Here is a 55330-nt window from a genome sequence, read left to right as displayed (position 1 = left end):
GATTCGCGGAAGTCGTCGATGTTGGCCTTGAAGGCGAGGCCGAGCAGCGCGACCGGGCCGGGATGGTCCTCGATCAGCGCGGCGGCCCGGGCGATCGTCACGTCGACCTTGCGGTCGTTGACCTCGCGCGCGGTGCGGATCAGCGGGCTGTTCGCCGGATCGGCGGCGACAAGGAACCAGGGGTCGACGGCGATGCAGTGGCCGCCGACGCCGGGACCGGGCGAGAGGATGTTGACGCGCGGATGGCGGTTGGCGAGCCGGATCACCTCCCACACGTCGACGCCCATGCCGTCGGCGATCACCGACAGCTCGTTGGCGAAGGCGATGTTGACGTCGCGGAAGGCGTTCTCGGTGAGCTTGGTCATCTCCGCCGCGCGGCTGGTCGTGGTGACGCAGGCGCCGCGCACGAAGCGCCGGTAGAAGCCGAGCGCCTTGCGCGCGCAGCGGGGCGTGATGCCGCCGATGACGCGGTCGTTGTCGATCAGCTCGATCAGGATGCGGCCGGGGAGCACGCGCTCCGGGCAATAGGCGATGGCGACGTCCGGCGTCTCGCGGCTGTGGCCGGGGATGTTGAGATCGGGGCGCAGCTCGGCGAGGAGCTCGGCCACCTTCTCGGTGGTGCCGACCGGCGAGGTCGATTCGAGCACGACCAGGTCGCCGGGCTTGAGCACGGTCGCGACCGTCGTCGCGGCGCGCAGGACGTAGCCGATGTTGGGCTGGTGATCGTCGTCGAACGGCGTCGGCACCGCGATCACGAACACGTCGGCGGGCTCGATCTGCAGTGAGGCGCGCAGCGTCCCGCGCGCGACAACGCCGGAGACGAGGCCGTCGAGGTCGACCTCCTCGATATGCACCTTGCCCGAATTGATCGTGTCGACCACCGACTGGTGGACGTCGATGCCGAGCACCCTGGCGCCGGTGCGCGCGATCACCGCGGCGGTGGGAAGACCGATATAGCCGAGGCCGAGAACGGCGACCTTGAGCTCAACATCCGAAACCATGCGCGACGATCCTCGCAATCCTTGCCGCGGACTGGCCGTCGCCGAACGGATTGTGGGCGCGCGCCATCGCGGAATAGGCGGCCTTGTCGTCGAGAAGGGTGAAGATACCGGAAACGATCGCGTCCTCCTTCGCGCCGACGAGGCGGGCGGTGCCGGCGGCGACGCCCTCGGGTCGCTCGGTGGTCTCGCGCATCACCAGCACCGGACGCCCAAGCGCGGGCGCCTCCTCCTGCACGCCGCCCGAATCGGTGAGGACCAGCTCGGCCATGCCGAGCGCGCGGATGAAGTGGGGGTAGTCGAGCGGGTCGATGCGGGCGACGTTGGCGCGGTCGCCGAGCAGCGCGTCCATCACCGACACGACGTTGGGATTGGGATGGACGGGGAAGAGGATCGCGACGTCCTCGCGCTCGGCGATGCGGCCGATCGCGCGGGCGATCTCGGCCATGCCGTCGCCGAAATTCTCGCGGCGATGCGTGGTGACGAGGATCAGCCGCTTGCCGGCGAAGCGAGCGGCGATGGGATCGAGCCCGGCGGCGAGCGAGGGGTCGGCGGCGATCGCCTCGCGCGTCGCGAGCAGCGCGTCGATCACGGTGTTGCCGGTGACGTGGATCGTCGCGGGATCGATGTTCTCGCGCTTGAGCGCCTCGGCGGCGGTCTCGGTCGGGGCGAAGTGCTGGTCGGCGATGGGGGCGACGATGCGGCGGTTCACCTCCTCGGGCCAGGGCTGCCAGATGTCGCCGGAGCGCAGCCCGGCCTCGACATGGCCGACCGGCACCTTGCGGTAATAGGCGGCGAGCGCGCCGACCATCGCGGTGGCGGTGTCGCCCTGGACGATCACCCGATCGGGCCGCTCGGCGTCCATCACCTCGCCGAGGCCGGTCAGCAGCCGCGCGGTCAGCCGGTCGAGCGACTGGCCGGGCTCCATCAGGTCGAGGTCGATGTCGGGCGCGAGGCCGGCGATCGCCAGCACCTGATCGAGCAGTCCGCGGTGCTGCGCGGTCACGCAGGTGCGCACGGCGATGCCCGGTGCGGCGGCGAGGGCGCGGACGACGGGGAACAGCTTGATCGCCTCGGGCCGCGTGCCGAACACGACCAGGACCTTGTGAGCCTTGCTTGCCATGGAACCCGCCTAATCCTCACTCGCTTAAGAGGGCGCTAACCGCCGATTGCGCTAATCGGTGCACCGCCGTATCGATCGGCAACTTTCCGGGGACTTCCATTGACCATCAAGCCGCTGCGCAAGGCCGTGTTTCCCGTGGGCGGGCTCGGCACCCGTTTCCTGCCGGCGACCAAGGCGATGCCGAAGGAGATGCTGCCGGTGGTCGACCGGCCGCTGATCCAGTACGCGGTCGACGAGGCGCTGGAGGCCGGGATCGAGCAGATGATCTTCGTCACCGGCCGCGGCAAGTCCGCGATCGAGGATCACTTCGACATCGCCTATGAGCTCGAGACGACGATGAGCGGCCGCGGCAAGTCGCTCGAGGTCCTGGAGCCCACCCGCCTCAAGCCCGGCGCGGTCGCCTACGTCCGCCAGCAGGAGCCGCTGGGGCTCGGCCATGCAGTGTGGTGCGCGCGCGACATCGTCGGCGACGAGCCGTTCGCGGTGCTGCTCGCCGACGACCTGATGGTGGGGCAACCGGGTTGTCTCAAACAGATGGTGGAGGCCTACAACCGTCTCGGCGGCAACCTGATCTGCGCGCAGGAGGTGCCGGACGACCAGACGCATATGTACGGCATCATCACACCGGGTGCGCGCGACGGGGCGCTGACGGAGGTGAGGGGGCTGGTCGAGAAGCCCAAGGCCGGCACGGCGCCGTCCAACCTGTCGGTGATCGGCCGCTACATCCTCCAGCCAGAGGTGATGCGCGTGCTCGAAGGGCAGGAGAAGGGCGCGGGCGGCGAGATCCAGCTCACCGACGCGATGGCGCGGATGATCGGCGAGCAGCCCTTTCATGGCGTCACCTTTGCCGGGCGGCGTTTCGACTGCGGCGACAAGGCGGGTTTCATCCAGGCGAACCTTGCGCTGGCGCTCGCTCGGGACGACATCGGGCCGGCGGTGCGCGAATTCGCGCGCGAGGCGCTGGCCAACGAAGCGTAAAGATTTCCGCTCTAATCCCCGTGGCCTGGATCACGGGGGCGGACAGTGAAGGGGATCATTCTGGCGGGCGGCAGCGGCACGCGGCTTTATCCCGCGACGCTCGCCATTTCGAAGCAGCTGTTGCCGGTCTTCGACAAGCCGATGATCTATTACCCGCTGTCGGTGCTGATGCTGGCAGGTATCCGTGAGATCCTGATCATCTCGACCCCGCGCGACCTGCCGATGTTCGAGCTGCTGCTCGGCGATGGATCGGCGTTCGGCATCGCCCTCAGCTATGCCGCCCAGCCGGAGCCGCGGGGATTGCCCGAGGCCTATCTGATCGGCGAGGATTTCCTTGGCGGCGACCCGTCCGCGCTGATCCTTGGCGACAATATTTTCTATGGTGAAGGCTTGCCGGGTAGATGTCGCGCGGCGGCGGGGCGCGAGGGTGCCAGCGTGTTCGCCTATCGCGTGACCGATCCCGAGCGCTACGGTGTCGTCAGCTTCGATCCGGTGACCGGCCGCGCCTCGGCAATCGAGGAGAAGCCGAGCAGGCCGCAATCGGACTGGGCGATCACCGGCTTATACTTCTGCGACGGCGATGCTCCGGCGCGCGCCCGCGATCTCGCGCCTTCCGCTCGCGGCGAGCTCGAGATCGTCGATCTGCTGACCGCCTATCTCCGCCGTGATGCACTGGACGTCGTGCGATTGGGGCGAGGTTTCGCGTGGCTCGATACCGGTACGCACGACAGCCTGCACGACGCCGGCGCCTTCGTGCGGACGATCGAGCATCGCCAGGGCATCAAGATCGCCTGTCCGGAGGAGATCGCGCTCGACCAGGGCTGGCTGGATACGGAGGCGGTGCTGGCGCGCGCGGCGGCGCTGGGGAAGACCGGCTATGCCGCTTACCTTCGCGACCGCGTGGCGAGGGCGGCATGACGCGGACGGCCTTGGTCACCGGCGGCGCCGGATTCATCGGGTCGGCGCTGGTGCGGCATCTGGTCGCGACCGGCACGCGTGCCGTGGTGCTCGACAAACTCACCTATGCCGCCTCGCTCGACGCGCTCGCGCCGGTCGGGGATTCGCCGCTCTTCCGCTTCGTCGAGGGCGACATCGCCGATCGTGCGCTGGTGGCGGAATTGCTGGCGGGCGAGGGGGTGGACGTCGTCTTCCACCTCGCCGCCGAGACACATGTCGACCGCTCGATCGCCGGGCCGGCAGCGTTCGTCGAGACCAATATCGTCGGGACCTATCACCTGCTCGAGGCCGCGCTCGATCATTGGCGTCGCGTCGGCGGCGGCTTCCGGTTCCATCATGTCTCGACCGACGAGGTCCATGGCGACTTGCCGATCGACGGCGGCCACTTCGACGAGGAATCCGCCTATCGGCCGTCTTCGCCCTATTCGGCGTCGAAGGCGGCGTCGGACCATCTCGTCGCGGCCTGGGGCCGGACCTATGGCCTGCCGGTCACGATCAGCAGCTGCAGCAACAACTACGGGCCGTTCCAGTCACCCGACAAGCTGATCCCGCGCACCATCGCACGAGCGCTCGGCGACGAGACGCTGCCGGTCTACGGCACCGGCGCCAATGTCCGTGACTGGCTGTTCGTCGACGACCATGCCCGCGCGCTCGACCTGATCGCGCGCCGCGCCGTGCCGGGTGCGCGCTATGCGATCGGCGGAAGGGCGGAGCGGAGCAACCTCACCGTCGTAAGGACGCTGTGCGACCTGCTCGACCGGCTGGCGCCGCGCGGCGACGGGCGATCCTACCGGCGTCAGGTGAGCTTCGTCGCCGACCGCCCGGGGCATGATCTGCGCTATGCGATCGACCCGAGCCGGATCGAAAGCGAGCTCGATTGGCGGCGGGAGCAGAGTTTCGAGAGCGGGCTGGAGGCGACGGTCGCCTGGTATCTCGCGCATCCCGAGTGGTGGCAGCGCTTCGCCGCCGCGGGGCATGGGCTGGAGCGGGTGCGGGCCTGAAGGTGGAATCGCGCTCCTGCGAAAGCAGGAGCCCTGGATCATGGGTGTTTCGCTCGCGGCCTGAGCTCCTGCTTTCGCAGGAGCACTGTTTCAGAGACGCTAGAGCGTCACCAGCCGATCCTCGCCCAGCTCGGCGAGCAGGCTGACGAGGCCGCCGGCTTCGGCGAAGTCGGGAAGCGGCAGGTCGTGCGCGGCGAGGCCGGTCTGGCAGGCGATCAGGATGACGCCCAGCTCCAGCGCGGTGTCGACCAGTTCCGAGCGTGCGAGCAGCGTCACCGCCGCTTCGTGGCAATAGACCCGCGCCCGGCCGCGGAGCGCGGCTTCGGCGCTCGCCAGCATCAGCGCCGCGCGCCAGCGGTCCGGGTCGGCGGTGGTGACGACGACGGTCAGGCCGCGCAGGTCGGGCATCCGGGATCCTTGGGCAGCGTGACGGTGCGGAAGCGCAGCGACAGCGCGTCGACCAGCAGCAGCTTGCCGGCAGGGTCGTCGCCGAACGGGGCGACGGCGCGGATCGCCTCCAGCGCGGCGAGGCTGCCCATCACCCCTGCCAGCGCGCCGAGCACGCCCGCCTCGGCGCAGCTTTCCTCGGGGCGGTCCTCGGGATGGCCGACCAGGCAGCGGTAGCAGGGCTTGTCCGGCTCCCAGCCGCGGTAGACGGCGAGCTGCCCCTCGAACTGCGCGACCGCGGCGGAGACCAGCGGGATGCGGAGGCGCAGCGCCGCGTCGGCGACCGCGCCGCGCGTCGCGAAGCTGTCGCTGCCGTCGAGCACCACGTCCGTGCCGGCGAGCAGCCTTTCGGCGTTGCCCGGGTCGATGCGTTTGCGAAGGGGGATCAGCTCGACATGCGGGTTGAGCCGCGCCACCGCCTCCGCACCGGCCTCGACCTTCGCATGGCCGATGTCGGCGGTGCCGAACAGCGTCTGGCGCTGGAGGTTGGCGAGGTCGACCGCGTCGTCGTCGATCACCGTCAATCGCCCGATGCCGGCGGCGGCGAGATACTGGATCGCCGGCGAGCCGATGCCGCCGGCGCCGATCACCGCGACATGGGCGGCGCGCAGCCGCATCTGTCCGGCGCCGCCGAACTCCCGGAGGACGATGTGTCGAGCGTAGCGGTCGAGCTCGGCGTCGGTGAGGGTCATTGCCCCAATGTGAAGGTGACGGTGGCGCGATACCAGCCCTCCGGCGTCGCGCGGAGGTTGTTGCGGGCGAAGCTGGTGACGAGGCCGGCGGCGAACTGCTCGACCGTGGGGCAGTCGATCGCGCGCGGCACCGCCACCCGCACCACGCCGTCCGCGCGCACCAGCACCGCGACGTCGACGTCGACCATCGGCTTGCCGTCGGCGCGCTTGGGCGGGGTGCAGCGCTTCGCCTGCACCTCGTCGTCGACGAACTGGCTGAGGTCGGTAGTCATCTGCGGCGGCGTGCGCCACGGCAGCGGCGTCAGCCGGTCCCAGTCCAGCGTCCCGCCGCCGGGCAGCTGCTGCGCGAGGGCGAGCGACAGGAAGAAGATGGGGGCGATGCTCATCGTCCGGTCGATCCGAAGCCTCCGTCGCCGCGCACAGTCTCGTCGAGGCTGGCGACCTCATCGAGCGTGGCGGGCTGGACGGGGGCGGGGACGAGCTGCGCGATCCTGTCTCCGCGGGCGATCGTGAACGGTGCGTCGCCGAGATTGGCTAGGATCACCTTTACCTCGCCGCGATAATCGCTGTCGATGGTCCCGGGGGTATTAAGACATGTGACCCCGTGCCGGAGCGCCAGGCCCGACCGGGGGCGCACCTGGACCTCATAGCCGGGCGGGATCGCCATCGCGAAGCCGGTCGCGACCGCGTGGCGCTGGCCGGGCGCGAGCGTCAGCGCCTCGGCGGCGACCACGTCCATGCCCGCGGCGCCGTCGGTGGCATAGGCGGGCAGCGGCAGGTCCTCGCCGTGCGGCAGGCGGCGGAGCGCGATGCGGATCGGGGCGAGGCTCACGGCAGTCTCGGCAGCGAGGCGGCGAGCCGCTGGAGCGCGGTGATCACCTCGGGATCGTCGAGGATCTCGTGCCCCTTGCCGGGGACGATGCGGAAATCGGTGGCGATGCCGCGCAGCGCCAGCGCCTCGGCATAGCCGCGCGAGAGAGCGGGCGGGGCGATCTCGTCCTTGGCGCCGACGATGATCGCGGCGCGGGTGTCGGAGGGGATGCCGCCGACGGTCTTCAGCGGATCGAGGCTGGTGACCGGCGCCTCGAACGGCGCCTCGGGCATCCGCTTCTCCATGCCGGCGCGCCATTCGTCGAGCATGCAGGGGCAGCCGACCAGCACCAGCCCGTCGACCAGCCCGCCGCGCGTGCCGGCGAGGTCGGCGGCGATCGCCGCGCCGCCCGAATGGCCGACCAGGATGGTGCGCGCGTGCGGATAGCGCTGGCGGAGCGCGCCGATCGTCTGCGCGACGGCGGCGATGCGGTCGGCAGTGTAGTTGTCGCCGGTGGTGAGGCCGCGCTCGCCGACCGAGCGGTGGCCGGCGGCGTCGCTGTAGCCGGGGCGGAGCACCGCGACCACGGCGCTTTCCGGCACCGCGGCGGCGAAGGTGCGGGCGGCGGCATATTGGTAGGAGGGCGGCGCGGTCGGCGCGTCGCCGTGGAGGACGACGATCAGCGTGCGTACCGCGTCGCGCGGCGTGTTGCCGAAGCTCTCGGTGTAGAGCGTCGGCTGCGCGGGCGCGGTGCCGGACGACATCGGCTTGGGCGCGCAGGCGGCGAGCAGCAGGAGGGGCAAGAAACTATAGCGCATCGGCGATCCGTTGAGCGAGGCGATGGGCGACGTCCTCCTTGTCCATGGGTTCCCAGTCCTCGATCCGGTCGGCGGTGACAAGATGCACCGTGTTGCGGTCGCCGCCCATCACGTCGCCGGAGACGTCGTTGGCGACGATCCAGTCGACGTGCTTGCGCGCGCGCTTCTCGGCCGCCTGGGCGGTGACGCGTTCGGTCTCGGCGGCGAAGCCGATCAGGAGCCGGGGGCGCTCAGGATGCTCGCCGAGCGTCGCGAGGATGTCGGGATTGGGCGAAAGGGCGAGCGCGGGCGGACCGTCGCCCTTCTTGAGCTTGTGCGCGGCGGGCTCGACGCGCCAGTCGGCGACGGCGGCGACCAGCACCGCAGCGTCGGCGGGAAGCGCCGCCTCGACCGCCGCCGCCATCTCGCGGGCGGTCTCGATATCGATGCGCTCGACGCCTGCGGGCGTCGGCAGCGTCACCGGCCCGGCGACCAGCGTCACTCGCGCGCCCAGCTCGGCGAGCGCGCCGGCGATGGCGAAGCCCTGCTTCCCGGACGAGCGGTTGGCGATGTAGCGGACGGGGTCGATCGGCTCGTGGGTCGGGCCGGCGGTGACGACGACATGCCGGCCGGCAAGCGGGCCGGGACCGGCGAAGTGGCGTTCGATCGCGGCGAGGATCGCCTCCGGCTCGGGCAGCCGGCCGGGGCCGTATTCGCCGCACGCCATTGGTCCTTCGTCGGGCTCCATCACCGTCACGCCGTCGGCGCTGAGCGTGGCGACATTGCGGCGGGTGGCGGCGTGCTGCCACATGCGCACGTTCATCGCCGGCGCCGCCAGCACCGGCTTGTCGGTCGCGAGCAGCAAGGTGGTGGCGAGATCGTCGGCGATGCCCGCGGCCATGCGCGCGAGCAGGTCGGCGGTGGCGGGGGCGACGACGATCAGGTCGGCCTGGCGGCTCAATTGGATATGGCCCATCTCGGCCTCGTCCTTGAGGTCCCAGAGCGTGGTGTAGACCTGGTTCTCGCTAAGCGCCGCCAGCGTCATCGGCGTCACGAAATGCTGCCCGCCCTCGGTCAGCACGCAGGTGACGCGCATCCCCGCCTTGCGGATCAGCCGGACGAGCTCGCACGCCTTGTACGCCGCGATGCCACCGCCGACGATGAGCAGGATGCGCCTCATGGCGCTATCCTCTGGACGCGGACGCGGCGCCTGTCGAGCAGGGCGTGGGCGATGTCGCGCAGGCCGTCGGGTGCGAATGCCAGGCCGACGAGGATCACGGGCGCGACCATCAGCCCCCAATAGAAGCTGTCGGGCTGCACGACCAGCCCGAGCGCGAGCGCATAGGCGGAGAAGGTCGCGAGCGCCCTCAGCGCCAGCGGATCGCGCCAGCAGGCCCAACCGAACAGCGCCAGCGCCACCAGCGGCCCCGCGACCGCCAGCGGCAGCAGATCGAGCGCCGTCACCGCCGCGACCGAATGCACGAAGAAGCCGAAGCCGAGCATCCCCGCCCAGTCGGTGACGGCAGGGTCGAGCGGACCCATGACCTGTGCCACCCCATAGGCATGGGCGACCAGCGCGACGGCGAAGAGGATGAGCGCGCCGAGCCAGCCGAAGGCTTCCCCGCGGCGGCGCTCGATCAGCGCCATGCCCGCCATCACCAGCGCGTAGAGCACCGCCGTCTCGCGCACCAGCATCGCGAGCAGCGCGATCGCGGCGGGCGCCAGCCAGCGCGTCGGCGTGCGCAGCGCCAGCGACAGCGCGACCAGCTGCGCCGCCCACAGCTCGTGCAGCGCAATGAGATCGGTGTTGACGAAGGTGACGAGTCCGCCGGCCAGCAGCACCGCCGCCGAGACCCGCGCGGGCGTCCGCGGCAGCGCCCGGCTGAGCCGCACCCACCAGGCGGCCGCCACCGCGACGGCGAGCGATCCGAGCAGTCCGATCGCCGCCAGGCGCGGCAGCTCCGCCTGCACGATGCTGTGCGCGGGCAGGCGGAAGGCGGTGAACGGCCGCAACGGATAGCCGCCGGCGCGCAGCGCGTCCGCGGTGAGCTGGTAATAGTCGCCGCCCGCGCGCAGGCCGTCGATCACGCTCTCGTAGAGCGCGAGCGGGCCCAGTGCATTGAGACGCTGGCCGTCGTCGGGCGAAGGCAGGGGCGCGCCCAGCGCGGTGAGGCTCGCCACGATCAGCACCACGAGCGCCGCGACCACCCAGAGCGCACGCCGCCGCGACAGGCCGGCGAACCGGCTCGAATGGGCGAGCCAGAGAGGGGGGAGGGGACGGGGCATCAGGTCAACAGCAGCGTCGCCGCCACTGCCGCCGCCGCGGAGAGCATGGCGACCGCCACATAGCGCCAGCCGCCGCCGACCCGCACCACCTCGATCTCGCGCAGTGGCGGGGCGGGGGGGGCGCCGCCCGGCGGCGGATAGCGGCGCTCGATGTTGCGGATGAGGTCGGGCAGGCGGGCGAGGGTGCGCAGGTCCTCGACCAGCCGGTCGGCGAGCGCTGCCTCCGGGCCGAGCTCGGTCCTGATCCATTCGCCGACGAAGGGTTCGGACACCTCCCACATGTTGATGTCGGGATCGAGCGCGGTGGCGACGCCCTCCACCACCACCATCGTCTTCTGGAGCAGCAGCAGGTGCGGCTGCGTCTGCATGTCGAAGTCGCGGGTGATGTTGAACAGCCCGTCGAGCATCTGGCCGACCGACATGTCCTTGACCGGTAGCCCCCGCATCGGCTCGCCGACGGCACGGAGCGCGGTGGCGAACTCGGCGACGTTGTGGTGCGGCGGGACGTAGCCCGCCTCGAAATGGATCTCGGCGACGCGGCGGTAGTTGCCGGTGATGAGGCCGTAGATGATCTCGGCGAGCCACACCCGCGCACGGCGGTCGATCCGGCCCATGATGCCGAAGTCGATCGCGGCGATGCGGTCGCCGGGCAGCGCGAACAGATTGCCCTGGTGGAGATCGGCGTGGAAGAAGCCCTCGGCGATCGCCTGGCGCAGGAAGGCGCGGACCAGCTTGCCCGCGAGCGCCTTGGGATCATGGCCGGCGGCGATCAGTGCGGCGCGGTCGCTCAGCTTGATGCCGTCGATCCATTCCAGCGTCAGCACCTTGCCCGAGGTGCGCTGCCAGTCGATCGTCGGGACGACGAAATCGGGCTCGGCCTGCATTCCCTCGGCAAGCTCGCTGGCCGAGGCGCCCTCGCGACGCAGGTCGAGCTCGCGTGCGGTCCAGCGCTTGAAGGTGGCGATGACCAGGCGCGGACGCAGCCGCGCCGCCTCGCCGCCCATCGCCTCGACCTGGGCGGCGGCCCATTCATAGGTGTCGATCGCCTTGGCGAAGTCGGCCTCGACGCCGGGGCGCAGCACCTTGACCGCGACCTGGCGGCCGTCGGTGGTGACGGCGCGGTGGACCTGCGCGATCGAGGCGGCGCCGATCGGCACTTCCTCGATGCTGGCGAACAGCTCGCCGACCGGGCGGCCGAGGCTCGATTCCATCACCCGGCAGACGGCCTCGAACGGGACCGGGGGCAGGGCGTCCTGGAGGCGCATGAGGTCGTGCGCCGCCTCCTCGCCGACCAGATCGGGGCGGGTGGCGAGCGTCTGGCCGAGCTTGATCGCGGCGGGGCCGATCGCCTGGAAGGCATCGGCATAGCGCGGCACCTTCGGCACGCGGGCGCCGAAGCGGGCGATGCGGGCGAGCCGGCGCACCGGGGGCGGGGTATTGGGGTCCTGCTCAATGCCGCGCAGCGCCCCGTGGCGCGCGGCGATGCGGCCCCATTTGAGCAGGCGCCAGAGGTGAATGACGGGGTGGGTCATGTATCAAAATCTTCCCCGGTACGGGGAGGGGGACCGCCGGCCGCAGGCCGGTGGTGGAGGGGGCTCGCCTCGCTCGAGTCGCTGGTGGAGGGCCCCCTCCACCATTCGCTGCGCGACCACGGCTTGCTCCGCAAGCCGGCTCCGCGGCTGCGGCCTGCCCCCGGCAGGCCGCTGATCGCCGCTACGCCCCCCTCCCCGTGCCGGGGAGGATCTTTCGGAAACCATCAAATCTTCCAGCCCCAATGGATCGCCACCAGCCCGCCCAGGATCGGCTCGGCATGGGTACGGACGAAGCCGGCCTCGCCGATCATCGCCTCGAACCGGGCCATGTCGGGGAAGCGCCGGATCGATTCGATCAGGTAGCGATAGCTGTCCTCATCGTTCGCGAGCAGCTTGCCGAGCTTGGGCACCAGATGGTGCGAATAGGCGTCGTAGACGTCGGCGAATCCCGGCCACAGCGTCGTCGAGAACTCCAGGCAGTAGAAGCGCCCGCCGCGCCGCAGCACGCGATGCGCCTCGCGCAGTGCTGCGGGCACGTCGGTCACGTTCCGGATGCCGAAGGCGATGGTGTAGGCGTCGAAGAAACGGTCGGGGAACTGCAGCGTCTCGGCATTGGCCTCGGTCCACACGAGACCGTCGATGCCGCGCTGCTGGGCGCGCTCCATGCCGACTTCGAGCATCGCCGGGTTGATGTCGGCAACGGTGATGCTCGCGCCGCTCTTCGCCAGGCGGAAAGCGATGTCGCCGGTGCCGCCGGCCATGTCGAGGATCTGCTCGCCCGCGCGCGGCTTCACGCGGCGGACGAAGCGATCCTTCCACAGGCGGTGCATCCCGCCCGACATGGCATCGTTCATCAGGTCGTAGCGGCCGGCGACGCTGGCGAAGACCTCGCCGACGCGACGGGTCTTGTCCGCGGGGGCCACGTCCTCGTAGCCGAAGGAGACGGTATCGGGCATGAGCCGCCTCTAGCCGCAGCCTGCGGGACACGCAAAGGCTGGCGTCGATGGAGGTGCAATGCCCGAGCTTCCCGAAGTCGAGACCACCGTCCGCGGCCTGCGCCCCGTGCTGGAGGGGCAACGGATCGCCCGCGTGACGCTGCGGCGGCCGGACCTCAGGCGGCCGATGCCGGAGGATCTGGGCCAGCGGCTGACCGGGGCGACGGTGACTGCGCTCTCGCGGCGCGCCAAATATGGCCTGATCGATACCGATCGCGGCGACACCCTGGTCTTCCACCTCGGCATGTCCGGGCGCTGGCGGGTCGATCCGGCGGAACTGTTGGCGCACGATCATGTCGTGCTGGAGACAGAGGCGGGCCACCGACTCGCGCTCAACGATCCGCGGCGATTCGGCTCGCTCGATCTGGTGCCGACCGCGGAGCTGGCGGACTGGCCGGCGTTCCTGGCGCTCGGGCCGGAGCCGCTGGGGCCGGCGTTCACCGCCGATCACCTCGCGCGCGTGCTCGCGGGTCGAATCGCCTCGATCAAGGCGCTGCTGCTCGACCAGCGCGTCGTGGCGGGGCTCGGCAATATCTATGTCTGCGAGGCGCTCTACGAGGCGCGGATCGCGCCGGCGCGGCCGGGCGGACGAATCACCGCGCCCGAGCGCAAGCGGCTGGTGACGGCGGTGCATGAGGTGCTGGAGGCGGCGATCGCGGCGGGCGGCTCCACCCTGCGCGACTATGCGCGGCCCGACGGCGAGCTCGGCTATTTCTCCAAGCAGTTTAGGGTCTATGGCCGCGAGGGCGAGCCATGCGAATGCGGCGGCACGGTCGCGCGCTATGTCGAGGGCGGCCGCTCGACCTTCTGGTGCCCGAAATGCCAGCGCTGAGAGTCCGTTTGGAAATGCGCCCGCGGGCGCATTTCGGCGGCACCGGCCCGCTCCCCCACCCGGCCACCCATCAGGGTACGCTCGTGGGTGGCCGGGTGGGGGAGCGGGCCGGTGCCGCTTTTCCAAACGGCTCTGACGGTTGACCAACGGCCGGTGCCTCGCTAAGGGCACCGCCTTTCCGCGGCCTCGTGCGGCCGCATCCAGAACAAGCAGGAACGGAACGACATGGCGAATACGCCACAGGCGAAGAAGCGGATTCGGCGCAACGAGCGCCGCGCGGAGATCAACGGTGCGCGCGTGAGCCGCATCCGCACCTTCGTGAAGAAGGTCGAGACCGCGCTCGCCGCCGGCGACAAGGCCGCCGCCACCGCCGCGCTCGCCGAGGTCCAGCCCGAGCTGGCCCGCGGCGTCGCCAAGGGCGTGTTCCACAAGAACACCGCCGCGCGGAAGTTCTCCCGCCTCAACAAGCGCGTCTCCGCGCTCGCCTGACCCCGTTTCAGACGGATCCGATCGGCCCCGCCGGGACAGCATCCCGGCGGGGCTTTCGTCGTTCGTGAACAGCAAGTGAACACTGTAACATAGGTTTCACAGAAAAGTCAGGATTCGCCGCGATTCGCGAGATCAGATTTCGAGAAATTCGGGCTAAGATACCGTCTCGAAAGCAGAAATGAAAAAATTTGACGGGAATCCGTGAGTCAACATCTATATTTCAAAATCTTGACATGAGTCGGGCTTGATCGACTCACGCAGACGTACCTAAACAGTCCCTCCGGGCCGCAATCTGCCGTCCCGGCACTCACATTCCAGGCGTTTCGCAGGCGGAGTTCGATTCCGGCTGTGGGGGTCTTTGTCGGCTGAAAACGGGGGCCGCGGGGGTGCACCGCGGGCCTAGAACATAAAGGGCAAATGCACGTGGGCGGGATGGCTTTGAGGCGCGAGGGTTTGGATGATGCGGTGGCAAAGGCCTGGAACCGGGTACGAACCAACCTCCGCCATTCGGCCGGCCAGCGGCTGTTCGACCAGTGGCTCAAGCCCGCGGTCCTGATCGAGGGCAGCGACTCGGATTCCGTCCGCCTGGGCTTTCCCTCGGCGTTCATGACGACCTGGGTGAAGAGCCACTATGCCGATCGGCTGTTCTATGAGTTCCGCGCGATCCTGCCGGAGCTGCGCTCGGTCTCGATCGAGACGCTGAGCGACGCGCGGCCGCAGCGCGTGCTGACGGTCGATTCGCCCGCGCCCGCCGAGCTGCCCGAGCGCGCGCCGGCCAAGCGCGGGCAGGTGCAGAGCTTCGATCCGCGCTTCACCTTCGACCGCTTCGTGGTCGACCAGTCGAACCGCGTCGCCTTCAACGCTGCCAAGCTGCTCGCCGAGCCGGGCACGCCGCGGTTCAGCCCGCTCTACCTCCACTCGACCACCGGGCTCGGCAAGACGCATCTCATGCATGCGATCGGCCATGCCTTCAGCGAAGCGTGCCCGGACGCGGCGGCGCTCTACATGTCGGCCGAGCGCTTCATGTTCGAGTTCGTCCATGCGCTGCGCGCCCGCGACACGCACGCGTTCAAGGCGAAGCTGCGCTCGGTCGACCTGCTGATGATCGACGACCTGCAGTTCATCGCCGGCAAGGATTCGACGCAGGAGGAGTTCTTCCACACCGTCAACGAGTTCATGAGCGCGGGCAAGCGGCTGGTGATCGCATGCGATCGCTCGCCCAACGTGCTCGACGGTATCGAGCCGCGGTTGCTGAGCCGGCTCCAGTCGGGGCTGGTGGCGGACATCAAGGCGCCCGAGCCGGAGCTGCGCCGCGCGATCGTGGCGCGCAAGCTGGAGGACATGCCCGACGCACGCGTGCCGGAGGAGGTGCTGGAGCTGCTCACCAGCCGGATCACCGGCAGCGTGCGCGAGCTGGAAGGGGCGCTCAACCGCGTCGTCGCCTATGCCCAGCTGATCGGCCAGCCGATCACGCTCGACTTCGCGATCGAGACGTTGGGGGAGGCGCTCAACGGGCCGCAGCGGCGCATCACGATCGACGAGATCCAGAAGGCGGTCTCCACGCATTTCGACCTGAAGCCGGTCGACCTGCTCTCCGCGCGGCGTGCGGTGGCGGTGGCGCGGCCGCGGCAGATCGCGATGTACCTCGCCAAGCGGCTCACCACCCGCTCGCTGCCCGAGATCGGCCGCAAGTTCGGCAACCGCGACCATTCGACCGTGATCCACGCGGTCAAGCGCATCGAGGAGCTGCGCGCGAAGGACGCCGAGATCGACGCGGCGGTGAAGGCGCTGATGCGGACGCTGGAGCGGTAGGAACTTAGATCCTCTCCGTGCCGGGGAGGATTTGGGATTGGCCGCAAGCGTCGGGAAGCGGCACGGCCGCCCGCCCGCTATCTCGTTCCGGACGATGCAATCGGAGGAACGAACGATGGTCGACAGGTTCAAGACGATCGACTCGCCGGTCGGCGAGCTGACCCTGGTCGCGAGCGACAAGGGGCTCGCGGCGATATTGTGGGAAGGGGACGATCCCGCGCGGGTGCCGCTCGGGACGATGGTCGAGGCGGCGGACGATCCGCTGCTGTGCGAGGCGGCGCGCCAGATCGACCGCTATTTCGCGGGCGAGCTCAGGGCGTTCGACCTGCCGCTCGATTTCCGCGGGACCGATTTCCAGAAGAGCGTGTGGGCGGCGCTGCTGACGATCCCGTTCGGCGAGACGCGCAGCTATGGCGAGATCGCCCGCCAGCTCGGCCGCCCGAGCGCTTCGCGGGCGGTGGGGGCTGCCAATGGGCGCAACCCGATCTCGATCGTCGCGCCGTGCCATCGCGTGATCGGGAGCAATGGAGCGCTCACCGGCTTTGCCGGCGGGTTGGAGGCGAAGGCGATGCTGCTGCGGTTGGAAGGGGGCGCGATTTGAGCGACTCTCCTTCCGACAGCCGGGTCGGGATAGGCTTCACCGATCCTCTTTCGCGGACACGCGGAAGAGGATCGCCGACATCAGCCACAGCACGGTAAAGAAACCGCTGTACAACCATGCCCTGAGCGGGCCGTCCGGGATGCTCACGGTCGACGGAGCGGTCGCGATGGCCAGGCCGAGCAATGCCTGCATGATCGCTATCCCGAACATGGTCCGCGCCATGCCGGCGGGTCGAAACCAGGCCGAAAAGCTGCCTACCGCTGCTGCCATGATCACCATGAAGAAACCGATGCCATTGCCGTCGTCGCGAACGATCGTGCTCCACACGAGCAGGACCGGTGCCACCAGCGCGATGGCCGCTCCGGCGCGGTAGGCCCGGCTTCCGCTTGCCCGTTCGGCAAGCTCGTAGAGAAGGCCCACTCCGCCAATGATGGTGCCGGCAACGAGGAAGCTGCCGATGTTCCAGTGCCATTCGTCGCTGATCTGCATCATCACCAACGGCGTGAGCAGCAGAGCCAATGCCGCCGTCCAGCGCGCGATCCGCCAATAGTTCCAGATCCTCGCGCCCGACCGTTCGCTCGATCCCGTCATGGACTTGCCTCCTGTGGAAATTGCGCTCTTATCCTGGCGTGGATCCGGATGAGCGGCATGAGCCGGAGATGAGAAATGGCTGAAGAATGACGCTCGGTCGCCTTCGCTTCGGGGATTTCACCTTCGACCCCGCCGAGCGTTCGCTGACTCGCGGAGGCGAGCGGCTCGACCTGGGCGGCCGCTATCTCGATGCGCTCGGGCTATTGCTCCGCGAGCGGGGCAAGCTCGTCACCAAGAACCGGTTCATGGATGAGGTCTGGAACGGCGTGCCCGTGACCGACGAGGCGCTGACCCAATGCATCCGCGCGTTGCGCCGCGAGCTCGGCGACGATGCCGCGCGCCCGCGCTTCATCGAAACCGTGCCGAAATACGGCTATCGTTTCATTGCCGAGGCGCAATGGGCCGGTGTCGAGGGCACTGCACCGGCGAAACCGCGAGGCTTCGACCTGCATCAGGTCCTGCGGACTGCCGGGGCAGCCGGTCTCGGCGGCGCGTTGGCGGGAGTCGGCGGCGGGCTGCTCTACGGGTTTGCGGTGTCTCCGGCTTCGCCCGCGCAGGGAATGGGGGCGATCTCGGTGCTGCTGGTGCTGCTCGCGATCAATGTGCTGATCGGTCTCGTCGCCGGCCTGGGGGTTGGCGGCGGAATCGCGGTGGCGCGCCTGATGCCGAGCGACAGGTGGCAATGGAGCACCGCGGGAGGGATGGTCGGTGGCCTCGCGATCGGCGGGATCGCCAAGCTCCTCGGGCTCGACGCGTTCGCGCTGCTGTTCGGCGCGTCGCCCTCGGGAATGACCGGCCCGGCGGAAGGGGCTTTGCTCGGTGCGGCGCTCGGCTTTGCTACGTGGATTTCCGTCGACCGGCAGCTCGAGTTCGGCGGCAGCGCTGCAGTCGGCGGACTTGCCGGTGGAGCCGCGGGGCTGCTCGTGCCTCTGCTTGGCGGACATCTGCTGGGTGGCAGCCTCAATCTTCTCGCGCATGGATTTGCGGGTGCGCGTTTCCGGCTCGACGCGATCGGCGCGTTGCTGGGCGAGGAGGGTTTCGGCCGCGTGAGCGAGGCTTTGACGGCGACGATCGAAGGTGGATTGTTCGGCATCTGCGTGGCCGGTGCGCTGGCGCTTGGCCGATCACGCGGCCACGGTGACCGCGTAATCGAGTGACGCCATCGGATTACAAGTGGGTGAGGACGATCGCCGCTGCGCGGCGCCCCTCCACCGCCTTCGGCGGTCCCCCTCCCCGAGCAAGCTCGGGGAGGATTTTATAGCTCCAGTCCCATCGCGTCCTGCGCGGCTCTCAGCGTCGGTGCGGCGAGGGCGGCGGCTTTCTCCGCCCCCTTCGCCAGCACCGCCGACACCGCGGCGCGGTCGTCGAGCAGGCGGGTCAGCCGGTCGCGGATCGGGCTCAGCACCGATACCGCCAGGTCCGCCAGCGCCGGCTTGAACTGGCCGAAGCCCTGTCCCGCATATTCCTCGACCACCGACTGCGGCGTGCGGTCGGCGAGGGCGGCATAGATCGTCACGAGGTTGCGCGCCTCGGGGCGCTCGGCCAGCGCGTCGAAGCTGTCGGGCAGCGGATCGGGATCGGTCTTCGCCTTGCGGAACTTGGCCGCGATGTCGTCGTCCGAATCGACCAAGTGGACGCGCGACATCTCCGATGGGTTCGACTTGGACATCTTGGAGGTCGCGTCGCGCAGGCTCATGATGCGCGGCGCTTCCTTGCTCACCATCGGCTCGGGCAGCGGGAAGAGCTCGACCCCGTAATCGGTGTTGAACTTGGTGGCGATGTCGCGGGCGAGCTCGAGATGCTGCTTCTGGTCCTCGCCGACCGGCACGTGCGTGGTCTTGTAGAGCAGCACGTCGGCCGCCATCAGCACCGGATAGTCGTACAGGCCGACGCTCGCGCCCTCGCGGTCCTTGCCCGCCTTGTCCTTGAACTGGGTCATGCGGTTGAGCCAGCCGACGCGCGCGACGTTGTTGAGCAGCCAGGTGAGCTCGCTGTGCGCCGGCACGCGCGCCTGGTTCCACAGGATCGAGCGTTCGGGATCGATGCCGGCGGCGATCATCGTCGCGGTCATCTCGATCGTGTTGGCGGTGAGCTCGCGCGGGTCGATCCACTGGGTGAGGCCGTGGAGGTCGGCGATGAAGTACATCGTCTCGCCGCCCTGGGCCGCCACCTCGTCCTGCATGCGCACCCACTGCTTCACCGCCCCCAGGTAATTGCCGAGGTGGAGATTGCCGGTGGGCTGGATGCCGGAAACGACGCGCATTGTGGTCCTCTAGCTGCGGCGGCGGGCCAGCGCCTTGAGATCGCTGAGCCGGAACGCGCCGGTGATGAAGCAGGCGACCGCATAGGCCGCAACGCCCAGGCTGACCAGAGCGGTGAGGCCGGCGAGGCGAATCCAGAAGCCGCCGGTGAGATAGGGATCGAGCAGCCGCTCGGTGCCGAACAGCACCGCACCCATCAGCACCGCGGCGACGGCGAGGCGGGGGATGCGACGCCTGAGGCGCTGGTCACTCTCGAAATGGCCGCGCTTGCGGAGCGTCCAGTAGAGCATCGCGACGTTGATGCTCGACGAGACGGCGGTCGCGAGCGGTGGGCCGATATGGCCGATCAGCGGGATCAGCGCGAGATTGAGCGCGATGTTCACGCCGATCGAGATGGTGGCGTAGCGGACCGGCGTCTTGGTGTCGTGGCGGGCGTAGAAGCCGGGAGTCAGCACCTTGACCAGCACATAGCTGGGCAGGCCGATCGAGAAGGCCGACAGTGCCCACCCGCACTTCATCGTATCCTCGGCGGTGAAGGCGCCATGCTGGAACAGGCCGCGGATGATCGGCTCGGCGGCGACGATGAAGGCGACGGTCGCCGGCAGCGTCAGGAACAGCGCCAGCTCGATGCCGCGGTTCTGCGTCTCCATCGCCTCGCCGTCCTTGCCGTTCGAGAGGAGGCGCGAGATCGTCGGGAGCAGGATGGTGCCGAGCCCGATGCCGATGAGGCCGAGCGGGAGCTGGTTCAGCCGGTCGGCGTAATAGATGTAGCTGATCGAGCCAGGATCGAGCAGCGCCCCGGCCAGCGCGGTCGAGACGACGAGATTGATCTGCGCCGCCCCCGCACCCGCCGCGGCCGGGATGATCAGCCGGAACAGCGCACGGACATCCTCGTCGATGCGCGGCACGGCGAGGCGGAGCTTCACGCCCGCCCGGCGGCACGCCCAGATCAGCCAGAGCAGCTGGAGCAGGCCGCCGACCGGCACGCTGATCGCCTGCACCCGCGCGGTCTCATAGGCGTCGGCGCCGTGGAAGAACCACAGCCCGGCGACCATTGCGATGTTGAGCAGGATCGGCGCCGCGGCGTTCACCCAGAATTTGTCGAGCGAATTGAGGATGCCGCCGAGCAGCGACACCAGGCTGATCAGCGCGAGATAGGGCAGGGTGATCCGCGAGAGCGTGACGGCGTAGCTGAACTGCTCCGGCGTCGGGTTGTTGAACCCGCCCGACAGCAGCCAGGTGAGGGGCCAGGCTGCGGCGATCAATATGATCGTGAAGACCAGCAGGATCGGGAACAGCACCGCCAGCGCACGCTCGGCGAAGAGCAGGCCGGCGTTGAGCTCGCCGCCCTCGGCCACCTTCTTGTTGAACAGCGGGATGAAGGCGGAGGAGAAGGCGCCCTCCGCGAACAGCGCGCGGAACATGTTGGGCAGGCGGAAGGCGACCAGGAAGGCGTCGGACGCGAAGCCTGCACCGACGAAGGCCGCCTGGAGCGAATCGCGGACCAGAGCGAGGACGCGGCTGACGAGGGTCAGCCCGCCTATCGAACCGAGCGAACGTGCGAGATTCATGGTCTTAACTCTCCCCGTTCGCCCTGAGCTTGTCGAAGGGCCGTACTTCCTTCGACCGAAGAACGGTGCTTCGACAAGCTCAGCACGAACGGGGAGAGCGTCGGAACGAGGCTCAGGCCTGCCCGGCCGTCTCGCCCTGGGCGAGCTGCTCGGCCTGGGCCGCCTGCTGGAGGTAGAGCGCGCCGAAGTCGATCGGGTCGAGCATCAGCGGCGGGAAGCCGCCGTCGCGTACCGCCTCGGCGACGATGTGGCGCGCGAAGGGGAACAGGATGCGCGGCGCCTCGGCCAGCAGGAACGGCTGCATCTGATCGGCCGGCACGTTGCGCAGGCCGAACAGGCCCGCGTAGGAGAGGTCGACGACGAAGGCGACTTGGCCGTTCTCGGTCTCGGCGCGCGCCTCGATCTTGAGCATGACCTCGTAGACGTCCTCGCCGACCTGGGCCGAGCCGATGTTGAAGCTCACGTCGATCTTGGGCGCGCTCTGATTCTGGTAGATCGCCGGCGCGTTCGGATTCTCGAACGAGAGATCCTTGATATATTGCGACAGCACGCCCGCGACGGGGGCGGTGTCCGCACCATTGCCGAGCGTCTCGCCGATGCCGGCGTCCGTGCTCTCTTCGGCCATTTGTTACGTCCCTTCGTGGAAGATCGGCGCCGGCGGTCCGGCGCCTCGAAAAACAGGCGTGGCGACTAGCAGCCGCCGCGGGGCGAGACAATGGCACGGACCGTCCTATTTGAATGTCACGCAACGCTTGCCTATGTTGGGCGTTCGATGCTTTGGAGGCACGGTGCTTTTCTACGTCATTCTCCTCGCCATGGTCGCGGCGTTCCTTGCGCTCAGGCTCTATTCGGTCCTGGGCAAGCGCACGGGGCATGAGCAGACCCCGCTGAAGCCCGCCGAGGAGCGTCTGAGCGCGCCGCCGGTCGCGCGTACGATCGATGTGACGCCCGAGCACCGCGAGGCGGCGCCGCGCACGATCGAGAGCGGTGCCGAGAGCGGCCTGCGCGCGGTGGTCTCGGCCGATCCCGGCTTCGACGTCGCCCAGTTCATCGAGGGCGCGAAGGGCGCCTACCGCATGATCCTGGAAGCCTATTGGAAGGGCGATCGCGAGACGCTCAAGTGGCTGTGCGAGGATGAGGTTCGCGCCGAGTTCGTGCACGCGATCGACGAGCGCGAGGCGAAGGGCGAGGTGCTCGACAACCGCCTGGTCAGCATCGAGCGCGCCGCGATCACCGAGGCGCAGGTCGAAGGCCGCACCGCGCGGATCACCGTGCGATTCGATGCGGACGTCGCCGCCGTCACCCGCGACAAGGACGGCGCGGTGATCGCCGGTTCGCTGACCGACGCGATCGAGACGCACGAGTCGTGGACGTTCACCCGTACGCTGCGCAGCAGCGATCCCAACTGGAAGCTCGCCGACACCGATGAAGCCTGACCGCGGCTTGTCTGAGGCCGGGGGTTTCTTCTAGGACGTAGCTCAATTTCCTCTCCCATTGGGAGAGGGAGGGGCCCGCTCGGGCATAGCCCGAGTGGGAGGGTGAGGGTGACCACGCCGGCCGCAGTCACCCTCACCCTCCCGCCGCCTTCGGCGGCTCCTTCCCTCTCCCAAAGGGAGAGGGAATACGTGAGCGGGAGGGCGCATGTGCGTAGACTAGCTCTGTTCGGAGTCCTGGTGCTGCTCGGCGGCTGCGCGAGCGGGATCGTGCCGCCCGGCGAAGGTCCGGGCAGGGCGCCGCCAGCCGCACCCGGCGATCATCTGCCCGTGCGCCAGCCCACGCCCTCGACTCCGATGGCGGCCCAACCGGCCGCGCCCGCACCCGCCGATGCCGTGACCGCCGCTGCGGCCGGCGTCGTTGCCGGGCCGGCGATCGCGACATTGCCGATCGCGTCCGACGACGCCCAGCGAGCGCTGGCGGCGTTCCGCACCTCCTGCTCTGCGCTGACTCGGCGTGCCGATGCGTCGGGCCTCACCCGGCCGGAGGACTGGGCCGCGGCCTGCCAGGCGGCGGCGGGCACGTCCGACAGCGGCGCGCGCGACTTCTTCAATCGCTATTTCGAGGCGGTGCAGATTGCCGACGGCAAGGCATTCGCCACCGGCTATTACGAGCCCGAGATCGCCGGGTCGCGCACCCGCCGCCCCGGCTATGAGGTGCCGATCTACGCCCGGCCCAAGGACATCATAGAGGTCGATCTCGGCCTCTTCTCCGACACGCTCAAGGGCAAGCGCATCCGCGGGCGCGTGGATGGGCAGAAGCTGGTGCCCTATTACGAACGCGCGGAGATCGATCGCGGCGCGCTCGCCGGGCGTGGGCTCGAGATCGCCTGGGCGGCCGATCCGGTCGAGCTGTTCTTCCTCCAGGTCCAGGGCTCGGGGCGGCTGCGTCTGCCCGACGGCGGGGTGATGCGGATCGGCTACGACGGCCAGAACGGGCGCGACTATACCGGCATCGGTGCGCTGATGCGGCAGCGGGGGCTGCTCGGGCCCGGCGAAGCGTCGATGCAGGGGATCATGGCCTGGCTGCGCGCCCACCCCGAGGAGGGACGCGCGATCATGGAGGAGAACAAGAGCTGGGTGTTCTTCCGCGAGCTCACCGGCCCGGGACCGCTCGGTGCGCTGGGTGTACCGGTGACGGCGCAGGTGAGCGTCGCCGCCGATCCCAAGTTCGTGCCGCTGGGCGCCCCCGTATTCCTGTCGATGGACCGCGCCGACGCCAACGGCCTGTGGGTCGCGCAGGATACCGGCGGGGCGATCAAGGGCGCCAATCGGGTCGACACCTTCTGGGGCGCAGGGGCCGAGGCGCGCGCGATCGCCGGGGGCATGTCGGCGCGCGGCACCGCCTTCCTGCTGGTGCCGGTGGGCACGCTGGCGCGGCTCCAGGGAGGAGGCAGCGGTGGCGGAGCGCCGACTCAGCGCTGAGGAGGCGGCGCTGTGGCGGCGGGTGATGGCGAGCGTGCGGCCGCTCGGGCCGGTGCCGCCGCTGCCGGTCGCCGACGCTCCGGAGCCGGTCAAGCGTAAGCCGGCTGCGGCGGCGGGCAAGCCGCCGGTGCAGGTGCCCGTGCCGAAGCCGAAGCCATCGGCGCCCGGGACCACGCTCGACGCGAGCTGGGACCGGAAGCTGGCGCGAGGACTCGTCTCGCCCGATCGGACGGTCGACCTCCACGGCCATGGCCTCAACTCGGCCTATCTGCTGCTCGACCAGTCGCTCGACCGCGCGATCGCGGCGGGCGAGCGGCTGATCCTGCTCGTCACCGGCAAGCCGCCGCGGCCGGATTCCGAGCGGCCGCACGCGCGCGGCGCGATCCGCGCAGCGGTGGGCGACTGGCTCGCCGCCTCGCGCCATGCCGATCGCATCGCGGCGGTTCGCGGCGCGCATCCGCGGCACGGCGGGGCCGGCGCACTTTACATAGTGTTACGAAAGTCACGGCAAGTTTCTTAACCCTTCACCGCCATCATCGCCGCATGGGGACAGGGCGCAGAGCGCTCGACAGTGTAGGGCGAGCGTTACACGAGACGATGGAGAATTTCTCGCTCAAGAGCCGGGCGATCGCCTTTGCGATGTGCGCGGGCGCGGTGGTGTTCATCCTCGCGCTGATCGCCACGTCGGGCGGGCGAGCCGATCAGGAAAGCGCCGGCCGGGCGCTGGTCCCGGCGATCGTCTGCGCCGTGATGTGCTGGGCCTATGCCGAGCGGACGGTGAGCGTCACCGCCGCGGCGATCGACGCGGCGATCGCGCGACTTGCCAGAGCGGGCAACGGCGATCTCGAAAGCGAAATCCCTGGTGAGGTGAGCGAGCATGTACCGGCGCTCGCCGCCGCGATGGACGGGCTGTTCCGCCAGTTCCACAGCCAGATCGAGAACGTCCAGCAACTGGCGATGTTCGATCCGGTCACCGGTCTCGCCAATCGCACCAATTTCCGCCGGAGCGCCGAACATATCCTTGCCGGGCTCGAGCCGGGGGCGAGGGCGGCGATCTTCTTCATCGATCTCGACCGCTTCAAGGGCGTCAACGACACGCTCGGCCATGCCACCGGCGACCAATTGCTGGCGATGGTCGCCAACCGCTTGCGCGCCGTGGCCGAGCGGTTCGCGCCGCGCAACACGGCGCTGACGCCGCTGATCGGCCGCCTTGCCGGCGACGAGTTCACGATGTTCTTCCCGGCGCTCGCCAACGCCGGCGACGCCGACCGGATCGGGCGCGGCATCCTGTTCGCGCTGAGCGAACCGTTCGGCCTCGGCGACCAGGAAATCACGGTCGGCGCGTCGATCGGCATCGCGATGCGGCCGGATCACGGCACCACGCTCGCCGAGTTGATGCGTTCGGCCGACGCCGCCATGTATCATGCCAAGGGCTCGGGTCGCGGCCGTGCCGAGCATTTCACCGAGAGTCTCGCCAGCGAGATTGCCGACCGGGCGAAGCTCGAGGCCGACCTGCGCGATGCGATCGAGCGCAGCCAGTTCGCGTTGGTGTTCCAGCCCCAGATCGCGATGGGCGAGGGGCGGATCGTCGCCGCCGAGGCGTTGCTGCGCTGGCGCCATCCGTCGGGCGAGCTGCGGCTGCCGGGCAGCTTCCTGCGCCGCGCCGAGGAGACCGGGCTGATCGTCGAGATCGGCGAATGGGTGGTGGGCAGCGTCGCCGACACCATCGCCCGCTGGGGCGCGATCGGCATCGACGCGCGGCTGGCGGTCAACATCAGCGCACGGGAGCTCGACAACGCCACCTTCTTCCGCCGCCTGCGCGATGCGATGCGCGCGGCCAGGGCACCGGCCGGGCTGCTCGAGATCGAGCTGACCGAGACGCTGGCGATGCATTGCTCCGACGACGTGATCGACGCGATCAAGGCGCTGCGTGCCGATGGCGCGACGGTGGCGGTCGACGATTTCGGCACCGGCTATTCCAATCTGCCGCGGCTGCGCGACCTGCCGATCGACCGGGTCAAGCTCGACCGCAGCCTGACCGAGCAGGTCGCGCATCAGGCGAGCGCCCGCGCCATCGCCCAGGCGGTGATCAGCCTGGTCCATGGGCTCGGCTATGAAGTGGTCGCCGAGGGGATCGAGGACGATGCCCAGGCCAACGTGCTGCGCGTGCTCGGCTGCGACGTGATCCAGGGCTATGTGGTCGCGCCGCCGATGGACGAGGCAGCCTTCCTCGCCTGGGTTCAGGGGGACGACAGCGCCCGCTGGAGAATGTCGGCGTAGACCGCCGAGAGCGCGCGGAGGTCGGCGAGCGCGACCGCTTCGTCGAGCTTGTGCATCGTCGCGTTGACGAGGCCGAACTCGACCGTCGGGCATAGTTTCGAAAGGAAGCGTGCGTCGGAGGTGCCGCCGGTGGTGCTGAGTTCGGGCCGCACGCCCAGCTGCGCCTCGATCGCGTCGGAAACCATCGTCGAGAAGGCGCCGGGCTGCGTCAGAAACGCCTCGCCCGAGATCATCGCCCGCACGTCGGCCTCCGGTGCGTGGGAGTGGACGATGCTGCGGATCAGCTCGACCAGATCTTGCCCACGCTGCTGGTCGTTGAAGCGGATGCTGAGCCGGGCCGAGGCGGCGCCGGGGATGACGTTGGTCGCGGGATTGCCGACGGCGAGGTCGGTCGGCTCGATGTTTGACGGCTGGAACCATTCGCTGCCGTGGTCGAGCACCACCGCGTCGATCTCCGCCAAGGCGGCGACCAGCTTCGGGATCGGATTGTCGGCGAGATGAGGGTAGGCGACATGGCCCTGCCGCCCCGGCACGTCGATCCAGATGTTGACCGAGCCGCGCCGGCCGATCTTGACCGTGTCGCCGAGGCGCTGGGCGGACGTAGGCTCGCCGACCAGGCAGAGGTCGGGCGTCAGGCCGCGCTCGGCCATGCGATCGATCAGCGCGCGGGTGCCGTGGAGGGCGGGGCCTTCCTCATCGCCGGTGATGATCAGGCTGACGGTGCCCTCGGCCGGCGCGACGGCGACAGCGGCGACGAAGGCGGCGACGGCGCCCTTCATGTCGACCGCCCCGCGTCCGTAGAGCAGGTCGCCGCGGATCGCGCCCTCGAACGGGCCGCTGGTCCAGCCTTCGCCCGGCGGCACGACGTCGACATGGCCGGCGAAGGCGAAATGCTGCCCGCCCGAGCCGCGCACCGCGAGCAGGTTCTCGACCTCGCCGCCCGCCACGAACCGGTCGACCGCGAAGCCGAGCGGGACCAGCGCCGCTTCCAGCACGTCGAATACCGGCCCGCGCGCCGGCGTCACGCTTTCGCACTCGATCAGCGCCTTCGCCAGCGCTACGACATCCACCGCATCTCTCGTCATCGGAGGCGGCATTGCCCAAGCTCGATCTCGACGCAATCCCGCAGACCAATCGCACCGGCTATCCGGCGCCGTTCGACCGGCCGGTGCAGGGGCGCTGGTATCGCCGGCTCTCGCCCGCATCGGGGCTGACCAGATTCGGCGTCAGCCACGTCACGCTGAAGCCTGGCGCCTGGTCGTCGCAGCGCCACTGGCACGTCGGAGAGGACGAGTTCCTGGTGATGCTGGCGGGCGAGGCGGTGCTGGTCGACGATAGCGGCGAGACGATGCTGCGGCCGGGGGACTGCGTCTCGTTTCCGGCCGGCGAGCCGAACGGCCATCATCTCCAGAACCGCAGCGAGGCGGATTGCGTGTTCGTGGTGGTCGGCGCCGGCGACGATCTCGGCGGTGACTATCCGGATATCGACATGCGGTTCACGCCGGAAGGCTATGTCCACAAGGACGGGACGCCGTATCCGGCGGAGCGGATCAAGTGATCACGCCGGCGTCTGCTCGAACTGCTCGAGCACCCATTCCTCCTCCTGCGCTGCGGCGATCCAGTCCTGCATGAAGGGGTGCTGGAGCACCGCGTTCATGTACGCCGGAGCGAAGCGCGCGACGGGCAGCGAATAGGTGACGAGCCGCGTCACCACCGGCGCGAACATGATGTCGGCAGCGCCGAACTCACCGAACAGGAACTGGCCGTCTCCGCCGAAGCGGGCGCGCGCCTGTGCCCACAGCTCCATGATCCGCTGGAGATCGGCGAGCACGTCGTCGTCGGGCTGCTGCGCGGGATAGACCTGGCGGATGTTCATGCTGTGCTTGCGGCGCAGCGCCGCGAAGCTTGAATGCATCTCCGCCGCCATCGACCGCGCCATCGCGCGCGCCGCAGGGTCGGCCGGCCAGAATTTGTCGCCGCCCGACGCCTCGTTCAGATATTCGACGATGGCGAGGCTGTCCCACACCACCACATCGCCGTCCCACAGGATCGGCACCTTGCCGGACGACGGCGCGAACTCGTCGCCCTCGCGCCGCTTCTCCCACGCATCGTCGTAGAGGGGGACCACCATCTCCTCGAACGGCAGGCCGGATTGCTTGCAGGCGAGCCAGCCGCGCAGCGACCAGGACGAATAGGCCTTGTTGCCGATGATGAGCTTCATGGGTGCGTCCTAGCCGCGATCGTCCGGCCGAGTCGAGGGTGACGAGGCCGCTTGCCAAGCCTCCGCGACAAAGGCAGCATCGGGGCGGGGCAAAGATGTGACTCAGGGGGAATGGGGGATGCGACGTCGGCTTGCCGGCCTGGTTTTGGCCGCGGGTTTCATGTGCGCGAGCGCGATCGGGGCGGAATCGCCGCCGAAGCCGCAGCCGCTCGATGTCGCGGCGTTCGCGGAAGTGCCGGCGCTCGAGGGCCCCGAGCTGTCGCCGAACGGCAAGATGCTGGCAGCCAAGATCGCGGTTCAGGGCACGCAATATTTCACGATCCTGCCGCTCGACGGCGGCAAGCCGCGCTATGTCGCGCTCGGCGACAACGACCTCAACTGGTGGCGATGGGTCAACGACGACTGGCTGATCCTCGGCGTCGGCCAGCAGGTGCCGGTCGAGGGCGATGACTGGTACGTCCGGCGCGCCGTCAGCGTCAGCGCCGTCGACGGCAAGCTGGTCCGGCTTGCCACCCGCGACGCGGGGCAGAATGCCGACGACGTCCTCTGGGTGGCGAATGACGGCAGCCCGCGCATCCTGATGGCGTCGCAGACGTCGATCTACACCAACGACCCGGGCTTCTGGCCCGGCGTCGACGAAATCAACGTGAGCAATGGTCGGCGCAAGTCCGTGCTCGCGGGGCGCAGCGGTGTGTTCAACTGGTATGCCGATGGCGCCGGCACGATCCGGATGGGAATCGGTCGGTCCGACGACGGCCGTTCGCGGCGCGTGCTCTACCGGCCCGATGCGCACAGCTCCTTCCGGACGATCGACAAGGCCGGGAGGGGAGACGACGACCTGCTCGTCCCGTCGCTGTTCCTGAAGGATCCGAACAAGGCGGTAATGATCTCGGATGACGATGAGGGTTATTCGGCCCTGTACGAGCTCGACCTCCAAACGCTCGAGCGGGGCAAGCAGCTCGTCTCGTCCAAGGGCTATGACCTCGGCGGGCTTATCACCGATCAGGATGGCTTCGGCTATATCGGCTATTATGTGAACGAGGACCGGCCGGGAATCCGCTGGACCGATCCGGCGTTGGAAGCGCTGGAGAAGACGGTGGCCTCGAAGATCAAGGGGGGCTCGCCACGTATCGTCTCGCTGAGCCGCGACCGTTCGGTCGCCATCGTTCATGTCGGAAGCGCCGACGCGCCGGGTGCCTATTTCATCTATCGGGCAGCCGAGGACACGATGGACCTGCTCCAGCTGAACAACAGCGCGATCCGGATGAAGCACATGCATCCGGTACGCACGATCCGCTACAAGGCGCGGGATGGGCTGGAGATCGCGGCGGTGCTGACGCTGCCCAAGGGGAAGAGCGCGAACCTGCCGCTGATCGTCATGCCCCACGGCGGCCCCCGCGCGCGCGACAGCGAGGAATGGGACTGGTGGGCGCAGTTCCTCGCCGACCGCGGCTATGCCGTGATCCAGCCCAACTACCGCGGATCGACCGGCTACGGCACGTCGTTCATGAGGAAGGGCGAGGGCCAATGGGGCCTGGCGATGCAGGACGACCTCAACGACGCCGTCACCGCGCTGGCGGCGCAGGGGATCGCCGACCCCAAGCGCGTGTGCATGGTCGGCGCCTCCTATGGCGGCTATGCGGCGCTGCGTGCGGCGGAGCGCGACGGCAGGCTCTACCGCTGCGCGGTGTCCTATGCGGGCGTGTCGGACCTCACGCGCTGGATGCGGCAGGACAGCAACAGCCTCTGGTCCGGCGCGAAGCGGGACTGGGTCCGCACGCAGGCGCCGGACCTCAAGGGCGTGTCGCCGGTCAATGATCCGGAGGGCTTCTCGATTCCGGTGCTGATCGTGCACGGGAAGAAGGACCAGACCGTTCCGGTGGTCCACTCGCGCGTCATGGCGCAGAAGCTCAAGGCTGCGGGCAAGGACGCGATCTACATCGAGCAGCCGCTCGCCGACCATCATTTCACGCGGAGCGAGGACCGGCTGGAGTTCCTGAAGGCGCTGGAGAGCTTTCTGGCCAAGCACAATCCGGCATAGTGGAAGGCTATCTGATCGGCGTGACCTGCACGTAGACCACCTGCCACCGCCCATCGATGCGGCGGAAGGTGTCGGCGTAGCGGAAACGTTCCTCGAACGGCTTGCCGCTCTCGGTGCCGCGGATGATGCCTTCGCCGCCGACGATGCCGGCGTCGGCGCCGAGCGGCACGTACATCGGGTCGCGGATCACGAACGGCTCGAAGGTGACGTTCGGATCGGTGAAGCCGGCGATGAACTCGTTGCGGTCGGTGAACTTGCCCGAGCCGCGCACGAACTTGAAATCTCTGGCGAGGAAGCGGTCGAGCGCGGCCTTGTCCTTGTGGAGCTGGGCGTCGTCGAATGCCCGGGATGCTGCCTTGATCTCGGCCTCGGCGTCTCCGGCCGCCAGTGCCGGCGCGCCGGCGGCGAGCGCCAGCGCGAACATGAGCTTCAGCATTGCCCTCTCCCTGTCTAGCTGACCGCTTCTAGCACGGCGGCGCGCAGCTCGGCGATGCCCAGGCCCTTCTCGCTCGAGGTGGCGATGATCTCGGGATGCGCGGCGGGGCGCTTGCGCGCCTCCTCGGCGGTGCGCTCGGCGACGGCGGCGAGCTCGCTCGCCTTGATCTTGTCGGCCTTGGTGAGGACGAGGCGATAGCTGACCGCGGCGGCATCGAGCATGTCCATCACCTCGCGGTCGACCGGCTTGATGCCGTGGCGCGAGTCGATCAGCACCAGCGCGCGCTTCAACGTGCTGCGGCCGCGCAGGAAGTCGTTGACCAGGAATCGCCATTTCTTGACGATATCCTTGGGCGCCTCCGCGAAGCCGTAGCCGGGCATGTCGACCAGACGGAAGCGCAGCGGCTCGCCCACGTCGAAGAAGTTCAGCTCCTGCGTCCGTCCGGGCGTGTTCGACGTGCGCGCGAGGCCGTTGCGGTTGGTGAGCGCGTTGAGTAGCGACGACTTGCCGACATTCGAGCGGCCCGCGAACGCGACCTCGGGAACGTCGGCCTCCGGCAGATGCTGGAGCGCCGGCGCCGATTTGAGGAACGCGACCGGACCGGCGAAGGTCTTGCGCGCAGCTTCGATGAGATCGGCGTCGAACTCCTCAGCCATGATGTTCCGCGATCATCACTTCGCCGGTGCCGTCTTGAGCTGCGGGTGCTGGCGGTAGAGCACCCATTGCTGCAGCATCGTCAGGCAGTTGGACGTGATCCAGTAGACCTGCAGGCCGACCGCGAACGGCGCCATCAGGAACATCATCATCCACGGCATGATCGCGAACACCTGCTTCTGCACTTCGTCCATCGGCGCCGGGTTCAGCTTGAACTGGAAGTACATCGAGATGCCGAGCAGGATCGGCACCACGCCGATCGCCAGGAAGTGCGGCGGGGTGAAGGCGAGCAGGCCGAACAGGTTGACCGGCGTCAGCGGATCGGGCGCCGACAGGTCCTTGATCCAGGCGACGAACGGCTGGTGCCGCATCTCGATCGTCAGGATCAGCACCTTGTAGAGCGCGAACATGATCGGGATCTGGAGGAGCGTCGGGGCGCAGCCGGCCAGCGGATTCACCTTCTCGTCGCGGTAGAGCTTCATCATCTCCTGCTGGAGGCGCGGCTTGTCGTCCTTGTGACGCTCCTGCAGCGCCTTCATCTTCGGCTGGATCGCGCGCATCGACGCCATCGAGGCGAACTGGCGTTGCGCGATCGGGAACAGCAGCGCGCGGATGGTGAGGGTCAAGAGGATGATCGCGACGCCGAAGTTGCCGACGGCGCGGAACAGCCAGTCGAGATAGTAGAACATCGGCTTCTCGATCACCGCGAACCAGCCCCAGTCGATCGCGCGGTCGAACTGGACGATGCCGGACTGCTCATAGGCCTCCAGCGTCTTCACCTCCTTGGCGCCGGCGAAGAAGCGCGAGGTCTGGGTGATCGCCTTGCCGGGCGCGACATCGGCCGAATCGCGCACCGCGAAATCGGCCTGGTAGCCGCCGTTCGGCGCCGAGCGGAGCTGGATGTCGACCGGCGTCTTCTGGTCGGGCACCAGCGCCGCCAGCCAATAATGATCGGTGAAGCCGGCCCAGCCGCCGGTGGTGGTGTATTGCGACGGCGCCTTGTCGACCTCCTTCCAGTCGACATAGTCGGCGCTGCCGTTCCGCACCGCCATCGGGCCGACGTGCGCGACCCACTGATCGACGTCGGCCGAACGCGAGCTGCGGCTGAGATAGCCGTAGGGCGCGACGGCGATCGTGCCGGCGCCGCCGTTCAGCACCGACTGCTTGGCGATGAACATATATTGGTCGTCGACGGCGAGCTCGATGCGGAAGCGCTGGCCCTGGCCGTTGTCGGCCTCCAGCGTCACCGGCTTGCCCGGCGCGAGCAGGTCGCCCGAGGCGTGCCATACGGTATTGGCGTCGGGCACCTTGAGGCCGGCGCTGCCGCGCCAGCCGAAACCGGCGAAATAGGCCCCCTGCGCGCCGGAGGGGGAGAGGAGGCGGATCGGCGGTGAGTTCTTGGCGATCGTCTCCTTGTAGGTCTTGAGCACCAGATCGTCGAAGCGCGCGCCCTTGAGGTTGATCGAGCCGCTGAGCGTCGGGGTGTCGATCCGCACGCGCGGCGCCTCGCGCAGCACCGTCTGGCGGTCGCGCAGCGCCGTCGCGCTGTCGGCGGCCGGGGTTGCGCCGGGCTGGGTCACCACCTTGGTCTTGCCGCCCTCGATCTTGGTGACCGGGGGATTGCTGGGGAAGAAGCGGCTCGTGACCCACGGCCAGGCGAACAGCAGCAGCGCCGCGATCACCGCGAACAGGACGAAATTCTTCTGGTCTTCCTTCACGTCAGTCCCCGAAAAAACCTAGTTCACGGCACCGGATCGTAGCCGTGCCCGCCCCATGGATGGCAGCGCGCGATGCGCCGTGCGGCCAGCCAGCCGCCTTTCACAGCGCCATAGCGGCGAAGCGCCTCGATTGCATAGGCCGAACAGCTCGGCTGATAACGGCACGACGGCGGCAGAATCAGCGAGGGGCCCAGCTGCCAGGCGCGTGCGATGAGGATGAGGAGGCGGGCGATCATGCCGACCTTCTCCCGTCACCCCGGCCTTGTGCCGGGGTCCACCGTGCCGCCGGTGCAGGGCGGGAGGCGAGAGCGATGTGCTCGCCGCACGGTGGATGCCGGAACAAGTCCGGCATGACGAAGATGTGAATCATACCCGCCGCACCTTGGTCAGCGCCTTGGCGAGCTCGGCCTTGAGCGCGTCGAAGTCGCGTTCGATGCCGGATGGGCGGCCGATCAGGACATGGTCCGCCCCAGGCAGGCCGCTGTCCGGCAGCACCGCGCGCGCAAGTTCGCGGAAGCGGCGCTTCATGCGGTTGCGCACCACCGCGTTACCGACCTTCTTGGATACGGTGATGCCGACGCGAATCGCCGGATCGCCGTCGGCGCGGTCGCGCACGAGCAGGACGAAGCCGGGCATGGGCGCCCGGCGTCCGCTGTTGGCCGCGAGATAGTCCGCCCGGCGCGTCATCCGCGCCAGCGTGCCGGCGCTTACGCCGACAGCGTCTTGCGGCCGCGGGCGCGACGGGCGCGGATCACCTTGCGGCCGCCCGGCGTCGCCATCCGCGCGCGGAAGCCGTGCCGGCGCGCACGCACCAGATTGCTCGGCTGAAAGGTCCGCTTCATCGGTCATTCCCTGGTATCTAGAATTAAAAAGGCCGCCACAGGGGACGGCCCGAACGAACCGCGCCTTATCGGGGGTGAGAGCCAAAGTCAACGGATGTGACCGCCGTGTTGCACGGGCAGGCATGTGGCGACGGTGTATCGCCGATACAAGACACCGGAACCGCGATCGTTGCGCAGGCGTTCGCATATGCATGGATGAGCCCGAGCTCGATATCCCTGCGGTGCGCCGCAGCCAGATTTCGTGGAAGGCGCTGTTGGACCGCGAGGGCTGCCTCCAACTCCCCGCCGCGCACGACGCGCTCACGGCCAAGCTGATCGAGCGGGCCGGCTTTCCTGCCTATCAGGTCGGCGGCTTCGCGCTGGTCGGCACGCGCTACGGCCGGCCTGACGTCGACCTCGAGCATTTCGGCGAGAAGAACCGCGCGGTGCAGGACATCATCGATGGCTGCGCGCTGCCGGTGCTGGTCGATTGCGACGACGGCTACGGCGACGCCAAGAACGTGACGCGCACCGTGCGCGGCTATGAGGCGCTAGGCGCCGCGGCGCTGTTCATCGAGGACCAGACCGCGCCCAAGCGCTGCGGCCATATGGCAGGCAAGACGGTTGTGCCGGTCGAGCAGATGGTCGGCAAGATCCGCGCTGCCGTGGCCGCGCGGCAGGAGCGGGACACCTTCATCCTCGCCCGCACCGACGCGATCGAGCCGGAGGGCGTCGACAGCGCCTTGCGGCGGGCCGATGCCTATCTCCAGGCGGGGGCTGACGGCGTCTATGTCGAGGGGCCGCGCAACCGTGCCGAGCTGGAGCAGATCGGACGCGCACTGGGCGGCGTGCCGCTCGCCACCAGCGTGCTCGAGCGCGGCGGGGTGACGCCGTGGCTGTCGCCGGGCGAGTTCAAGGCATTGGGGTACAGCATGATCCTCTACCCGACGACCCTGCTGTTCCGCCTGGTGCGCGCGATCGAGCGCGGCCTCGACGACCTGCGCGCCGGCGGGCCGCTGGACGAGACCGACAGCATCGACTTCGCGCGGTTCGAGGACCTGGCCGACCTCGAGAAATGGGGCGCGATCGAGGACCGCTACACGCCGAAGCAGGGCTGATCACGGTCTGTTCCCAAGCACGGGAAAGCCGCTATGAGTGCATCCGGGGCAGGGGGAAGCATTCATGGTCGCGAGCGTCTCGACGGTGGCGTATCTCGGGCTGGAGGCGCGGAGCGTCGAGGTGCAGTGCACGCTCGTCGCCGGGCTGCCGGCCTTCGTGGTGGTGGGCCTGCCCGACAAGGCGGTGGCGGAGAGCCGGGAGCGGGTGCGCGGCGCGATCGCGGCGCTGGGGCTGTCGCTGCCGCCGAAGCGCATCACCGTGAATCTGTCGCCGGCCGATCTTCCCAAGGAAGGATCGCATTTCGACCTGCCGATCGCGCTGGCGCTGCTCGCGGCGATGGGCGTGGTCGATGCCGAGGCGCTGGCGGATCATGTCTGCGTGGGCGAGCTCGGGCTCGACGGGCGGATCACCGCCTCGCCGGGCGTGCTGCTGGCGGCGCTCCATGCGAGCACGGAAGGAAAGGGGTTGATCTGCCCCGCGGCGCAGGGTTCGGAAGCGGCATGGGCGGGATCGGTCGGGGTGCTCGCCGCCGCCGACCTGATCGGCCTGCTCAATCATCTGAAGGGGCAGCAGCTGCTCTCCCCGCCGGTGCCGGGAGAGGTCGAGGAGCCGGCTATCGGCCCAGACCTTCGCCAAGTGAAGGGACAGGAGACGGCGAAGCGCGCGCTGGAGATCGCCGCGGCGGGCGGGCACAACCTGCTGATGGTGGGTCCGCCTGGCGCGGGCAAGTCGCTGATGGCGTCGTGCCTGCCGGGCATCCTGCCGCCGCTCGACGCCGCCGAGGCGCTGGAGGCGTCGATGGTGCAGTCGGTGGCCGGGACGCTCTCCGGCGGCCGGCTCACCCGTGCGCGGCCGTTCCGCGCGCCGCATCATTCGGCGTCGATGGCGGCGCTGACCGGCGGCGGACTCAGGGTCAAGCCAGGGGAGGTGAGCCTCGCCCATCTCGGCGTGCTGTTCCTCGACGAGCTACCCGAGTTCCAGCGCGCGGTACTCGATTCGCTGCGCCAGCCGCTGGAGACCGGCACGGTCAGCGTCGCGCGGGCGAACGCGCACGTCACCTTTCCGGCGCGGGTGCAGCTCGTCGCGGCGATGAACCCGTGCCGTTGCGGCCATCTCGGCGATCCGGCGCTAGCGTGCGCACGGGCGCCGAGATGCGCGGCTGATTATCAGGCGAAGGTGTCGGGGCCGCTGCTCGACCGCATCGACCTCCATGTCGAGGTCGCGGCGGTGAGCGCCGCCGATCTCGTCCTGCCGCCCCCGGCTGAGGGCTCGGCGGAGGTGGCGGCGCGCGTCGCCGAGGCGCGGTCAGTGCAGAGCGAACGCTATCGCGGCGAGGCGATCCGGACCAATGCCGAGGCGGAGGGCAAGCTGCTCGAAGCCCATGCGACGCCCGATGAGCCGGGACGCCAGCTGCTCGCGCAGGCGGCCGCGGCGATGCGGCTGTCGGCGCGAGGCTATACCCGCGTGCTCCGCGTCGCCCGCACCATCGCCGACCTCGCGGGAGCGGAGACGATCGGGCGGGTCCATGTCGCCGAGGCGCTCAGCTATCGCCGGCAGGCGCCGCGCAGCTGAACCTCCGGCGCCTCCCCGCGTTTGAGCGAACGAAACGGGAGAGGAACGATGGCGACGGTTCCCGAGGCGACCGACCAGCGCCAGGTGCTGCTGCGCTACACCAGCGGTGCGATCGCGCTCCACTGGCTGACGGTGGTGCTGGTGCTGGCGCAGATCTATGTCGGCTTCACCTTCGCCGACATGCCGCGCGGTCCGGCGCGGGGCGAATGGTTCACCTGGCACAAGACCATCGGCGCGACGATACTGGTGCTGAGCCTGGTCCGCCTGGCCTGGCGCCTTGCCCACAAGCCGCCGCCTTTTCCCGAAAGCCTGCCGCGTTGGGAGCGGATTGCGGCAGTGTGGAACCACCGGATCTTCTATTTCATGCTGATCGCGCTGCCGCTGACCGGCCTTGCCACCATCTCGGCGGGCGAATCGGGCGTGACGAAGCTTGCGGGCGGCATCCCGCTGCCGCTCATCCCCGGATTGCCCGAGGCGGCCGGCGACACCTTCGGCAGCGTGCACGAGGTGCTGGTGTTCACCACCATCGCGCTGGTCGTCCTCCACCTCGCCGCCGCGCTCAAACATCAGTTCGTCGATCGGGCGCGGGTGGCGGGCCGGATGCCGCCGTTCCAGGCGCCCGGCGGCGAACGGGCCGAAGTTCCGGATCGGTGACCGGCGAATAGCGACGGACCGAGTCTCGCTTCGTCGCAACTGTCTTTTTCCTGCCATCTAGTCCCGCTAGCGCACTGCGAACCAGTCGCAAGAAGCGACGGAGAGCAAAGGGGTGAGAAGGATGTCACATGTGCGCCATGCCTGTCCCCCGTACCCGTTCCGCCGCTTTCCTGGTCGTTGAGGCCGCGCGCTGCTGGCGCGCCGTCCGCGATGCCTGTGCGCCTGTCCAACCGGCGCTCTTCGCGCGGCTCCAGCCGTTCGGGCTGGGCATCCTCGCGCCGGTGTTCGACAGCCTGATGGCGCTGTTCGAGGCGCGGTTCGGACGGCGGTTCCGTACCGGCGACGCCGGGACGTCGAACCTGAGCGAGGATGAGGTTCAGCTGATCGAGCTGCTCGCCGGCGAGGTGCCGGTCGATATCGGCGATGCCGCCGCGTCCGCGCCGATCCATGTCGCGCTACGGTCCACCCGGATCATGCTCGCGCTGGCCGAGGCGGACCCCGGTGCGCACGATCGTCCGATCTTCTTCACCGTATCGGAAACTCAGACAACCCGCCCCGACGTCGTGACGGCGGGGACGCCGATCACCGGCTCATAGGGTTCAGCGGAACAGCGACAGCGGGATGGCGTCGGCCATCGCCTTGTATCCTGCAGGACCCGGGTGGAGATGGTCGCCCGAATCATAGGCGGGCAGCATCCGGGTGGGTTTGTCCGGATCACGCAGCACGGCGTCGAAGTCGATCACCGCGTCAAAATTGCCGGGCGCGCGGATCCAGGCATTGATCGCCTGGCGGTCTGCCTCGTTGGCGGCGTCTGGGTGGTAATAGTCCGATCCGCCATAGGGAGTGATCGTCGCGCCGATCGCCTTGATGCCGTGGGCGCGTGCGCGGGCGACGATCTGGCGATAGGCGCCGATCAGGCGGCGGACGAGGTCGGCATGCGCCTCTGCGCTGACGGGCGCGTCGCGGGTGAGCGTGCCGAGATCGTTCACACCCTCCAGCACGATCAAGTAGCGCACGCCGCTCATCGCCAGCACGTCGCGGTCGAAGCGGGCGAGGGCGTTGGGGCCGAGCCCATCGAGCAGCAGCCGGTTGCCGCCGATGCCGTGGTTGAGCACCGAGACCATGCGGGTTCTCGGGTCCGCCTGGAGCCGCTCGGCGAGGCGATCGGGCCAGCGCTCGTCACGGTTGTCGCGGACGCCGTGCCCGTCGGTGATCGAATCGCCGAGCGTCACGATCGCGCGGCCCGTGCCGCGGACGTCGATCGCGGCGAGCTGATACCAGTGGGTGACGGTCTTCGCGCGCGGCAGGTCCGGGTCGCTCACATGGTTGCCGTGCACCAGATAGGAGGTGGCACGCGAGCCCGGATGGCTGGTCTGGCGTGCGGGCGCGGCCGGCAGGTGGATCGAGACCGCCAGGCTCGACAGCGGCGGTACGTCGATCGCGACGGGGTCGGACCAATAGGCTGCACCCGCCGGGATCGTGACGTGCGGCGCGCCGTCGAAGGTTAGCGCCTGCCCGCGCCCGATCCGCGCGCTGCCCGCCGTGCCGAGCGCGACATGCGCGGCGTCGACCACCAGCGGCTCGGTGCCGAAGGCATTGGAGAGCAGCACGCGCACCGATCGGCCGCCGGTGCTGAGGCGGACGACCTGGCGCAGCGTCGTGTCGGTAAGGTCGGCATCGGGCAGCGCGTTGTGTTCCTCCGGGACCTGTTGCGATGCGGCCCAGCTTCCGAGCCATGCGGGCGGCGACTCCGCCGGTGCCGCGCCGGTCCACAGCATCGCGATGCCGGCGAGCGCCGCCAGCCATGTCGAGCGCAGTCGCGTCATGTCGTCGGTTCCTCCACGGGCGCGAACTTGGTGACCGGGGCGTAGCTGGGGTTGATCGCGTGCACGACCGCGAGCGCGAGCAGATAGGCGATGCCGCAGAACAGGAAGATCGGCGTGTAGCTGCCGACCGTCTGCAGCACCCAGCCGGCATAGGTCGACATCAGCATCCCGCCCGCCGCGCCGGCGAAGCCGCCGAGCCCGACGATCGAGCCCTGCGCCCAGCGCGGGTAGAGGTCGGACGGCATCGAGAACAGGTTGGACGAGAAGCCCTGGTGCCCGGCGCAGGCGAGCCCGATCAGCAGCACCGCGATCCAGGCGCTCGGCGCATAGGCCGCGAAGGCGACCGGCACGACGATGAGCGCGCAGCCGAGCATCGCCAGCTTGCGCGCGCGGTTGGCGCTGACGCCCCGTGCCAGCATCCGCGACGACGCCCAGCCGCCGAGGATCGAGCCGATGTCGGCGATGACGTAGATCGCGATCAGCGGCGGGCCATAGCCCTTGAGGTCGATGGCATAGCGCCGGCTCAGGAAGTCCGGCAGCCAGAACAGGAACATCCACCAGACCGGATCGATCAGGAAGCGCCCTGACATGTACGCCCAGGCCTGGCGGGTGGCGAGCAGGCGGCGCCACGGCACCGGCTGCTGCACGATCGGCGGGTCCGATTCGATATAGGCGACCTCGGCCTCGGTGATCCGCGGATGCTCGCGCGGGCGGCGGTAGTAGATCACCCAGGCGGCGATCCACACGAGGTTGAGCAGTCCCGTGCCCCAGAAGGCGCTTTCCCAGCCGAGCCAGAGGGTGAGGGCGGGCACGATCAGCGGCGTGACGATCGCGCCGACATTGGCGCCGGCGTTGAAGATGCCGATCGCCAGCGCGCGCTCGCGCTGCGGGAACCATTCGGATGCGGCGGCGAGCGCGGCGGGGTAGGTGCCGGACTCGCCGATCGCGAGCGGAATGCGCGCGATCGCGAAGCCGAGCGTCGAGGTGACCAGCGCCTGCGCCATATGCGCGACGGTCCAGGTGCCCATCGCGATCAGATAGCCTGCCTTGGCGCCGACGCGGTCGATCAGCCGGCCGAAGAACAGGAAGCCGATGCCGTAGGCGGCCTGGAAGGCGACGTTGACGTAGCCGTAGCCGGTCTCGCTCCAGCCGTACTCGGCCTGGAGCATGGGCTTGAGCACCGGCAGCACCAGCCGGTCGACGTAGCTCAGCACCACCGCCGCGAACAGCAGGATGCAGATCGTCCAGCGGATGTAGCCGACCGGACGGGGCCGCGATGCGGCGGAGGACGCCACGCCGCTCACCAGTTGAACATCGTGCCGTCCTCCAGCCGGTTCACCGGCAGGAAGGCGCGCTTGTATTCGTACTTGGTGGCGAGCGTCTCGTCGATGTCGACGCCGAGGCCGGGGGCGTCGCCCGGGTGCATCAGGCCGTCCTTGAAGCTGTAGGCGTGGGGGAACACCGCATCGGTCTCCTCGGTGTGGCGCATATATTCCTGGATGCCGAAGTTCGGCACGCTGAGGTCGAAGTGCAGCGCCGCGGCCATGCACACCGGTGACAGATCGGTCGCGCCGTGGCAGCCGGTGCGGACGTTGTAGAGATCGGCGAAGCTGGCGATGCGCCTGAGGTGCGTGATGCCGCCCGCATGGACGACGGTCGCGCGGATATAGTCGATCAGCTGTTCCTCGATGAGCTGCTTGGCGTCCCAGATCGAATTGAAGATCTCGCCGACCGCGAGGGGAGACGTGGTGTGCTGGCGGATCAGGCGGAAATTGGCCTGGTTCTCGGCGGGTGTCGCGTCCTCCAGCCAGAAGGGGCGGTAGGGCTCGAGGTCCTTGCCGAGCCGGCCCGCCTCGATCGGCGTCAGGCGGTGGTGGATGTCGTGGAGCAGGTGGACGTCCCAGCCGAGCGCCTCGCGCGCCTTCTCGAACAATGGCGGCACCGAGCGGAGATATTTCTCGCTCGACCAGAGGTTCTCGGTGGGGAGGTCGGCGTCGGCCGGCTCGTAGAAATAGCGGTCCTTCGACACGCCGTAGGTGGAGGCGAGGCCCGGCACGCCCGACTGGAGCCGGATCGCCTTGTAGCCCTGTTCCTTGTAGTGGAGCGCGTTGTCGATCGTCTCCTCGATCGTCTTGCCGTTGGCGTGGCCGTAGACCATCGCGCCCTCGCGGCTGGCGCCGCCGAGGAGCTGGTAGACGGGGAGGCCCGCGATCTTGCCCTTGATGTCCCACAGCGCGGTGTCGACCGCGGCGATCGCCGACATGGTGACGGGGCCGCGCCGCCAATAGGCGCCCTTGTAGAGGAACTGCCAGACGTCCTCGATCCGGTGGGCGTCGCGGCCGATCAGACAGGGGATGACATGGTCGGCGAGGTAGCTCGCCACCGCCAGCTCGCGGCCGTTCAGGGTAGCGTCGCCGAGGCCGTAGACGCCCTCGTCGGTCTCGATCTTCAGCGTAACGAAATTGCGCCCGGGCGAGGTGATGATGACGCGGGCGGCAGTGATCTTGGGCACGAAGGGCTCCCGGTTAGGCGATGGTGAGCGTGGTGGACTGGACCGCGGCGGAGCTGTTGCCAACCATGATCGCGACCTGGCCGGGCTCGACCACCTCGCGCATCGCGGCGTTCCAGATGCGGAGATGCTCGGGGCCGAGGGTGAAGGTGACGGTGCGCGCCTCGCCGGGGGCGAGCGTCACGCGGCGGAAGCCCTTGAGCTCCATCACGGGGCGCGTGACCGACGGCGTCAGGTGGCGAATGTAGAGCTGGACGACCTCGTCGCCCGCCCGCGCGCCGGTGTTGCGGACCTCGACCGAGACGGTGACCTGGCCGTCGCGGGGAATGCTCGGCGAGGAGATCACCGGCTTGCCGACCGCGAAGCTGGTGTAGCTGAGGCCGTGGCCGAAGGGGAACAGCGGGGCCGTGCTCTCGAACAGATAGCCGCGGCGGGCGCTCGGTTTATGGTTGTAGAACAACGGGATCTGGCCGGCGTCGCGGACCACGCTGACCGGCAGCTTGGCGCCCGGATTGACGTCGCCGAACAGCGCCTCGGCGATCGCGGTGCCGCCTTCCTGGCCGGCGTACCAGCATTCGAGGATAGCGTTGGCGCGCTCGGCCACCGTGGGCCAGCTCGGGGGGCGGCCGTTGATGGCGCAGACGACCACCGGCTTGCCGAGCGCCGCCAGCGCCAGGAACAGGTCGTTCTGCTGGGCGAGCAGGTCGAGGTCGGCGCGGTCGCCGAGGTGGTTGGCGGCGAAGCCTTCGCGGCTGGTCTGCTCGGTGTCGCCGATCGCGAGGACGATGACGTCGGCGCCCTTGGCCGTCTCCACGGCTTCGGCGATCAGGCGGCGGTTTTCCGTGGGATTGCCGAGGGTTACCTCGTCCGCCGAGCGGTCCTCGCTCTGGGTGATGAACACGCCCTGGGCGGTGACGACCCGGGCCTTGCCGGCGAGGCGGGTGCGGATGCCGTCGAGGAGGCTCACCGTCTGCTTCGGCACGCTCGAATAGCCGCCGAGGCGGGCCACGGCCGCGTTGGGGCCGATCACCGCGATGGTGCCGGCGGGCTTCAGGGGCAGGGTGCCGTCGTTCTTGAGGAGACATAGCGCCTTGCGGGCGGCCTCCAGTGCGAGGGCGCGGGCTTGGACATTGCCGGTCAGGCGATTCGTCGATTCGACATCGCCGTAGGGATTGTCGAACAAGTCGGCGCGGAACTTGAACGTGAGGATGCGCGCGACGGCGACATCCACGGCGGCGATGTCCACCTTGCCCGCGCGGACCTGGTCGGCGAGCGTCCGGTAGGCGACGCCGTCGGGGAGGTTGCTGTCCACGCCCGCCGCCAGCGCCTGACGTGCCGCCTCCTCGAGGTCGGCGGCGACGTGGTGGAACTTGGCGAGCTCCTCGACCGCGCCATAGTCGCTGGAGACGATGCCGTCGAAGCCCCATTCACCGCGCAATACGTCGTGGAGCAGCCAGCGATTGGCATGGCTGGGGACGCCGTCGATCTCGTTGTAGCTCGGCATCACCGCGGCGATCGCGGTGCGCTCGACCACCGCGCGGAACGGCGGGAAGAAATTCTCCCTGAGCTCGCGTTCGGAGATCTGGGCGGGGCCGATGTTCTCGCCGCCCTGGGGCTGGCCGTGGCCGGTCATGTGCTTGAGCGTCGCGAACACCTTGCCGGGCGCGAGCCGGTCGAACTTGCCGGGGCCCTGCAGTCCCTCGACCGCCGCCACGCCCATCTCGGCGCAGAGATAGGCGTCCTCGCCGAAGGTCTCCTCGATCCGGCCCCAGCGCGGATCGCGGACGATGTCGACCACGGGGGAGAGGACGTAGGGCACGCCGCGCGCCCGCACCTCGCGCGCGATCACCGACTGGACGCGGCGCATGAGATCGGTGTCGAAGGTCCCGGCCAGCGCGATCGCCTGCGGGAACATCGTCGCCTCGGTCGCCATATAGCCGTGGAGCGATTCCTCGTGGAACAGCACCGGGATGCCGAGCCGGGTCTTCTCCAGCGCCCAGCGCTGCACCGCGTTGACGAAGGCGACGGTCTCCGCCGGGGTGCGCCAGCGCGCGGCGTTGCCGCCGGCGGCGGCGCTGATGCCCGGCCCGCCGCGCTTGTCCGACGCGCGCGAGATCGCGCCGACGCCGTCCGGATAGGCGGCCGAAGCCTTGGCGGGATCGAAGGTCAGCCCGTCCATCACATCGGCCTTGGTCGCCCAGAGCGCGACGAGCTGCGCGACCTTCTCCTCCAGCGTCATGCGGCCGAGCAGGTCGCGGACGCGGTCGGGGATCGGCGCACGCGCGTCCTTGTAGAGCGGGGCGGCGGCGAGCGCGGCGCGTGGCAGCAGCGGCAGGGCGGAGGCCGAGGCGAGCAGCCCGAGCAGACGGCGGCGGGCGATCATCGGACGGCCAATCATCGAATGGTCAGCGTCGCGGTCTTGAGGTCGACCGAATTGCCCCCGGCCATGATGGTGAAGGTGCCGGGCTCGACCACGCGCTTCATGTCCTTGTCCCACAGCTCGAATGCGCGGGAATCGAGGCGGAAGGTGACCGTCTGGCGCTCGCCGGGCTTCAGCGTGACGCGGCGGAAGGCCTTGAGCTCCTTGACCGGGCGGGTGACCGAGCTGACGTCGTCGCGGACATAGACCTGCACCACCTCGTCGCCCGCCCGCGCGCCGGTGTTGGCGACGTCGACCGCGACGTCGACGCTGCCGTCGCGCGCGATCGAGGGGGAGGAGAGGCGCGGCGCGCCGATCTCGAAGCTGGTGTAGCTGAGGCCGTAGCCGAACGGGAACAGCGGCGTGTTCGGCGAGAACAGATAGCCGCGGTGCGCGGTCGGCTTGTAGTTGTAGAACATCGGCAGCTGGCCGACGCTGCGCGGGATGCTGACCGGCAGCTTGCCGCCCGGATTGACGTCGCCGAACAGCGCGTCGGCGAGCGCGTTGCCGCCCTGCTCGCCGAGATACCAGCCCTCGATGATCGCATTGGCCTGGTCGGCGACCTTCTGGATCGAGAGCGGGCGGCCGTTGAGCATCACCACGGCGATCGGCTTGCCCAGTGCCTTCAGCGCGTCGAACAGGTCCTGCTGCTGCCCGACGAGGTCGAGGCTGGCGCGGTCGCCGAGGTGATTGTCGGCCCAGGCCTCGCGGCTGGTCTGCTCGGTGTCGCCGATCGCGAGGACGATGGTATCGGCGCCCCTGGCCGCCTCGACCGCGGCGGCGATGCGCTTCGCGTTCTCGGCCGGGTCGGCGAGCTTGACCTCATCGGCCCACCAGTCGTCGTTCTCGGTGATCCTGACCCCTTCGGAATAGACGATCCGCGCCTTCGACCCGAGCTTGGCCTTGATGCCGTCGAGCAGCGAGACCGGGTGCGGCGGTTGGCCGTAATAGCCGCCGAGCCGCGGCACCGCGGCATTGGGGCCGATCACCGCGATCGTGCCGGCCGGCTTCAGCGGCAGCGTGCCGTCGTTCTTGAGCAGCACCATCGAGCGCTCGGCGGCGAGGCGGGCGGCGGCGATGGCGTCGGCGTTGTTCGTCACCTTCCGTGCCGCGGCGGCGTCGGCATAGGGATGCTCGAACAGGCCGGCGCGGAACTTGAGCGTCAGCATGTTGCGCACCGCGTCGTCGACCAGCTTCTCCGATACCTTGCCCGCGCGCACGGCGTCGGCGAGCGTCGCATAGTTGATGCCGTCGGGCAGGTCGGCGTCGACGCCCGCCTGCAGCGCCAGCACCGCCGCGCCGGCATGATCGGGGGCGATGTGGTGGAGGTCGGCGAGCTGGTCGATCGCCGAATAGTCGCTGGTCACCGCGCCCTTGAAGCCCCATTCGCCGCGCAGCACGTCGCGCAGCAGCCAGCGGTTGGCGTGGCTGGGAACGCCGTCGATCTCGTTGTAGCTCGGCATCACCGCGGCCGGGCCGGCACGGCGGATCACCGTCTCGAACGGCGGGAAGAAATTCTCGCGGAGCTCGCGGGTCGAGATCGGGGCGGGGCCGACGTTGGTGCCGCTCTCCGGCTGGCCGTGGCCGGTGAGGTGCTTGAGCGTGGCGAAGACCTTGCCGGGGGCGAGCCGCTCGGGCTTGCCGGGGCCTTCCAGCCCCTCGACCGCGGCGACGCCGAGCTCGCCGACCAGATAGGGGTCCTCGCCGAAGGTCTCCTCGATGCGGCCCCAGCGCGGGTCGCGGGCGATGTCGACCACGGGGCTCAGTGCGAGCGTGACACCGCGCGCAGCGATCTCGCGCGCGGTCACGCCGTTGAGGCGGCGGACGAGGTCGGGATCCCAGCTCGACGCCAGCGCGATCGGCACCGGGAAGCTGGTCGCGCCGACCGCGGCGTAGCCGTGCAGCCCCTCCTCATGGAACAGGATCGGGATGCCGAGCCGGGTCCTGGTGAGCGCGTAGCGCTGGAGGTCGTTGACCAGCTCGATCGTGCGGGCGACGTCGCGGCCCGGCACCACGCGCGGCGAGACCGGGCCCTGCGCGTCCGAGGGGCGGGCGAAGCCGCCGATGCCGTTGGGGTAGAGCTCGGCCATCTTCGCGGGATCGAGCTTCTGGTTGGCGTCGAGCAGCTTGGTCTTGCCGACCCACACGGTCAGCAGCTGGGCGACCTTTTCATCCAGGGTCATGCGCTTGAGCAGGTCCTCGACGCGGTCGGCGACGGGGGCCTTGGGGTTCTTGTACAGCGCGTTGGCTTCGACGGCAGGCGGCGCGGACTGCGACAGCGCGGCGGTGCCCGGGACGATCGCCGTGCCGAGCAGGAGAGCGGTCAGCAGGCGGTGGGCGGGCAGGGTGCGCAAGGGTCGAATCCTCTCTGTGGGTGCAGCCCGCTGCGACATGCATCGCGCGGCCGCTTTATTGATAGCGCTACCAATGCTATCGGTTGGGCGAACGATGTCAATGCCGACGAAGGTGGGCAAAGTTCATTTAAGCCCCTCCCCTTCAGGGGAGGGGTTGGGGTGGGGCCTATCCACGGGCGATATCGTTTGCGGCACTGCCCCACCCCCAACCCCTCCCCTGAAGGGGAGGGGCTAAGAAGGGAGGATGAGGATGGGCTGGTTCGGGCGATTGGCGGCGATGGTTTGTGCGGTGCTGTGGCTTGTCCCCACGGCTGCCTTTGCCGAGGACGGCTATGACCTCTGGCTCCGCTATCGTCCGTTGGCTCCGGCGAAGGCTGCGGCGGTGCGGGAGCGTGCTGCCGCAATCGTGCTGCCCGAACACCCCTCGCCGACGATCCGCGCGGCCGCGGATGAGGTCGAGCGCGGGATCGCCGGCCTGACCGGAGCCCGGCCGCCGATCGCCGATGCGCCGCGCGCGGGGGCGGTCCTGCTCGGCACGCCCGCGACATCGCCGGCGATCGGGGCATTGCGGCTCGATCTCTCCAAGGTCGGCGACGAGGGGTATCTGATCCGCACCGCGACGGTGAACGGCGCCCCGGTGACCGTGATCGCCGCGAACCGTGACGTCGGCGTGCTCTATGGCGCCTTCGCCTGGCTGGCGCGCATCCAGCGGGGCGAGGCGATCGACCGGATCGACGTTGCCTCGGCGCCGAAGATCCGGCTGCGCGTGCTCGACCATTGGGACAATCTCGATGGCTCGGTCGAGCGCGGCTATGCCGGCCAGTCGATCTGGGACTGGTGGAAGCTGCCGGCGTGGACCGATCCGCGCTACACCGACTATGCCCGCGCCAACGCCTCGGTCGGGATCAACGGGACGGTCCTCAACAACGTCAACGCCAAGGCCGACAGCCTGACCGCGCCCTATATCGCCAAGGCGGCGGCGGTGGCGGACGTGCTGCGTCCCTACGGCATCCGCGTCTACCTCTCGGCGCGCTTCACCGCGCCGATCGAGATCGGGGGGCTCAAGACCGCCGATCCGCTCGATCCGGCGGTACGGGCGTGGTGGGCGGCCAAGGCCGATGAGATCTATCGCGCGATCCCTGATTTCGGCGGTTTCCTGGTCAAGGCGAACAGTGAGGGGCAGCCGGGGCCGCAGGACTATCACCGCACCCATGCCGACGGCGCCAACATGCTGGCGGCGGCGGTGGCGCCGCATGGTGGCATCGTGATGTGGCGTGCGTTCGTCTATTCGGAGCACGACAGCGAGGATCGCGCGAAGCAGGCCTATTCGGAGTTCAAGCCGCTCGACGGCCGGTTCGCCGCCAATGTGCTGCTGCAGGTCAAGAACGGTGCGATCGACTTCCAGCCGCGCGAGCCCTTCCATCCGCTGTTCGGCGCGATGCCCAGGACGCCGCTGATGCTGGAAGTCCAGATCACCAAGGAATATCTCGGCCAGGCGACGCACCTCGTCTATCTCGGCGCGCTGTTCGAGGAGGTGTTGAAGGCCGATACGATGGCCGAGGGGCCGGGGTCGACGGTGGCGCGGGTGGTGGACGGGTCGCTCGACGGCCACCGGCTGACCGGGATCGCCGGGGTCGCCAACATCGGCAGCGACCGCGACTGGAGCGGATCGACCTTCAACCAGGCCGACTGGTACGCCTTCGGGCGGCTGGCGTGGGACCCGGAGGCGTCGGCGCGGGTGATTGCCGGGGATTGGGCGCGGATGACCTTCGCGCCCGATCCGGCGCTGGTCGGGCCGGTCGTCGAGATGATGATGGCCTCGCGGCAGGCGGTGGTCGATTACATGACGCCGCTCGGGCTCGCGCACATGATGGGGACGGGGCACCATTACGGGCCGGCACCATGGGTGAGCGATCTCGCGCGGCCGGAGTGGAACCCGGCCTATTACCATCGCGCCGACAAGGCGGGGATCGGCTTCGACCGGACCGCGAGCGGCAGCGATGCGATCGCGCAATATGCGTCGCCGGTGGCGCGGCGGTTCGGGTCGTTGAGGAGCGTCGGCGACGATTATCTGCTGTGGTTCCATCATGTGCCCTGGGGTTATCGCATGGCCGATGGCGCGACGCTGTGGGATACGCTGGTGCGGCGCTACGACGGCGGGGTCGCCGCGGTGGCGAGGATGCGCGCGGGCTGGCAGGCGTTGGAAGGGCGGGTCGATGCCGAGCGGTTCCGCAAGACCGCCGCTTTCCTGGCGATCCAGCAGGCGGAGGCGGGGTGGTGGCGCGACGCCTGCATCGCCTATTTCCAGAGCATCAACGGCCTGCCGCTGCCCGCCGGTAGCGCGCCGCCGGCGCACGACCTCGGCTATTACAAGGCGCTCAGCTTTCCCTATGCGCCGGGGCATTGAACGTCACCGTTCGCCGCATCGGCGTTGACAGCGACTTGGGGCAGGGGCCAGGAATGTGAGCGATACCATTTTCAGCTTTCGCTTTCGCCGGCATCGCGCAGCCTCCCATCCCCGCGCGCCGTCGGTATCCTCGCTGGCGGCCGGAGCGATCCGGCCGCCATTTCTTTGCCGTCTGTTGCGCTGGCGGAACCGACGGCGTAGCGAGAGCAGGAGGAGTATCGCGGCTTGAGCCGAAGACCATCACGGCGGCAGGGCAATGCCGCGACGATCAACGACGTGGCGAAGCGGGCGGGTGTCTCGCCGATGACCGTGTCGCGCGTGATCAACAACGAGGACAGCGTGCGCCCGGCGACGCGCGAGCGCGTCAACGAGGCGATCGCCGCGCTCAACTATTCGCCGAACCAGGCGGCGCGCAGCCTGGCGGGGGCGCATCCGATCCGGATCGGGCTGCTCTACAGCAATCCGAGTGCCGCCTATCTCAGCGAGTTCCTGGTCGGCAGCCTCGACTATGCCAGCCGCGCCAACGTGCAGCTGATCGTCGAGAAATGCGATCCCGGCGAGCATGAGAGCGAGGTGGCGGAGCGGCTGATCCGCGACGGGGTCGACGGGATCGTCCTGCCGCCGCCGCTGTGCGATTCGACCGAGCTGCACGCGGTGCTGCGCCGCGCCGACGCGCTGGCGGTGGCGGTGGCGAGCGGGCATCCGCCGGCGGGCTTCTCCGCGGTCAGCATCGACGACCACCGCGCCGCGTTCGAGATGACGCGGCACATCGCGCGGCTCGGGCACCGGCGGATCGGCTTCATCACCGGCAACCCCAACCAGACCGCGAGCGAGCGCCGGCTGGAAGGGTATCGCGACGCGCTGGCGGCGGCGGGGCTGCCGGCCGACGACGCGCTGGTCGAGCAGGGGCTGTTCACTTATCGCTCCGGCCTCGACGCGGCGGAGCAGCTGCTCGGCCTCGCCGATCCGCCGTCGGCGATCTTCGCGAGCAACGACGATATGGCGGCGGCGACGGTGGCGGTGGCGCATCGGCGCGGGCTCGACGTGCCGAGCGACCTTACGGTCTGCGGGTTCGACGACACCGCGCTCTCGACGACGATCTGGCCGGAGCTCACTACCATCCACCAGCCGATCACCGACATGTCGCTGGCGGCGGTCGAGCTCCTGGTGCGCGAGATCCGGGCGCGGCGGTCGGGGTCGCCCGAGGCGCCGGTGCACCGTCAGCTCGACTTCACGCTGGTCCGCCGCCAGTCGGACGCCGCGCCGCGGCGGCGTCCGCCGGTGGTGTAGGGCTCCTTTCAATCCTCCCCCGCCAGGGGGAGGGGGACCGCCGAAGGCGGTGGAGGGGGAGGACGGCGATCCGCTATCGGCGTGCTTCCTCCCCCCTCCGTCACGCTTCGCGTGCCACCTCCCCCTGGCGGGGGAGGATTGAAAGATCAGCCGACCATCTCTTCCAGCTCGCGGCCGCGGGTCTCGTGGACCAGGGCGCGGACGAAGAAGAAGGAGACGAGGGCGCTGAGGGCGTAGAAGCCGTAGGTGAAAGGCAGGCCGACGCCTGCCGCCAGCGCCGGGAAGCTCACCGAGATGGCGAAGTTGGCGATCCACTGCGCGAAGCCGGACACCGCCAGGCCCGAGCCGCGGATCTGGTTGGGGAACATCTCGCCGAGCATCACCCACATCACCGGGCCCCAGCTCAGGTTGAACAGCGCCGAGTAGAGCAGGGCGCTGATGAAGGCGAGGCGGCCGAAGCCGGGCGAGAGCGCGAGGTGGCCGCCTTCGCCGAGCGCGCCGGTCGAGAAGGAATAGGCCATCAGCGCCAGCGTCACCGCCATGCCGGCCGATCCGATCAGCAGCAGCGGCTTGCGGCCGATGCGGTCGACGGTGAAGATCGTGACGACGCAGGCCGCGATCGAGACGAGGCCGGAGATGATGTTGGTGATCAGCGCGTCGTTCTCACTGAAGCCGACCGACTGCCACAGCACCGCGCCGTAGTAGAAGACGATGTTGATGCCGACGAACTGCTGGAACACGGCGAGGCCGATGCCGGCCCAGACGATCGGGCGGACGCGGCCGTTGGCGCCGATCAGGTCGGACAGCTTGGGCCGATGGTGGTCGGCGGCGAGGCTGGCGCGGATCTCGGCGACCTTGGCGCGGGCGTGGTCCTCCCCGAACAGGCGGGTCAGCACCCCTTCGGCCTCGGCATCGCGGCCCTTGAGGACGAGGTAGCGGGGGCTTTCCGGGATCAGCAGCAGCGTGACGAGGTAGATCGTCGCCGGGATGACCTGCAGCCAGAACATCCAGCGCCAGGCCGGATAGCCGCCCCACAGCGGCGCGGTCGACCCGCCGGCGCTGTGCGCGAGCGCGTAATTGGCGAAGAAGGCGCCGGTGAGGCCGGTGATGATCATCACCTGCTGGATGCTGGACAGGCGGCCGCGGATGTTCGCGGGCACCACCTCGCTGATATAGACCGGCGCGAGCACGCTCGCCGCGCCGACGCCGAGGCCGCCGACGATGCGCGCGACGATGAACACCGCCGACGAGCCCGCCGCGCCGGCGCCGAGCGCGCTCAGGATGAACAGGATCGCGGCGATCATCATCACGTTGCGCCGCCCGATCAGGTCGGCGAGCCGCCCGGCGGCGAAGGCGCCGGCCGCGCAGCCGATCAGGATCGCGCCGACGTTGAGCCCGGTGCCGAGCTTCGACAGGTCGAACGCCCGCTCGAGCCCCTCCTGGGTGCCGTTGATGACGCCCGAATCATATCCGAACATGAAGCCGCCGATCGTCGCCACCGCGACGACCAAGGCGACGAACGCGTAGTTCGTGCGTGCTGCTGCCTGTGTCGTGGCCAATTGACCCCTCCCATCTCGCGCGGCGGACATTCCGCCGGCGGTTATTGCTTCATCGTGACGGCCGCCTCGGTGACCGGCACGCCCGGCACGTCGACCGCGAAGGCGAACAGGTCCCCCGCCTCAGGTTGCGCCGCGAGCGCGGCGGCGTCCAGCCCCTGGCGCGCGGTGGTGGCATAGGCGGTCTTGAGGTCGGGACCGCCGAGCGCGATCTTGGTGACGTTGGCCGTCGGCAGCTTGACCGTCTCGACCAGCTTGCCGTCGGGCGCATAGCGCCGCGCGCCCCAGCCGCCGTAAAGGCCGATCCACACGCAGCCCTCGGCATCGACGGTCGGGCCGTCGGGATAGCCGGCGCCGTCCTCGATCGTCACGAAGACGCGCGGCTTGCCGAGCGTCGCGTCGTCATTGATCGGTACGGCGTAGATGGTGCGGCCGGTGGTATCGACCGGATAGAGCGTGCGGCCGTCGGGCGAGATCGTCGGGCCGTTGGTGATCGTCACCGGCGGAAAGCCGGTGTCGCGCACGCCGCGATCGTCGAAGGTGTAGAAATGGCCGGTCGGCTTGCCCTCGGCATTGTCCATCGTGCCGAACCAGATGCGGCCGCGGGCGTCGGTGACGGCGTCGTTCAGCCGGTTCTGCGGCCGGTCGGGCTCCACCGCGGCGAGCGGGCGCAGGCTGTTGTCCGCGGGATCGAAGGCGGCGAGGCCGCGCTGCAGCCCGACGACGAAGCCGTGTCCGCGCGCCGGCAGCACCCAGCCGACCTGCGCCGGCATGTCCCATTTCGCGAGCTTGCCCGTCGCCGGATCGAAGCGGTGGACGTGCGGCCCCTTGATGTCGACGAACCACAGCGCGTTGTCGCGCGCGACCCACACCGGTCCTTCGCCGAGCTCGGCCCCGACCTTCGCGACCCGATCCACCTTGCCTGCCATGTCAGCGCCACCCCGCGTCGACGAAATAGTCGTGACCCGTGCACATACGCGCATCGTCCGAGGCGAGGAAGAGCACCAGCGCGGCGACGTCCTCGGGCTGGATGCGTCCGTCGAGGCATTGCGCCGCGACGATCTCCGCCTCGCCCTCGGGCGTGTACCATTTCATCTGGCGCGGCGTCTGGACGTTGCCCGGCACGATGGTGTTGACGCGGATGTTGGCGCGGCCGAGGTCGCGCGCGAGGCTGCGCGTCAGGCCCTCGATCGCCGCCTTGGCGGTCTGGTAGAGCACCAGCTCGCCGAGCGCGAGGTGCCAGCTGATCGAGCCGAAGTTGAGGATCACGCCGCCGCCGCCCCGCTTCATCGCCGGCACCACCGCCTGCGCGGCGAAGAACTGATGGCGCAGGTTCACCGCCATGCGCTCGTCCCAATAGTCGGGCGTGACCTGCTCGATCGCATGGCGGTCATCGCTGGCGGCGTTGTTGACGAGGACGTCGAAGCCGCCGAGCTCGCGCTCGATCTCGCCCAGCGTGCGCTGGAGGGCGGCGACGTCGGTCAGGTCGCAATGGGTGAACCGCGGCGCGTGGCGGCTGTCCGGCGCGAGCCGGTCGACCAGCGCGCGGCTTTCCTCCTCGAGGATATCGATGAAGGCGACGCGCGATCCCTGGCGGGCGAACGCCTCCACCAGGCCCGCGCCGATGCCGCTGCCGCCGCCGGTCACGAGCACGCGCTTGTCGGCCAGGCTGGGATAGATGGCGTGCTGGGTCACGGAGGATGTCTCGGAGATACTCAACATAGGGTCCTGATCGGGTGCCGGCTCCGGAGCGGAGGCGGTGAGGTCGGTCACTCGGCGGTCTCGGGCTGGCGCGTACCGAGCAGGCCGCGTGCGGCGAGGTTGCTCATCAGCGCGCCGATTCCGAAGCGCCATGGCGCCGCGTCCCTGGCGGTGACGACGCGGTTGGCGAGGCGGCCGAGGCGGGGCGCGGCGATCGTCACGACGTCGCCGACCTTGTGGGTGAAGCCGCGCTGCGGCTCGTCGCGGTCCTGGGTCGGGGCGAACAAGGTACCGAGGAACAGCACGAAGCCGTCGGGATAATGGTGCTCGCTCATCGTCTGCTTGAGCAGGATCTCGGGATCGCGGCTGATCTCGCTCATGTTGCTGCGGCCTTCGAGGCGATAGCCGTCCTCGCCCTCGATCAGCAGTTCGACCTCGGCACGGCGCACGTCGTCCATGGTGAAGCCGTCGTCGAACAGGCGGAAGAAGGGGCCGATCGAGCAGGAGGCATTGTTGTCCTTGGCCTTGCTCAGCAGCAGGGCGGAACGGCCTTCGAAATCGCGCAGGTTGACGTCGTTGCCGAGCGCGGCGCCGACTGCCTGGCCCCGTGAATCCGCCAGCAGCACGACCTCCGGCTCGGGGTTGTTCCAGGTCGAATCGGACCGCACGCCGATCTCCGCGCCCCAGCCGACTGTCGCCAGCACCGGCGCCTTGGTGAAGATCTCGGCATCGGGGCCGATCGCGACCTCGAGATATTGCGACCACATGCCCTCGGCGATCAGCGCTTCCTTGAGCGATGCCGCTTCGGCGGACCCGGGGGTAACGGCGCGCAGCGAGCCGCCGATGATGGTTTCGAGCCGGGCACGCACCGCCGCCGCGGCGTTGGCGTCGCCGAGCGCGCGTTCCTCGATCACGCGTTCCAGCGTGGAGACGGCGAAGGTGACGCCGGCCGCCTTGACGACCTGGAGGTCGAGCGGGCTCAGCAGGCCGTAGCCGGCGCCGTGGTCGGGGCCGATGCCGATCGCGAGCTCGTCGAGCGGGCCGAGCGCGCGGCCGCCTGCGGATGTGAAGGCGCGTCGTTCGACCAGCGCGGAGACGGTCGGGGCGACGGCGGCCATGTCATAGGCGATGCCGTTCGCGACGAGGATCGGGCTCGGGCCTTCGGGGCCTTCCAGCCGGCCGAGGAATTTGCCCTGCCGCCAGTCCTCCGGCAAGGCGCGATCCGCGCTGAAAATCCTGTCAAACATCCCCGTCCCAGTCTTGAATAGGTGGTAGCGCTACCATCTTGTGAGAGGGGGCGAGTGTCAAGCGAAACCTTGGTCGGATATGATCGGTCCTTTCGTTAGAGAGATCGACATTCAAGCCCCGTGGAGAGTGCGTATCCCCTTTCAATCCTCCCCCGCGAGGGGGAGGTGGCAGTTCTCGCGAAGCGGGAGCTGACGGAGGGGGAGGGTGGCGACTCGCCATCGGTTTGCTTCCTCCCCCTCCGTCACACTTCGCGTGCCACCTCCCCCTCGCGGGGGAGGATTGGAATCCGATTGCCGTAGCACGCTAACGGCTTTCATTTGACAAAAAGTTTTATTTAATCGAGGTTGAGGCGATCGGGCGGTCAACGGCTCGGCCGGCGATCGCGCGGCGATAACAGAAGCATGGGAGAGGGCGCACGCCCTCGCAGCGAATGAGGGGGTGATGGCGATTCAGTCTCCAAACGCGCGTCGGCGCACGTTCCTTTTTGCAGCCGCGGCGGCCTGCGCCATCGCCGGCGCGGGCGTGGCCTGTGCCCAGGCCGGGCAGTCCCGACAACCCGTCGACGAGGCCAACCCCCTCGTCGGCACCGCGCCGCTCGACCGGCCCGAGCTGCTCGGCAATGCGCCGCCGCCGGGGGAGCCGGCCTATTCGGGCCAGACCTCGCCGGGCGCGCGGCTGCCGCACAGCTCGACCGAGGCGGCGCCGGTCAACGTCAATGTCGAGCTGAGCTATCCGTTCGGCGTCCCGGCGCCCTATCATTATCCCAATCCGACAATGATCGGCTTCACCGGGGGCGGCGGCAGCTCCTATGG

The 55330-nt window shown here is 69.3% G+C and carries 53 protein-coding genes (2 of these 53 running past the window's edge); 21 read left to right on the top strand and 32 right to left on the bottom strand.

The window, feature by feature from the left end; translation table 11 throughout:
- Positions 1–1001, bottom strand: partial view of a UDP-N-acetyl-D-mannosamine dehydrogenase gene (wecC, locus tag LZK98_RS15285; protein WP_233783320.1) — the 5' portion only. The gene continues 295 nt to the left of window position 1, outside the view; 1001 of the gene's 1296 nt are visible here — the first part of the coding sequence; the start codon lies at positions 999–1001; its stop codon lies beyond the left edge, outside the window.
- Positions 985–2121: a non-hydrolyzing UDP-N-acetylglucosamine 2-epimerase gene (gene wecB / locus LZK98_RS15280; protein ID WP_233783318.1), complete on the bottom strand. Its 1137-nt coding sequence runs from the start codon at positions 2119–2121 to the stop codon at positions 985–987. Before wecB ends, wecC begins: the two co-directional genes overlap by 17 nt.
- Before the next feature lie 99 nt (positions 2122–2220).
- Between wecB and galU the strand changes: the two genes are divergently transcribed.
- The 3 genes from galU to rfbB are packed head-to-tail and all read left to right on the top strand — an operon-like array spanning position 2221 to position 5057.
- Positions 2221–3099, top strand: a complete 879-nt coding sequence (galU, locus tag LZK98_RS15275; protein WP_233783316.1) for a UTP--glucose-1-phosphate uridylyltransferase GalU — start codon at positions 2221–2223, stop codon at positions 3097–3099.
- 45 nt (positions 3100–3144) lie between these two features.
- The gene (gene rfbA / locus LZK98_RS15270; RefSeq protein ID WP_233783314.1) at positions 3145–4017 is read left to right on the top strand and encodes a glucose-1-phosphate thymidylyltransferase RfbA; all 873 of its coding nucleotides are present in this window, start codon (positions 3145–3147) and stop codon (positions 4015–4017) included.
- A complete protein-coding gene (gene rfbB, locus LZK98_RS15265) occupies positions 4014–5057 on the top strand; it encodes a dTDP-glucose 4,6-dehydratase (protein ID WP_233783312.1) in 1044 nt (347 codons plus the stop codon). Before rfbA ends, rfbB begins: the two co-directional genes overlap by 4 nt.
- Before the next feature lie 99 nt (positions 5058–5156).
- Here the strand turns inward: rfbB and LZK98_RS15260 are convergent, their stop codons facing one another.
- The 9 genes from LZK98_RS15260 to LZK98_RS15220 form a co-directional block, all read right to left on the bottom strand.
- The gene (locus LZK98_RS15260; protein ID WP_233783310.1) at positions 5157–5465 is read right to left on the bottom strand and encodes a peroxiredoxin; all 309 of its coding nucleotides are present in this window, start codon (positions 5463–5465) and stop codon (positions 5157–5159) included.
- Entirely contained in the window at positions 5444–6196 is a 753-nt protein-coding gene (locus tag LZK98_RS15255; RefSeq protein ID WP_233783308.1) for a HesA/MoeB/ThiF family protein, read from the bottom strand. Before LZK98_RS15255 ends, LZK98_RS15260 begins: the two co-directional genes overlap by 22 nt.
- Positions 6193–6582, bottom strand: coding sequence for a hypothetical protein (locus LZK98_RS15250; protein ID WP_233783306.1), 390 nt, complete (start codon positions 6580–6582; stop codon positions 6193–6195). Before LZK98_RS15250 ends, LZK98_RS15255 begins: the two co-directional genes overlap by 4 nt.
- On the bottom strand, positions 6579–7028 hold the full coding sequence (gene dut / locus LZK98_RS15245; RefSeq protein WP_233783304.1) for a dUTP diphosphatase: 450 nt from the start codon (positions 7026–7028) through the stop codon (positions 6579–6581). The genes LZK98_RS15250 and dut overlap by 4 nt, the downstream gene beginning before the upstream one ends.
- Positions 7025–7825, bottom strand: coding sequence for an alpha/beta hydrolase (locus tag LZK98_RS15240; protein ID WP_233783302.1), 801 nt, complete (start codon positions 7823–7825; stop codon positions 7025–7027). Before LZK98_RS15240 ends, dut begins: the two co-directional genes overlap by 4 nt.
- Positions 7815–8984, bottom strand: coding sequence for a bifunctional phosphopantothenoylcysteine decarboxylase/phosphopantothenate--cysteine ligase CoaBC (gene coaBC / locus LZK98_RS15235; RefSeq protein ID WP_233783300.1), 1170 nt, complete (start codon positions 8982–8984; stop codon positions 7815–7817). Before coaBC ends, LZK98_RS15240 begins: the two co-directional genes overlap by 11 nt.
- On the bottom strand, positions 8981–10090 hold the full coding sequence (locus LZK98_RS15230) for a hypothetical protein (protein WP_233783298.1): 1110 nt from the start codon (positions 10088–10090) through the stop codon (positions 8981–8983). Before LZK98_RS15230 ends, coaBC begins: the two co-directional genes overlap by 4 nt.
- A complete protein-coding gene (gene ubiB / locus LZK98_RS15225) occupies positions 10090–11622 on the bottom strand; it encodes a 2-polyprenylphenol 6-hydroxylase (RefSeq protein WP_233783297.1) in 1533 nt (510 codons plus the stop codon). The genes LZK98_RS15230 and ubiB overlap by 1 nt, the downstream gene beginning before the upstream one ends.
- Before the next feature lie 224 nt (positions 11623–11846).
- Complete coding sequence (locus tag LZK98_RS15220; RefSeq protein ID WP_233783295.1) at positions 11847–12578, bottom strand: class I SAM-dependent methyltransferase; 732 nt, start codon at positions 12576–12578, stop codon at positions 11847–11849.
- Positions 12579–12636: 58 nt separating this feature from the next.
- Here LZK98_RS15220 and mutM point away from each other — a divergent pair, with 58 nt between their 5' ends.
- The 4 genes from mutM to LZK98_RS15200 all read left to right on the top strand — a co-directional run bounded on the left by mutM (position 12637) and on the right by LZK98_RS15200 (position 16351).
- The gene (gene mutM, locus LZK98_RS15215) at positions 12637–13449 is read left to right on the top strand and encodes a bifunctional DNA-formamidopyrimidine glycosylase/DNA-(apurinic or apyrimidinic site) lyase (RefSeq protein ID WP_233783293.1); all 813 of its coding nucleotides are present in this window, start codon (positions 12637–12639) and stop codon (positions 13447–13449) included.
- 225 nt (positions 13450–13674) lie between these two features.
- Positions 13675–13938, top strand: a complete 264-nt coding sequence (gene rpsT, locus LZK98_RS15210; protein WP_233783291.1) for a 30S ribosomal protein S20 — start codon at positions 13675–13677, stop codon at positions 13936–13938.
- Positions 13939–14370: 432 nt separating this feature from the next.
- Positions 14371–15750, top strand: coding sequence for a chromosomal replication initiator protein DnaA (dnaA, locus tag LZK98_RS15205; RefSeq protein ID WP_233783290.1), 1380 nt, complete (start codon positions 14371–14373; stop codon positions 15748–15750).
- A 115-nt stretch (positions 15751–15865) separates the two neighbouring features.
- Positions 15866–16351, top strand: a complete 486-nt coding sequence (locus LZK98_RS15200) for a methylated-DNA--[protein]-cysteine S-methyltransferase (RefSeq protein ID WP_233783288.1) — start codon at positions 15866–15868, stop codon at positions 16349–16351.
- A gap of 36 nt (positions 16352–16387) precedes the next feature.
- Here LZK98_RS15200 and LZK98_RS15195 read toward each other — a convergent pair whose 3' ends face one another.
- Positions 16388–16942, bottom strand: coding sequence for a hypothetical protein (locus LZK98_RS15195; protein WP_233783286.1), 555 nt, complete (start codon positions 16940–16942; stop codon positions 16388–16390).
- An 86-nt stretch (positions 16943–17028) separates the two neighbouring features.
- Between LZK98_RS15195 and LZK98_RS15190 the strand changes: the two genes are divergently transcribed.
- Positions 17029–18099, top strand: coding sequence for a winged helix-turn-helix domain-containing protein (locus LZK98_RS15190; protein ID WP_233783284.1), 1071 nt, complete (start codon positions 17029–17031; stop codon positions 18097–18099).
- A 98-nt stretch (positions 18100–18197) separates the two neighbouring features.
- Here LZK98_RS15190 and trpS read toward each other — a convergent pair whose 3' ends face one another.
- From trpS to secB, 3 genes are all read right to left on the bottom strand, one after another.
- Positions 18198–19205, bottom strand: a complete 1008-nt coding sequence (gene trpS, locus LZK98_RS15185) for a tryptophan--tRNA ligase (protein WP_233783282.1) — start codon at positions 19203–19205, stop codon at positions 18198–18200.
- Between the two features lie 9 nt (positions 19206–19214).
- Positions 19215–20774, bottom strand: a complete 1560-nt coding sequence (gene murJ / locus LZK98_RS15180; protein ID WP_233783280.1) for a murein biosynthesis integral membrane protein MurJ — start codon at positions 20772–20774, stop codon at positions 19215–19217.
- Positions 20775–20886: 112 nt separating this feature from the next.
- A complete protein-coding gene (gene secB / locus LZK98_RS15175; protein WP_233783278.1) occupies positions 20887–21399 on the bottom strand; it encodes a protein-export chaperone SecB in 513 nt (170 codons plus the stop codon).
- Positions 21400–21589: 190 nt separating this feature from the next.
- Here secB and LZK98_RS15170 point away from each other — a divergent pair, with 190 nt between their 5' ends.
- From LZK98_RS15170 to LZK98_RS15155, 4 genes are all read left to right on the top strand, one after another.
- Positions 21590–22210, top strand: a complete 621-nt coding sequence (locus LZK98_RS15170) for a Tim44/TimA family putative adaptor protein (RefSeq protein WP_233786609.1) — start codon at positions 21590–21592, stop codon at positions 22208–22210.
- A gap of 207 nt (positions 22211–22417) precedes the next feature.
- Positions 22418–23692 (top strand): murein transglycosylase A, encoded by a 1275-nt coding sequence (gene mltA, locus LZK98_RS15165; protein ID WP_319937503.1) that lies wholly within the window; start codon positions 22418–22420, stop codon positions 23690–23692.
- Between the two features lie 25 nt (positions 23693–23717).
- On the top strand, positions 23718–24212 hold the full coding sequence (locus tag LZK98_RS15160) for a Smr/MutS family protein (protein ID WP_406694216.1): 495 nt from the start codon (positions 23718–23720) through the stop codon (positions 24210–24212).
- A gap of 77 nt (positions 24213–24289) precedes the next feature.
- Positions 24290–25972: a putative bifunctional diguanylate cyclase/phosphodiesterase gene (locus LZK98_RS15155; RefSeq protein WP_233783274.1), complete on the top strand. Its 1683-nt coding sequence runs from the start codon at positions 24290–24292 to the stop codon at positions 25970–25972.
- On the opposite strand, the gene dapE is transcribed toward LZK98_RS15155, so the two are convergent.
- Positions 25933–27057: a succinyl-diaminopimelate desuccinylase gene (gene dapE, locus LZK98_RS15150; protein ID WP_233783273.1), complete on the bottom strand. Its 1125-nt coding sequence runs from the start codon at positions 27055–27057 to the stop codon at positions 25933–25935. The genes LZK98_RS15155 and dapE overlap by 40 nt on opposite strands.
- 11 nt (positions 27058–27068) lie before the next feature.
- Here dapE and LZK98_RS15145 point away from each other — a divergent pair, with 11 nt between their 5' ends.
- Complete coding sequence (locus LZK98_RS15145; RefSeq protein WP_233783271.1) at positions 27069–27530, top strand: cupin domain-containing protein; 462 nt, start codon at positions 27069–27071, stop codon at positions 27528–27530.
- On the opposite strand, the gene LZK98_RS15140 is transcribed toward LZK98_RS15145, so the two are convergent.
- Positions 27531–28193, bottom strand: coding sequence for a glutathione S-transferase family protein (locus tag LZK98_RS15140; protein WP_233783269.1), 663 nt, complete (start codon positions 28191–28193; stop codon positions 27531–27533).
- Between the two features lie 118 nt (positions 28194–28311).
- Between LZK98_RS15140 and LZK98_RS15135 the strand changes: the two genes are divergently transcribed.
- Positions 28312–30234 carry an alpha/beta hydrolase family protein gene (locus tag LZK98_RS15135; protein ID WP_233783267.1) on the top strand — a complete coding sequence of 641 codons (1923 nt, stop codon included), beginning with the start codon at positions 28312–28314 and terminating at the stop codon, positions 30232–30234.
- 7 nt (positions 30235–30241) lie between these two features.
- Here LZK98_RS15135 and LZK98_RS15130 read toward each other — a convergent pair whose 3' ends face one another.
- The 6 genes from LZK98_RS15130 to rpmH all read right to left on the bottom strand — a co-directional run bounded on the left by LZK98_RS15130 (position 30242) and on the right by rpmH (position 33884).
- A complete protein-coding gene (locus tag LZK98_RS15130) occupies positions 30242–30670 on the bottom strand; it encodes a nuclear transport factor 2 family protein (protein ID WP_233783265.1) in 429 nt (142 codons plus the stop codon).
- Between the two features lie 14 nt (positions 30671–30684).
- Entirely contained in the window at positions 30685–31326 is a 642-nt protein-coding gene (yihA, locus tag LZK98_RS15125; protein WP_233783263.1) for a ribosome biogenesis GTP-binding protein YihA/YsxC, read from the bottom strand.
- 15 nt (positions 31327–31341) lie between these two features.
- On the bottom strand, positions 31342–33042 hold the full coding sequence (yidC, locus tag LZK98_RS15120) for a membrane protein insertase YidC (RefSeq protein ID WP_233783262.1): 1701 nt from the start codon (positions 33040–33042) through the stop codon (positions 31342–31344).
- A 23-nt stretch (positions 33043–33065) separates the two neighbouring features.
- Positions 33066–33278, bottom strand: a complete 213-nt coding sequence (gene yidD / locus LZK98_RS15115) for a membrane protein insertion efficiency factor YidD (protein ID WP_233783260.1) — start codon at positions 33276–33278, stop codon at positions 33066–33068.
- Positions 33279–33408: 130 nt separating this feature from the next.
- Positions 33409–33729, bottom strand: coding sequence for a ribonuclease P protein component (gene rnpA, locus LZK98_RS15110; protein WP_233783258.1), 321 nt, complete (start codon positions 33727–33729; stop codon positions 33409–33411).
- A gap of 20 nt (positions 33730–33749) precedes the next feature.
- Positions 33750–33884 (bottom strand): 50S ribosomal protein L34, encoded by a 135-nt coding sequence (rpmH, locus tag LZK98_RS15105; protein WP_233783256.1) that lies wholly within the window; start codon positions 33882–33884, stop codon positions 33750–33752.
- Between the two features lie 191 nt (positions 33885–34075).
- Here rpmH and LZK98_RS15100 point away from each other — a divergent pair, with 191 nt between their 5' ends.
- From LZK98_RS15100 to LZK98_RS15085, 4 genes are all read left to right on the top strand, one after another.
- Entirely contained in the window at positions 34076–34981 is a 906-nt protein-coding gene (locus tag LZK98_RS15100; protein WP_233783255.1) for an isocitrate lyase/PEP mutase family protein, read from the top strand.
- A gap of 64 nt (positions 34982–35045) precedes the next feature.
- Positions 35046–36554: a YifB family Mg chelatase-like AAA ATPase gene (locus tag LZK98_RS15095; RefSeq protein WP_233783253.1), complete on the top strand. Its 1509-nt coding sequence runs from the start codon at positions 35046–35048 to the stop codon at positions 36552–36554.
- Positions 36555–36602: 48 nt separating this feature from the next.
- A complete protein-coding gene (locus LZK98_RS15090) occupies positions 36603–37208 on the top strand; it encodes a cytochrome b (protein WP_233783251.1) in 606 nt (201 codons plus the stop codon).
- Positions 37209–37345: 137 nt separating this feature from the next.
- Positions 37346–37804 (top strand): hypothetical protein, encoded by a 459-nt coding sequence (locus tag LZK98_RS15085; RefSeq protein WP_233783249.1) that lies wholly within the window; start codon positions 37346–37348, stop codon positions 37802–37804.
- Positions 37805–37807: 3 nt separating this feature from the next.
- Here the strand turns inward: LZK98_RS15085 and LZK98_RS15080 are convergent, their stop codons facing one another.
- The 5 genes from LZK98_RS15080 to LZK98_RS15060 are packed head-to-tail and all read right to left on the bottom strand — an operon-like array spanning position 37808 to position 46355.
- Positions 37808–39034 carry an SGNH/GDSL hydrolase family protein gene (locus LZK98_RS15080; protein ID WP_233783247.1) on the bottom strand — a complete coding sequence of 409 codons (1227 nt, stop codon included), beginning with the start codon at positions 39032–39034 and terminating at the stop codon, positions 37808–37810.
- On the bottom strand, positions 39031–40329 hold the full coding sequence (locus tag LZK98_RS15075) for an MFS transporter (protein ID WP_233786607.1): 1299 nt from the start codon (positions 40327–40329) through the stop codon (positions 39031–39033). The genes LZK98_RS15080 and LZK98_RS15075 overlap by 4 nt, the downstream gene beginning before the upstream one ends.
- 5 nt (positions 40330–40334) lie before the next feature.
- Positions 40335–41546, bottom strand: coding sequence for a D-mannonate dehydratase ManD (manD, locus tag LZK98_RS15070; RefSeq protein WP_233783245.1), 1212 nt, complete (start codon positions 41544–41546; stop codon positions 40335–40337).
- A 13-nt stretch (positions 41547–41559) separates the two neighbouring features.
- Entirely contained in the window at positions 41560–43926 is a 2367-nt protein-coding gene (locus LZK98_RS15065; RefSeq protein ID WP_233783243.1) for a glycoside hydrolase family 3 N-terminal domain-containing protein, read from the bottom strand.
- 11 nt (positions 43927–43937) lie between these two features.
- Positions 43938–46355, bottom strand: a complete 2418-nt coding sequence (locus tag LZK98_RS15060; RefSeq protein WP_233783241.1) for a glycoside hydrolase family 3 N-terminal domain-containing protein — start codon at positions 46353–46355, stop codon at positions 43938–43940.
- 211 nt (positions 46356–46566) lie between these two features.
- On the opposite strand from LZK98_RS15060, the gene LZK98_RS15055 reads away from it, so the two are divergent.
- Together LZK98_RS15055 and LZK98_RS15050 are read left to right on the top strand one after the other, a co-directional pair.
- Positions 46567–48723 (top strand): alpha-glucuronidase family glycosyl hydrolase, encoded by a 2157-nt coding sequence (locus LZK98_RS15055; RefSeq protein ID WP_406693354.1) that lies wholly within the window; start codon positions 46567–46569, stop codon positions 48721–48723.
- Between the two features lie 225 nt (positions 48724–48948).
- A complete protein-coding gene (locus LZK98_RS15050; RefSeq protein ID WP_233783239.1) occupies positions 48949–50013 on the top strand; it encodes a LacI family DNA-binding transcriptional regulator in 1065 nt (354 codons plus the stop codon).
- Between the two features lie 146 nt (positions 50014–50159).
- On the opposite strand, the gene LZK98_RS15045 is transcribed toward LZK98_RS15050, so the two are convergent.
- From LZK98_RS15045 to LZK98_RS15030, 4 genes are all read right to left on the bottom strand, one after another.
- Positions 50160–51602, bottom strand: coding sequence for a sugar porter family MFS transporter (locus tag LZK98_RS15045; protein ID WP_233783237.1), 1443 nt, complete (start codon positions 51600–51602; stop codon positions 50160–50162).
- A gap of 11 nt (positions 51603–51613) precedes the next feature.
- Positions 51614–52498 (bottom strand): SMP-30/gluconolactonase/LRE family protein, encoded by an 885-nt coding sequence (locus tag LZK98_RS15040; protein WP_233783236.1) that lies wholly within the window; start codon positions 52496–52498, stop codon positions 51614–51616.
- Between the two features lies 1 nt (position 52499).
- Positions 52500–53264 carry an SDR family NAD(P)-dependent oxidoreductase gene (locus LZK98_RS15035; RefSeq protein ID WP_406693353.1) on the bottom strand — a complete coding sequence of 255 codons (765 nt, stop codon included), beginning with the start codon at positions 53262–53264 and terminating at the stop codon, positions 52500–52502.
- A 74-nt stretch (positions 53265–53338) separates the two neighbouring features.
- Positions 53339–54517, bottom strand: coding sequence for a fumarylacetoacetate hydrolase family protein (locus LZK98_RS15030; RefSeq protein WP_233783232.1), 1179 nt, complete (start codon positions 54515–54517; stop codon positions 53339–53341).
- A 442-nt stretch (positions 54518–54959) separates the two neighbouring features.
- On the opposite strand from LZK98_RS15030, the gene LZK98_RS15025 reads away from it, so the two are divergent.
- Positions 54960–55330: the 5' end (the start) of a GH92 family glycosyl hydrolase gene (locus tag LZK98_RS15025; RefSeq protein ID WP_233783230.1), read on the top strand. Its footprint extends 1987 nt past the window's final position; the window shows 371 of its 2358 coding nt (coding positions 1–371); its start codon is at positions 54960–54962; its stop codon lies beyond the right edge, outside the window.

This window comes from Sphingomonas cannabina, assembly GCF_021391395.1.
Taxonomy (GTDB): Bacteria; Pseudomonadota; Alphaproteobacteria; order Sphingomonadales; family Sphingomonadaceae; genus Sphingomonas; species Sphingomonas cannabina.
The sequence above is the reverse complement of the archived record's forward strand: the minus strand, read 5'-3'. Positions and strand labels throughout refer to the sequence as shown.

What these genes read in the sequence shown, in the direction of transcription:
- wecB (WP_233783318.1), bottom strand. Translation starts at nt 2,121, where the DNA reads ATGGCAAGCAAGGCTCACAAGGTCCTGGTCGTGTTCGGCACGCGGCCC.
- rfbB (WP_233783312.1), top strand. Translation starts at nt 4,014, where the DNA reads ATGACGCGGACGGCCTTGGTCACCGGCGGCGCCGGATTCATCGGGTCG.
- LZK98_RS15260 (WP_233783310.1), bottom strand. Translation starts at nt 5,465, where the DNA reads ATGCCCGACCTGCGCGGCCTGACCGTCGTCGTCACCACCGCCGACCCG.
- LZK98_RS15255 (WP_233783308.1), bottom strand. Translation starts at nt 6,196, where the DNA reads ATGACCCTCACCGACGCCGAGCTCGACCGCTACGCTCGACACATCGTC.
- LZK98_RS15250 (WP_233783306.1), bottom strand. Translation starts at nt 6,582, where the DNA reads ATGAGCATCGCCCCCATCTTCTTCCTGTCGCTCGCCCTCGCGCAGCAG.
- LZK98_RS15240 (WP_233783302.1), bottom strand. Translation starts at nt 7,825, where the DNA reads ATGCGCTATAGTTTCTTGCCCCTCCTGCTGCTCGCCGCCTGCGCGCCC.
- coaBC (WP_233783300.1), bottom strand. Translation starts at nt 8,984, where the DNA reads ATGAGGCGCATCCTGCTCATCGTCGGCGGTGGCATCGCGGCGTACAAG.
- LZK98_RS15230 (WP_233783298.1), bottom strand. Translation starts at nt 10,090, where the DNA reads ATGCCCCGTCCCCTCCCCCCTCTCTGGCTCGCCCATTCGAGCCGGTTC.
- ubiB (WP_233783297.1), bottom strand. Translation starts at nt 11,622, where the DNA reads ATGACCCACCCCGTCATTCACCTCTGGCGCCTGCTCAAATGGGGCCGC.
- LZK98_RS15220 (WP_233783295.1), bottom strand. Translation starts at nt 12,578, where the DNA reads ATGCCCGATACCGTCTCCTTCGGCTACGAGGACGTGGCCCCCGCGGAC.
- mutM (WP_233783293.1), top strand. Translation starts at nt 12,637, where the DNA reads ATGCCCGAGCTTCCCGAAGTCGAGACCACCGTCCGCGGCCTGCGCCCC.
- rpsT (WP_233783291.1), top strand. Translation starts at nt 13,675, where the DNA reads ATGGCGAATACGCCACAGGCGAAGAAGCGGATTCGGCGCAACGAGCGC.
- dnaA (WP_233783290.1), top strand. Translation starts at nt 14,371, where the DNA reads ATGGCTTTGAGGCGCGAGGGTTTGGATGATGCGGTGGCAAAGGCCTGG.
- LZK98_RS15200 (WP_233783288.1), top strand. Translation starts at nt 15,866, where the DNA reads ATGGTCGACAGGTTCAAGACGATCGACTCGCCGGTCGGCGAGCTGACC.
- LZK98_RS15195 (WP_233783286.1), bottom strand. Translation starts at nt 16,942, where the DNA reads ATGACGGGATCGAGCGAACGGTCGGGCGCGAGGATCTGGAACTATTGG.
- LZK98_RS15190 (WP_233783284.1), top strand. Translation starts at nt 17,029, where the DNA reads ATGACGCTCGGTCGCCTTCGCTTCGGGGATTTCACCTTCGACCCCGCC.
- trpS (WP_233783282.1), bottom strand. Translation starts at nt 19,205, where the DNA reads ATGCGCGTCGTTTCCGGCATCCAGCCCACCGGCAATCTCCACCTCGGC.
- murJ (WP_233783280.1), bottom strand. Translation starts at nt 20,774, where the DNA reads ATGAATCTCGCACGTTCGCTCGGTTCGATAGGCGGGCTGACCCTCGTC.
- secB (WP_233783278.1), bottom strand. Translation starts at nt 21,399, where the DNA reads ATGGCCGAAGAGAGCACGGACGCCGGCATCGGCGAGACGCTCGGCAAT.
- LZK98_RS15170 (WP_233786609.1), top strand. Translation starts at nt 21,590, where the DNA reads ATGGTCGCGGCGTTCCTTGCGCTCAGGCTCTATTCGGTCCTGGGCAAG.
- LZK98_RS15160 (WP_406694216.1), top strand. Translation starts at nt 23,718, where the DNA reads ATGGCGAGCGTGCGGCCGCTCGGGCCGGTGCCGCCGCTGCCGGTCGCC.
- LZK98_RS15155 (WP_233783274.1), top strand. Translation starts at nt 24,290, where the DNA reads ATGGAGAATTTCTCGCTCAAGAGCCGGGCGATCGCCTTTGCGATGTGC.
- dapE (WP_233783273.1), bottom strand. Translation starts at nt 27,057, where the DNA reads ATGACGAGAGATGCGGTGGATGTCGTAGCGCTGGCGAAGGCGCTGATC.
- LZK98_RS15140 (WP_233783269.1), bottom strand. Translation starts at nt 28,193, where the DNA reads ATGAAGCTCATCATCGGCAACAAGGCCTATTCGTCCTGGTCGCTGCGC.
- LZK98_RS15135 (WP_233783267.1), top strand. Translation starts at nt 28,312, where the DNA reads ATGCGACGTCGGCTTGCCGGCCTGGTTTTGGCCGCGGGTTTCATGTGC.
- LZK98_RS15130 (WP_233783265.1), bottom strand. Translation starts at nt 30,670, where the DNA reads ATGCTGAAGCTCATGTTCGCGCTGGCGCTCGCCGCCGGCGCGCCGGCA.
- yihA (WP_233783263.1), bottom strand. Translation starts at nt 31,326, where the DNA reads ATGGCTGAGGAGTTCGACGCCGATCTCATCGAAGCTGCGCGCAAGACC.
- yidD (WP_233783260.1), bottom strand. Translation starts at nt 33,278, where the DNA reads ATGATCGCCCGCCTCCTCATCCTCATCGCACGCGCCTGGCAGCTGGGC.
- rnpA (WP_233783258.1), bottom strand. Translation starts at nt 33,729, where the DNA reads ATGACGCGCCGGGCGGACTATCTCGCGGCCAACAGCGGACGCCGGGCG.
- rpmH (WP_233783256.1), bottom strand. Translation starts at nt 33,884, where the DNA reads ATGAAGCGGACCTTTCAGCCGAGCAATCTGGTGCGTGCGCGCCGGCAC.
- LZK98_RS15100 (WP_233783255.1), top strand. Translation starts at nt 34,076, where the DNA reads ATGGATGAGCCCGAGCTCGATATCCCTGCGGTGCGCCGCAGCCAGATT.
- LZK98_RS15095 (WP_233783253.1), top strand. Translation starts at nt 35,046, where the DNA reads ATGGTCGCGAGCGTCTCGACGGTGGCGTATCTCGGGCTGGAGGCGCGG.
- LZK98_RS15090 (WP_233783251.1), top strand. Translation starts at nt 36,603, where the DNA reads ATGGCGACGGTTCCCGAGGCGACCGACCAGCGCCAGGTGCTGCTGCGC.
- LZK98_RS15085 (WP_233783249.1), top strand. Translation starts at nt 37,346, where the DNA reads ATGCCTGTCCCCCGTACCCGTTCCGCCGCTTTCCTGGTCGTTGAGGCC.
- LZK98_RS15080 (WP_233783247.1), bottom strand. Translation starts at nt 39,034, where the DNA reads ATGACGCGACTGCGCTCGACATGGCTGGCGGCGCTCGCCGGCATCGCG.
- LZK98_RS15065 (WP_233783243.1), bottom strand. Translation starts at nt 43,926, where the DNA reads ATGATCGCCCGCCGCCGTCTGCTCGGGCTGCTCGCCTCGGCCTCCGCC.
- LZK98_RS15060 (WP_233783241.1), bottom strand. Translation starts at nt 46,355, where the DNA reads ATGTCGCAGCGGGCTGCACCCACAGAGAGGATTCGACCCTTGCGCACC.
- LZK98_RS15055 (WP_406693354.1), top strand. Translation starts at nt 46,567, where the DNA reads ATGGGCTGGTTCGGGCGATTGGCGGCGATGGTTTGTGCGGTGCTGTGG.
- LZK98_RS15045 (WP_233783237.1), bottom strand. Translation starts at nt 51,602, where the DNA reads ATGTCCGCCGCGCGAGATGGGAGGGGTCAATTGGCCACGACACAGGCA.
- LZK98_RS15040 (WP_233783236.1), bottom strand. Translation starts at nt 52,498, where the DNA reads ATGGCAGGCAAGGTGGATCGGGTCGCGAAGGTCGGGGCCGAGCTCGGC.
- LZK98_RS15030 (WP_233783232.1), bottom strand. Translation starts at nt 54,517, where the DNA reads ATGTTTGACAGGATTTTCAGCGCGGATCGCGCCTTGCCGGAGGACTGG.